Source organism: Parasphingopyxis sp. CP4, from assembly GCF_013378055.1.
Classification (GTDB): domain Bacteria; phylum Pseudomonadota; class Alphaproteobacteria; order Sphingomonadales; family Sphingomonadaceae; genus Parasphingopyxis.
The window spans coordinates 564,704-620,746 of the sequence record NZ_CP051130.1 but is presented as its reverse complement, the minus strand read 5'-3'; the positions used below and the strand labels follow the sequence as shown (position 1 = coordinate 620,746).

56 protein-coding genes and 1 tRNA gene (1 of these 57 running past the window's edge) are annotated in these 56,043 nt (G+C 56.1%); 32 read left to right on the top strand and 25 right to left on the bottom strand.

Going from position 1 to position 56,043, the window contains the following annotated elements:
- Together HFP51_RS03095 and HFP51_RS03090 are read left to right on the top strand one after the other, a co-directional pair.
- Positions 1 to 577, top strand: partial view of an aspartate carbamoyltransferase catalytic subunit gene (locus tag HFP51_RS03095; protein ID WP_176874320.1) — the 3' portion only. 413 nt of this gene lie to the left of the window's left edge; the window shows 577 of its 990 coding nt (coding positions 414-990); its start codon lies off the left edge, out of view; it ends in the stop codon at positions 575 to 577.
- Positions 574 to 1,800, top strand: coding sequence for a dihydroorotase family protein (locus HFP51_RS03090; protein WP_176874319.1), 1,227 nt, complete (start codon positions 574 to 576; stop codon positions 1,798 to 1,800). Before HFP51_RS03095 ends, HFP51_RS03090 begins: the two co-directional genes overlap by 4 nt.
- A 16-nt stretch (positions 1,801 to 1,816) precedes the next feature.
- On the opposite strand, the gene HFP51_RS03085 is transcribed toward HFP51_RS03090, so the two are convergent.
- Genes HFP51_RS03085 through HFP51_RS03075 form a run of 3 tightly spaced genes read right to left on the bottom strand, consistent with a single transcriptional unit; the run spans position 1,817 to position 4,880 of the window.
- Positions 1,817 to 3,313, bottom strand: a complete 1,497-nt coding sequence (locus HFP51_RS03085) for an SPOR domain-containing protein (protein WP_176874318.1) — start codon at positions 3,311 to 3,313, stop codon at positions 1,817 to 1,819.
- Between the two features lie 15 nt (positions 3,314 to 3,328).
- Complete coding sequence (locus HFP51_RS03080; RefSeq protein ID WP_176873725.1) at positions 3,329 to 4,147, bottom strand: hypothetical protein; 819 nt, start codon at positions 4,145 to 4,147, stop codon at positions 3,329 to 3,331.
- A 10-nt stretch (positions 4,148 to 4,157) separates the two neighbouring features.
- Positions 4,158 to 4,880: a ParA family protein gene (locus HFP51_RS03075; protein ID WP_176874317.1), complete on the bottom strand. Its 723-nt coding sequence runs from the start codon at positions 4,878 to 4,880 to the stop codon at positions 4,158 to 4,160.
- 185 nt (positions 4,881 to 5,065) lie between these two features.
- Between HFP51_RS03075 and HFP51_RS03070 the strand changes: the two genes are divergently transcribed.
- A complete protein-coding gene (locus HFP51_RS03070) occupies positions 5,066 to 6,163 on the top strand; it encodes an SPOR domain-containing protein (RefSeq protein ID WP_176874316.1) in 1,098 nt (365 codons plus the stop codon).
- Positions 6,164 to 6,285: 122 nt separating this feature from the next.
- Complete coding sequence (locus HFP51_RS03065) at positions 6,286 to 6,534, top strand: hypothetical protein (RefSeq protein ID WP_255454802.1); 249 nt, start codon at positions 6,286 to 6,288, stop codon at positions 6,532 to 6,534.
- Between the two features lie 4 nt (positions 6,535 to 6,538).
- Here the strand turns inward: HFP51_RS03065 and serB are convergent, their stop codons facing one another.
- Positions 6,539 to 7,420, bottom strand: a complete 882-nt coding sequence (gene serB, locus HFP51_RS03060) for a phosphoserine phosphatase SerB (protein WP_176874314.1) — start codon at positions 7,418 to 7,420, stop codon at positions 6,539 to 6,541.
- Here serB and miaA point away from each other — a divergent pair.
- The 5 genes from miaA to ilvC all read left to right on the top strand — a co-directional run bounded on the left by miaA (position 7,401) and on the right by ilvC (position 12,213).
- Positions 7,401 to 8,357 (top strand): tRNA (adenosine(37)-N6)-dimethylallyltransferase MiaA, encoded by a 957-nt coding sequence (gene miaA, locus HFP51_RS03055; protein ID WP_370462932.1) that lies wholly within the window; start codon positions 7,401 to 7,403, stop codon positions 8,355 to 8,357. The two genes, serB and miaA, sit on opposite strands and share 20 nt — an antisense overlap.
- Positions 8,358 to 8,444: 87 nt before the next feature.
- Positions 8,445 to 10,193: a biosynthetic-type acetolactate synthase large subunit gene (gene ilvB, locus HFP51_RS03050; protein WP_176874313.1), complete on the top strand. Its 1,749-nt coding sequence runs from the start codon at positions 8,445 to 8,447 to the stop codon at positions 10,191 to 10,193.
- 154 nt (positions 10,194 to 10,347) lie between these two features.
- Complete coding sequence (gene ilvN / locus HFP51_RS03045; RefSeq protein WP_176874312.1) at positions 10,348 to 10,863, top strand: acetolactate synthase small subunit; 516 nt, start codon at positions 10,348 to 10,350, stop codon at positions 10,861 to 10,863.
- A gap of 11 nt (positions 10,864 to 10,874) precedes the next feature.
- Positions 10,875 to 11,189, top strand: coding sequence for a hypothetical protein (locus HFP51_RS03040; protein WP_176874311.1), 315 nt, complete (start codon positions 10,875 to 10,877; stop codon positions 11,187 to 11,189).
- 4 nt (positions 11,190 to 11,193) lie between these two features.
- Complete coding sequence (gene ilvC / locus HFP51_RS03035) at positions 11,194 to 12,213, top strand: ketol-acid reductoisomerase (RefSeq protein ID WP_176874310.1); 1,020 nt, start codon at positions 11,194 to 11,196, stop codon at positions 12,211 to 12,213.
- 57 nt (positions 12,214 to 12,270) lie between these two features.
- Here the strand turns inward: ilvC and HFP51_RS03030 are convergent, their stop codons facing one another.
- Positions 12,271 to 12,804 (bottom strand): YHS domain-containing (seleno)protein, encoded by a 534-nt coding sequence (locus tag HFP51_RS03030; protein ID WP_176874309.1) that lies wholly within the window; start codon positions 12,802 to 12,804, stop codon positions 12,271 to 12,273.
- Positions 12,805 to 13,137: 333 nt separating this feature from the next.
- Between HFP51_RS03030 and leuA the strand changes: the two genes are divergently transcribed.
- Positions 13,138 to 14,796, top strand: a complete 1,659-nt coding sequence (gene leuA, locus HFP51_RS03025) for a 2-isopropylmalate synthase (protein WP_176876509.1) — start codon at positions 13,138 to 13,140, stop codon at positions 14,794 to 14,796.
- Here leuA and HFP51_RS03020 read toward each other — a convergent pair.
- On the bottom strand, positions 14,793 to 15,335 hold the full coding sequence (locus HFP51_RS03020) for an MOSC domain-containing protein (protein ID WP_176874308.1): 543 nt from the start codon (positions 15,333 to 15,335) through the stop codon (positions 14,793 to 14,795). The two genes, leuA and HFP51_RS03020, sit on opposite strands and share 4 nt — an antisense overlap.
- Positions 15,332 to 17,170, bottom strand: a complete 1,839-nt coding sequence (mutL, locus tag HFP51_RS03015; protein WP_176874307.1) for a DNA mismatch repair endonuclease MutL — start codon at positions 17,168 to 17,170, stop codon at positions 15,332 to 15,334. Before mutL ends, HFP51_RS03020 begins: the two co-directional genes overlap by 4 nt.
- 163 nt (positions 17,171 to 17,333) lie before the next feature.
- Here mutL and HFP51_RS03010 point away from each other — a divergent pair, with 163 nt between their 5' ends.
- From HFP51_RS03010 to HFP51_RS02970, 9 genes are all read left to right on the top strand, one after another.
- Complete coding sequence (locus HFP51_RS03010; RefSeq protein WP_176874306.1) at positions 17,334 to 18,374, top strand: rod shape-determining protein; 1,041 nt, start codon at positions 17,334 to 17,336, stop codon at positions 18,372 to 18,374.
- A gap of 30 nt (positions 18,375 to 18,404) precedes the next feature.
- Positions 18,405 to 19,328, top strand: a complete 924-nt coding sequence (gene mreC, locus HFP51_RS03005; protein ID WP_176874305.1) for a rod shape-determining protein MreC — start codon at positions 18,405 to 18,407, stop codon at positions 19,326 to 19,328.
- Positions 19,325 to 19,840 (top strand): rod shape-determining protein MreD, encoded by a 516-nt coding sequence (mreD, locus tag HFP51_RS03000; RefSeq protein ID WP_176874304.1) that lies wholly within the window; start codon positions 19,325 to 19,327, stop codon positions 19,838 to 19,840. Before mreC ends, mreD begins: the two co-directional genes overlap by 4 nt.
- 32 nt (positions 19,841 to 19,872) lie before the next feature.
- Positions 19,873 to 21,795 (top strand): penicillin-binding protein 2, encoded by a 1,923-nt coding sequence (gene mrdA / locus HFP51_RS02995; protein WP_176874303.1) that lies wholly within the window; start codon positions 19,873 to 19,875, stop codon positions 21,793 to 21,795.
- The gene (gene rodA, locus HFP51_RS02990) at positions 21,795 to 22,910 is read left to right on the top strand and encodes a rod shape-determining protein RodA (RefSeq protein ID WP_176874302.1); all 1,116 of its coding nucleotides are present in this window, start codon (positions 21,795 to 21,797) and stop codon (positions 22,908 to 22,910) included. The genes mrdA and rodA overlap by 1 nt, the downstream gene beginning before the upstream one ends.
- 246 nt (positions 22,911 to 23,156) lie before the next feature.
- The gene (locus tag HFP51_RS02985) at positions 23,157 to 24,875 is read left to right on the top strand and encodes a glycosyltransferase (protein WP_176874301.1); all 1,719 of its coding nucleotides are present in this window, start codon (positions 23,157 to 23,159) and stop codon (positions 24,873 to 24,875) included.
- Between the two features lie 87 nt (positions 24,876 to 24,962).
- Positions 24,963 to 25,038, top strand: a tRNA-Lys gene (locus tag HFP51_RS02980).
- Between the two features lie 165 nt (positions 25,039 to 25,203).
- Positions 25,204 to 25,683, top strand: a complete 480-nt coding sequence (locus HFP51_RS02975) for a hypothetical protein (RefSeq protein ID WP_176874300.1) — start codon at positions 25,204 to 25,206, stop codon at positions 25,681 to 25,683.
- A gap of 595 nt (positions 25,684 to 26,278) precedes the next feature.
- Positions 26,279 to 26,704 carry a hypothetical protein gene (locus HFP51_RS02970; RefSeq protein WP_176874299.1) on the top strand — a complete coding sequence of 142 codons (426 nt, stop codon included), beginning with the start codon at positions 26,279 to 26,281 and terminating at the stop codon, positions 26,702 to 26,704.
- Between the two features lie 225 nt (positions 26,705 to 26,929).
- Here HFP51_RS02970 and HFP51_RS02965 read toward each other — a convergent pair whose 3' ends face one another.
- From HFP51_RS02965 to HFP51_RS02955, 3 genes are all read right to left on the bottom strand, one after another.
- Positions 26,930 to 27,544 carry an energy transducer TonB gene (locus tag HFP51_RS02965; protein ID WP_176874298.1) on the bottom strand — a complete coding sequence of 205 codons (615 nt, stop codon included), beginning with the start codon at positions 27,542 to 27,544 and terminating at the stop codon, positions 26,930 to 26,932.
- 67 nt (positions 27,545 to 27,611) lie between these two features.
- Positions 27,612 to 29,636, bottom strand: a complete 2,025-nt coding sequence (locus HFP51_RS02960) for a DUF3857 domain-containing protein (RefSeq protein WP_255454801.1) — start codon at positions 29,634 to 29,636, stop codon at positions 27,612 to 27,614.
- Positions 29,637 to 29,854: 218 nt separating this feature from the next.
- Positions 29,855 to 30,067, bottom strand: coding sequence for a hypothetical protein (locus HFP51_RS02955; RefSeq protein ID WP_176874296.1), 213 nt, complete (start codon positions 30,065 to 30,067; stop codon positions 29,855 to 29,857).
- Positions 30,068 to 30,176: 109 nt separating this feature from the next.
- On the opposite strand from HFP51_RS02955, the gene HFP51_RS02950 reads away from it, so the two are divergent.
- Complete coding sequence (locus HFP51_RS02950) at positions 30,177 to 30,845, top strand: hypothetical protein (protein WP_176874295.1); 669 nt, start codon at positions 30,177 to 30,179, stop codon at positions 30,843 to 30,845.
- A gap of 1,269 nt (positions 30,846 to 32,114) precedes the next feature.
- Here HFP51_RS02950 and HFP51_RS14790 read toward each other — a convergent pair.
- Positions 32,115 to 32,312 (bottom strand): AlpA family transcriptional regulator, encoded by a 198-nt coding sequence (locus HFP51_RS14790; RefSeq protein ID WP_176874294.1) that lies wholly within the window; start codon positions 32,310 to 32,312, stop codon positions 32,115 to 32,117.
- A gap of 133 nt (positions 32,313 to 32,445) precedes the next feature.
- Positions 32,446 to 33,771 carry a site-specific integrase gene (locus HFP51_RS02940; RefSeq protein WP_255454800.1) on the bottom strand — a complete coding sequence of 442 codons (1,326 nt, stop codon included), beginning with the start codon at positions 33,769 to 33,771 and terminating at the stop codon, positions 32,446 to 32,448.
- Positions 33,772 to 34,068: 297 nt separating this feature from the next.
- Between HFP51_RS02940 and HFP51_RS02935 the strand changes: the two genes are divergently transcribed.
- Positions 34,069 to 34,950, top strand: coding sequence for a hypothetical protein (locus HFP51_RS02935; protein ID WP_176874293.1), 882 nt, complete (start codon positions 34,069 to 34,071; stop codon positions 34,948 to 34,950).
- A 1,058-nt stretch (positions 34,951 to 36,008) separates the two neighbouring features.
- On the opposite strand, the gene HFP51_RS14785 is transcribed toward HFP51_RS02935, so the two are convergent.
- The 3 genes from HFP51_RS14785 to HFP51_RS02920 all read right to left on the bottom strand — a co-directional run bounded on the left by HFP51_RS14785 (position 36,009) and on the right by HFP51_RS02920 (position 40,851).
- On the bottom strand, positions 36,009 to 36,182 hold the full coding sequence (locus HFP51_RS14785; protein WP_176874292.1) for a colicin E3/pyocin S6 family cytotoxin: 174 nt from the start codon (positions 36,180 to 36,182) through the stop codon (positions 36,009 to 36,011).
- 125 nt (positions 36,183 to 36,307) lie between these two features.
- Positions 36,308 to 36,733 (bottom strand): hypothetical protein, encoded by a 426-nt coding sequence (locus tag HFP51_RS02925; RefSeq protein ID WP_176874291.1) that lies wholly within the window; start codon positions 36,731 to 36,733, stop codon positions 36,308 to 36,310.
- Positions 36,734 to 36,759: 26 nt separating this feature from the next.
- The gene (locus tag HFP51_RS02920) at positions 36,760 to 40,851 is read right to left on the bottom strand and encodes an RHS repeat domain-containing protein (protein WP_176874290.1); all 4,092 of its coding nucleotides are present in this window, start codon (positions 40,849 to 40,851) and stop codon (positions 36,760 to 36,762) included.
- A 302-nt stretch (positions 40,852 to 41,153) separates the two neighbouring features.
- Here HFP51_RS02920 and HFP51_RS02915 point away from each other — a divergent pair, with 302 nt between their 5' ends.
- Both HFP51_RS02915 and HFP51_RS02910 read left to right on the top strand, forming a co-directional pair.
- Positions 41,154 to 41,438: an RHS repeat domain-containing protein gene (locus HFP51_RS02915; protein WP_218135321.1), complete on the top strand. Its 285-nt coding sequence runs from the start codon at positions 41,154 to 41,156 to the stop codon at positions 41,436 to 41,438.
- Between the two features lie 68 nt (positions 41,439 to 41,506).
- Positions 41,507 to 41,917, top strand: a complete 411-nt coding sequence (locus HFP51_RS02910; RefSeq protein WP_176874289.1) for a hypothetical protein — start codon at positions 41,507 to 41,509, stop codon at positions 41,915 to 41,917.
- Between the two features lie 98 nt (positions 41,918 to 42,015).
- Here HFP51_RS02910 and HFP51_RS02905 read toward each other — a convergent pair whose 3' ends face one another.
- Positions 42,016 to 42,636, bottom strand: coding sequence for a tyrosine-type recombinase/integrase (locus HFP51_RS02905; protein WP_176874288.1), 621 nt, complete (start codon positions 42,634 to 42,636; stop codon positions 42,016 to 42,018).
- 350 nt (positions 42,637 to 42,986) lie between these two features.
- Here HFP51_RS02905 and HFP51_RS02900 point away from each other — a divergent pair, with 350 nt between their 5' ends.
- Positions 42,987 to 43,346, top strand: coding sequence for a hypothetical protein (locus HFP51_RS02900; protein WP_176874287.1), 360 nt, complete (start codon positions 42,987 to 42,989; stop codon positions 43,344 to 43,346).
- A gap of 282 nt (positions 43,347 to 43,628) precedes the next feature.
- Positions 43,629 to 44,048 (top strand): hypothetical protein, encoded by a 420-nt coding sequence (locus HFP51_RS02895; RefSeq protein ID WP_176874286.1) that lies wholly within the window; start codon positions 43,629 to 43,631, stop codon positions 44,046 to 44,048.
- Between the two features lie 28 nt (positions 44,049 to 44,076).
- Here the strand turns inward: HFP51_RS02895 and HFP51_RS02890 are convergent, their stop codons facing one another.
- Both HFP51_RS02890 and HFP51_RS02885 read right to left on the bottom strand, forming a co-directional pair.
- Positions 44,077 to 44,562, bottom strand: coding sequence for a hypothetical protein (locus tag HFP51_RS02890; protein WP_176874285.1), 486 nt, complete (start codon positions 44,560 to 44,562; stop codon positions 44,077 to 44,079).
- A gap of 91 nt (positions 44,563 to 44,653) precedes the next feature.
- Positions 44,654 to 45,064 carry a hypothetical protein gene (locus HFP51_RS02885; protein ID WP_176874284.1) on the bottom strand — a complete coding sequence of 137 codons (411 nt, stop codon included), beginning with the start codon at positions 45,062 to 45,064 and terminating at the stop codon, positions 44,654 to 44,656.
- A gap of 150 nt (positions 45,065 to 45,214) precedes the next feature.
- Here HFP51_RS02885 and HFP51_RS02880 point away from each other — a divergent pair, with 150 nt between their 5' ends.
- Together HFP51_RS02880 and HFP51_RS02875 are read left to right on the top strand one after the other, a co-directional pair.
- Positions 45,215 to 45,634 (top strand): hypothetical protein, encoded by a 420-nt coding sequence (locus HFP51_RS02880; protein ID WP_176874283.1) that lies wholly within the window; start codon positions 45,215 to 45,217, stop codon positions 45,632 to 45,634.
- A gap of 170 nt (positions 45,635 to 45,804) precedes the next feature.
- Positions 45,805 to 46,245, top strand: a complete 441-nt coding sequence (locus tag HFP51_RS02875) for a DUF4265 domain-containing protein (RefSeq protein WP_176874282.1) — start codon at positions 45,805 to 45,807, stop codon at positions 46,243 to 46,245.
- Positions 46,246 to 47,892: 1,647 nt separating this feature from the next.
- Here the strand turns inward: HFP51_RS02875 and HFP51_RS02870 are convergent.
- The 3 genes from HFP51_RS02870 to HFP51_RS02860 all read right to left on the bottom strand — a co-directional run bounded on the left by HFP51_RS02870 (position 47,893) and on the right by HFP51_RS02860 (position 49,842).
- Positions 47,893 to 48,102 (bottom strand): AlpA family transcriptional regulator, encoded by a 210-nt coding sequence (locus tag HFP51_RS02870; RefSeq protein ID WP_176874281.1) that lies wholly within the window; start codon positions 48,100 to 48,102, stop codon positions 47,893 to 47,895.
- Positions 48,103 to 48,191: 89 nt separating this feature from the next.
- Positions 48,192 to 48,650 carry a hypothetical protein gene (locus HFP51_RS02865; protein WP_176874280.1) on the bottom strand — a complete coding sequence of 153 codons (459 nt, stop codon included), beginning with the start codon at positions 48,648 to 48,650 and terminating at the stop codon, positions 48,192 to 48,194.
- Positions 48,643 to 49,842 carry a site-specific integrase gene (locus HFP51_RS02860; RefSeq protein WP_176874279.1) on the bottom strand — a complete coding sequence of 400 codons (1,200 nt, stop codon included), beginning with the start codon at positions 49,840 to 49,842 and terminating at the stop codon, positions 48,643 to 48,645. Before HFP51_RS02860 ends, HFP51_RS02865 begins: the two co-directional genes overlap by 8 nt.
- Before the next feature lie 648 nt (positions 49,843 to 50,490).
- Here HFP51_RS02860 and HFP51_RS02855 point away from each other — a divergent pair.
- Together HFP51_RS02855 and HFP51_RS02850 are read left to right on the top strand one after the other, a co-directional pair.
- The gene (locus HFP51_RS02855; RefSeq protein WP_176874278.1) at positions 50,491 to 51,027 is read left to right on the top strand and encodes a hypothetical protein; all 537 of its coding nucleotides are present in this window, start codon (positions 50,491 to 50,493) and stop codon (positions 51,025 to 51,027) included.
- Positions 51,028 to 51,036: 9 nt separating this feature from the next.
- Positions 51,037 to 51,459, top strand: a complete 423-nt coding sequence (locus tag HFP51_RS02850) for a two pore domain potassium channel family protein (RefSeq protein WP_176874277.1) — start codon at positions 51,037 to 51,039, stop codon at positions 51,457 to 51,459.
- A 61-nt stretch (positions 51,460 to 51,520) separates the two neighbouring features.
- On the opposite strand, the gene HFP51_RS02845 is transcribed toward HFP51_RS02850, so the two are convergent.
- Positions 51,521 to 52,294 (bottom strand): sulfite exporter TauE/SafE family protein, encoded by a 774-nt coding sequence (locus HFP51_RS02845; RefSeq protein ID WP_176874276.1) that lies wholly within the window; start codon positions 52,292 to 52,294, stop codon positions 51,521 to 51,523.
- 117 nt (positions 52,295 to 52,411) lie between these two features.
- Between HFP51_RS02845 and HFP51_RS02840 the strand changes: the two genes are divergently transcribed.
- Positions 52,412 to 53,383: a nitronate monooxygenase family protein gene (locus HFP51_RS02840; RefSeq protein WP_176874275.1), complete on the top strand. Its 972-nt coding sequence runs from the start codon at positions 52,412 to 52,414 to the stop codon at positions 53,381 to 53,383.
- Here the strand turns inward: HFP51_RS02840 and HFP51_RS02835 are convergent.
- Positions 53,380 to 53,847 carry a DUF1465 family protein gene (locus HFP51_RS02835; RefSeq protein ID WP_176874274.1) on the bottom strand — a complete coding sequence of 156 codons (468 nt, stop codon included), beginning with the start codon at positions 53,845 to 53,847 and terminating at the stop codon, positions 53,380 to 53,382. The genes HFP51_RS02840 and HFP51_RS02835 overlap by 4 nt on opposite strands.
- A gap of 245 nt (positions 53,848 to 54,092) precedes the next feature.
- Between HFP51_RS02835 and HFP51_RS02830 the strand changes: the two genes are divergently transcribed.
- Complete coding sequence (locus HFP51_RS02830; protein ID WP_176874273.1) at positions 54,093 to 54,569, top strand: Hsp20 family protein; 477 nt, start codon at positions 54,093 to 54,095, stop codon at positions 54,567 to 54,569.
- Between the two features lie 75 nt (positions 54,570 to 54,644).
- Here HFP51_RS02830 and HFP51_RS02825 read toward each other — a convergent pair whose 3' ends face one another.
- Entirely contained in the window at positions 54,645 to 54,842 is a 198-nt protein-coding gene (locus HFP51_RS02825; RefSeq protein WP_176876506.1) for a YdcH family protein, read from the bottom strand.
- 128 nt (positions 54,843 to 54,970) lie between these two features.
- On the opposite strand from HFP51_RS02825, the gene HFP51_RS02820 reads away from it, so the two are divergent.
- A complete protein-coding gene (locus HFP51_RS02820; RefSeq protein ID WP_176874272.1) occupies positions 54,971 to 55,126 on the top strand; it encodes a YdcH family protein in 156 nt (51 codons plus the stop codon).
- A 17-nt stretch (positions 55,127 to 55,143) separates the two neighbouring features.
- On the opposite strand, the gene dksA is transcribed toward HFP51_RS02820, so the two are convergent.
- Positions 55,144 to 55,557 (bottom strand): RNA polymerase-binding protein DksA, encoded by a 414-nt coding sequence (gene dksA, locus HFP51_RS02815; protein WP_370462931.1) that lies wholly within the window; start codon positions 55,555 to 55,557, stop codon positions 55,144 to 55,146.
- Positions 55,558 to 56,043 lie beyond the last annotated feature (486 nt).

Here is a 56,043-nt window from a genome sequence, read left to right as displayed (position 1 = left end):
TTGTCCGGTTCTCAATGCCGGAGATGGTTGGCACGAACACCCGACCCAAGGGCTGTTGGATGCGCTGACAATCCGTCGACGCCGGGGATCGTTCGAAAAGCTGCGGATAGCGATCTGCGGCGACATCCTCCACAGCCGCGTTGCCCGCTCCAATATTCTCGCACTGACTGCGCTGGGTGCCGAGGTGAATGTCATTGCGCCACCAACCCTTATGCCGCCCGCGATTGAGCGTCTTGGCGTCACACCCTTTACCGATTTCGATGCCGGCCTTGCCGGTGCCGATGTGGTAATGATGCTACGGCTGCAAAATGAGCGTATGCGCGGCGGTTTCATCCCCTCACCGCGCGAATATTTCGCCCTTTACGGCCTGACTCGGGAGCGTCTTGAGCGCGCCGCGCCTAATGCACTGGTTATGCATCCGGGCCCGATGAACCGCGGCATCGAGATTGCGAGCGACATTGCCGACGATCTCGAGCGATCAGCGATTACCGAACAGGTCGAAATGGGCGTTGCTGTCCGCATGGCCTGTCTTGATGTGCTGACCCGCAAGCAACGCGGCGTGGAGGGTTGGGCATGACCGCACTGTCCATCACCGGCGGCATAATCATAGACCCGATTGGCGGAAACGCAGAGCCAGGCGACATCGCCTGTACCGGACTCAACATCACTCCAGATGCCGGAAAAGAAGCTCAGCAAATTGATGCAAATGGTCTCCATGTTGCGCCGGGCATTATCGACTTGGGCGCATTCGACGTCGATATCCCTGCATGCATTGCTGGCGGCATTACCCGCGTCGCGCTGATGCCGGATCAGTCCCCGGTCATCGATGAACCGGCAATGGTCCAGCATGCTGCGGCAGCCGGCAAACCCGATCTCTGGGTCCATCCGATTGGCGCAGCCACGCTGCGCCTGGGTGGCGAAGAACTCGGTGAATTCGGTTTGATGAAACGCGCTGGTGCAGTCGCGATTTCGACGGGTCGCAGACAGATTACCAACAGCAGCACGATGCAGCGCGTGCTGAGTTATGCGGCCGCGCTCGACCTTATTGTGATCGCGCATGCGGAAGATACCGGCCTGTCCGGTGACGCCGTCGCCACCCATGGCGAAACGGCGACCCGGCTCGGCCTGCCCAGTGCATCCGCAATCTCCGAAGCGATCGCCATCAGCCGCGATCTCTTGCTGGCCGAGGAAGCGGGCGCCCATATCCACTTTCGCACCGTGACCACAGCCCGCGGATTTGACCTAATACGTGCCGCCAAGGCGCGCGGCGTTCGGGTGACCTGCGGGATTACGCCCGGGCATCTGTTGCTTTGCGATGTCGATATCGGCGCCTATAGGACATTCGCCAAATTGTCGCCGCCCTTGCGCAGTGCCGAGGATCGCGACGCGTGTCTGACGGCCTTGGCCGATGGCACGATTGACGTCATCTGTTCCGGCCATGATCCCCAAGGTCCCGAAGCGAAACGCCTTCCCTATGCCGATGCCGAATCTGGCATGTCGGGAGCCGAGACCTTGCTGGCCCTTTCGCTGAACCTGGTGCGTGACGGGCATATCGACATGCCACGGCTATTTGCGTTGCTGTCGGCCAATCCGGCACAACTGCTCGGTCTTGAGGGTGGAAATCTGACCGAGGGCGCGCCGGCAGATCTGGTTGTCTTCGATGCCGACGCACCATGGCGGGTCGATACCGACTCAATGGCGGCAAGTGCCGGAAACACGCCGTTCGACGCACTGCCCGTTCAAGGCAAGGTCATCCATACGATAAAGGGCGGCCGACCCCTGGATCGTCCGCCCTCTTAATCGATAATGTGTTCGACTAGCGAAGCGTTGCAGCTCCGGCACCCGTACGGGCAGCCATCTGCAGCGGCGCATCACCGGCGCGGACGCGGACAAAACAGTCCTGACCACGCGAACGCAATGTTCGGCACATGCGATTGGCTTCGCCGCGGGTTTCAAAACCGCCGAAAGACAGGCGATAGAGAGTACGACCATGTTCAATGGTTGCGCCTGACGGAGCGTAATTCGACAAGGCATTGTGCCGGCGAAGAGCGCGGTTCCAGGCAACCTGGACATTTGACTGGGTGGCAAAGGCACCAAGCTGGATCACATAGCGACCGTCCGACTGACGGGCTTGGACAGCAGGTGCTTCAGGCTGCGCAACCGGCGCAACGGCTTCAACCGGACGCTCTGGAGCACGTGCAGCGCGCAGTACAGCGAGCCATTCTTCTTCGGCTGGTGCTTCAGCGGCAACAACCGGCGCCGTGAGCGCAACGATCGGCTCTTCGACCGGCGCAGCGGCGGCGGCGATGGCCTCGTCTGCTTCAACCGGCGCAAAAGCATCTTCTTCTTCAACGATGAAGGCGTCCGCAGCCGGAGGCGTAAACTCTTCGGTCTCGGCCGCCGCAACGCGCATCGGCGTTTCGTCTGCTTCGATAACCTCAGGCACTTCGACTTCCGTGAACGTCGATTCCTCAACTGGTGCCGTAACAGCAACAACCGGGTTTTCTTCGATATATTCCTCTGCGACAGGCGCTTCGGCGGTCATGATTGCGTCAGACTGCGGAGCGAGTGCGAGGCGAATCGGCTGACCGGGATCCGTGAGATCGGCCGTAACACCCAAAAGGCTCGACACCTGTTCATAGTCATGTTCAGCTGATGCGAACTGGCTCCAGTCCTGCATCCGGCCTTCAAGATCGGCAACGCTAACATCCTGCGCTGCCGTGATGCGGGCTTCCGCCCAACGACCGGCCAATGCATAGGTCAGCGCCAGATTCTGACGAGCCCGAGGATCGCCGCCATTGGCGCGCGATGCCTGTTGAAGGATTGAGATAGCGCGCTCATGATTACCGGCCAGAGCCATGGCAAGACCGAGATCAGACGCTCCAAGGCGGCCTTCAAGATTGTTCAGTTCAGACAGCGCATTGCTGTGCTTGCCCTGAGCAATCTGTGAGAGCGCCAGGTTGAACGCCGTGCGACCTAGGTCTGGATTGATCGTCAACGCATCCTGGAAACTGGTTTCTGCCGAAGCAAAGCGACCCGCAGCGAGATAGGAGCGGCCCAGAAGATGGCGATATTCCGCGCTGTTGGGCAGAGCCTGAACCGCGCGTTCCGCATGGCGGATTGCAGCGATGCCGTCATTGTCAGCCAAGGCGGCCCGGGCGCTGGACGCTGCGTCGGCAGCTTGCGAAATTGCGCGACTGTCGCTCGCGCTGGTCCCGGTGGAAAGCGCGCCCTGCAGAAGCGGCGTGAAGCCAGCAATCGAGGCGCCTACGGCCAATGTCGATGCAGCGATTTTTGCGATGCTCGGTTTCATAATACCCCTCCTCAATCAGTGCGTTTTGCCGCCGGCATGGCCGGACAGCGCCTGCACTTCAGGATGCTCCTCGAGAAAACGGTCGAGCGCTTCGGTAACAAGGCGCTGGGCCGACTGGTTTGTGACGGCTGATGCCAACCGCAGTTTGAGATGACGGTCCTTGTCGAGTCGCAGCGTAAAGGCGACTTTTTCGCGAGCCGGGACCTTGTCGGCGGCGCGATCAACAGTTTTTGTGGCTTCCGGAGCCGCAGCGGGTTTGACCGGCTGTGGTTCGGGAAGGGCCTGCATCTTCTTGCGCGGCTGTGCGTCAGACGTCTCGCCATTAGACGGTGCGCGTCCATAAATGCTCAAGCCATGCGCAGAACCGTTGGTTTCATCGTCTTCGATTTCGGTGTCTTCACCGTTTATCGCTTCCGATTCCGCTTCGATTTCAGCCTCAGCATCCGCCTCATATTCGGCTTCCGCTTCGTCTTCTTCGTCCAGGTCTTCCTGCCCCATTGGCGTCAATCCGCCATGGCCATCGACCTTGTAGGGCTCATGTTCTGGCATAAATCCGCCATCTTCAGGAATGACGCCATTCGCGTCCTGATCGTCCTGGAGCCCTTCAGTCAGCTGATCTTGCTGCCGGCGGACTTCCGGTAACGGCGCTTCACCGTGAAATTCGGTTTCGGAATCGACCGGCTTAGGGCCTTCAAAACCCATATCATTCCAGCCGAGATCTTCGGTGACGTCACCTTGTGGGTTGATAAACCCCTGGCGTCGCATCGCCGGTTTTGCAGCACCTTTGCGTGCCAACAGGCCCGAGGACAGCGCCGCGAATTTTTCTTCGCTCATCGTGTCGCTCCTACTGGCCTGTCACCCGGCGGCCGAAACCACCTGCTGCGGGACGTTGAACGGTACGAGGCTGGGCCGAGAGCTTTGGCCCGCTGAATACTGTGCGGCGGAAATTCTTTTCGAGCCGGTCCGAAATATAGGCCCAGAGCTCTTGAACTTCGGCTGCAGACTTTCCGCCCGGATCGATTTCCATGACGGTTCGGCCGTCAATCATCGAAGCGGCAAAATCGGTACGGTGGTGAAGCGTCACAGGCGCAACGGTGCCATGCTGCGACAGCGCTACGGCGGCTTCATAAGTAATTTTCGCTTTCGGGGTGGCCGCGTTGACCACGAAGATCAGCGGCTTGCCGGCGCGCTCACACAAATCGACCGTGGCACCAACGGCGCGCAAGTCATGCGGGCTTGGGCGCGTCGGAATAACGATAAGCTCGGCAACCTGGATAACGCTCTGGATCGCCATGGTGATGGCGGGCGGCGTATCGAGGATCGCCATTTTGAAACCTTGCTGACGCAGAACCTCTAGATCGGCGGCCAATCGGGCAACCGTCGTCTGGGCAAAGGCCGGCATGTCGTCTTCACGCTCGTTCCACCAGTCGGCAAGCGACCCCTGCGGATCGATGTCGATCAGGACCACTGGCCCTGCGCCACTTCGCTGTGCCTCTACGGCAAGGTGCCCGGAAAGCGTTGTCTTTCCCGAGCCGCCTTTTTGCGATGCTAATGCCAATACGCGCATGATATCCCCTTCGATGGCGGAATTTCAGATGGGGGATTGCCACTCTGGTGACTAAAATCTGGTTAACGCCCGAGCTAAAAATTTGATTTATGTCCCGGAAAAGGACGCTTCATCTTTGCTAATCCGGCTTTAACCCTGCTATTATTCAAGATAGTTAAGGCGCTGAGTAAATTCGGAGACGGACAATGGCGATACGGCACACCACGGCGATTGGAGCAGCAGTAGCGCTCTTTTGCCTACACAATGCGGCCTATGCCGACGTTCAAGCAGGCGTCGAGGCGTGGCGCGGCGGTGACTATGCACAAGCCGTTTCCGAGTGGCAGCCGCTCGCTGAGGCAGGCGATCCGGATGCGCAGTTCAATCTTGGGCAGGCATACAAGCTGGGCCGCGGGGTACCGCAGGATATGGGCCGGGCGCGCGATTTGTTCGGACTGGCCGCCGCCCAGGGCCATTTGCAGGCTGATGCCAATTACGGGTTGATCCTGTTTCAGGAAGGCAATCGCGAACAGGCAATGCCCTACATTGTCCGTGCAGCAGAAGCGGGCGAACCCCGCGCTCAATATATCTATGGAACCGCGCTGTTTAACGGCGATCTGGCACCGCGCGACTGGCCACGGGCCTATGCGCTGATGACGAACGCGTCGGAAGCCGGGATTCCACAGGCTTCGGCAAGTCTGCAACAGATGGATGTCTATATCCCGATCGAGCAGCGCGAACAGGGCCGTGAAATGGCCACCCAGATGGCCGCGGCCAACCCAACGACACCAGTTGGTGTTTCCCCGCCGCCAGTGCCGGCGCCGGCTTCTGCGCCAGTTGTAGCGGCTGCTCCGGCTGTGACGCCAACGCCGGCACCGAGCAGCACTTTCACGCCGGTCGAGGTGCCGCCGCCGGTTGCAGCACCGCCAGTTTCGCCGCCTGTCGCCGTTCCACCAGTATCCGCCCCGCCAGTCCAGGTGGCAGCACCAGCGCCAGCCCCAGTCCCGGCTCCAGTGATCAATGTGCCGTCATCACCGGTGGGAACGACGACAGCGGCCCCGGCAGCCCGGACGGGCGATTGGCGGATCCAGCTAGGTGCCTTCAGCGAACGTCCGCGCGCCGAAGCCTTGTGGCGCCGGCTCGCCAACCAATCATCGGCGCTCGCAGCTCTGCAGCCCTATCTGGTGCGCGCCGGAACGCTTACGCGCCTCCAGGCCGGCCCGTTCCAGACCCGGGCGGAAGCGCAACGCGCCTGCCGCTCCGCTGCGCAGGCTGGTTCGGAGTGCATTACGGTCCGCCGTCGTTAGCTTGGCTTAACCGAATATTTGCTGGTCGCCACTAAACGACTTCCCCGCAGGGAGGTCGCATGTCACAGAAATATCGGTTAAAAAATGCCAGATCGATGGCCTCCCCTTGGCGGCGTCGGCGGATGTGCGTTCTGCATGCTGACAGCCCGTCGCCGGCCGCTCTGGAAGCCGTTTCCGGCCGTGGCGCCACCATCCGCAGCAATGCCGAACTCACCCATGGCAGCAACGTAACCCTGGTTCATCCGGCCGCTGGCGAAATTGTCGCCGAAGTGCATGCTGTATCGGAAACCGGGATTGAGCTGAGTTTTCTGGGTGATGAGCACGCGGTGGCCTTTGCGTTGAGCGCCGTCGCTGCGGATATGACGCGCTAACCGCCTAGGCTTCCACCCAATCGGCCCGGGCATAGCCCTGCGCGTACAGCAATGCCGTTAGATCCCCATGATCAATCCGTGCGTCCGCTGCATCGCGCAGCTTGGGCTTGCCGCGATACGCAACGCCGAGGCCGGAGCGCTCAACCATCGCCAGATCATTGGCGCCATCGCCAATCGCCATGGTTTCTGCCGGATCGAGCCCCAAGCGCACAGTTTCCTCGTTCAGAATCTGTAATTTGGCCGTTCCGTCGATGATCGGCCGGTCAACCCGTCCGGTCAGGCGGCCATCCGCAATGGCGAGTGTATTGGCGACCGCGCGGTCAAAGCCGATTTCTAGAGCCACACGATCCGCAAACAGCGTGAAACCACCGGATACCAGCACATTGGTCGTGCCGTGCGCTTTCATCGTCCGCACCAGGGTTTGCGTGCCTTCCGATATCCTCACCCGCTCTTCATGGCAGCGGCTCACAACATCCGCGTCCATATCCGCGAGCAGAGCCACCCGTTCGTCGAGCGCCGCGACAAAATCAAGTTCGCCTTGCATGGCCCGTTCGGTGATAGCCGAGACCTGGTCCTTGAACCCGGCATAATCTGCCAGTTCGTCCAGGCATTCGACTGTAATCATTGTCGAATCCATATCGGCAACGAATAGTTTCTTGGCGCGATTGATCTCGTCCTGGATGATGACGTCAATCGGGTCAGTAATTGTCGCCAGTGCGCTGCGGGCCGCTGACAAATCTCCAGAAAAGCGGATGTCCGCCGCTTTTTCCGCTTCAATCCAGCGATCCTCGGAAATCGACGCTCCACTCTCGGCCAGAATATCCTTCGCAAGCGAAATATCGCCTGCAGAAAGACGATCTGCTGCTATGAGCGTTGCAATGAGCATGCGGGGCAACTCCAGGGAAAGCTATCAGGGCGCGCGTGTCGCGCTTATTGCCGGGCCAACGGCAAGCGGCAAGTCGTCTCTTGCTATGCGGATCGCCGAGCGCGCGAGCGGGATCATTATCAACGCCGATAGCGCGCAGGTGTATCGCGACCTGCGGATCGTCACAGCGCGACCGTCTGAGGCTGAAGAAGCCGCCCTGCCCCATGAACTGTTCGGCTATATCGATGGCGCGGATGCCTGTTCCGCGGCGCGTTGGGCCGATGACGCCAAGACGTCAATCGCGGCCGCGCATAGCGCAGGAAAGCCCGCAATTCTGGTCGGCGGGACCGGGCTCTACCATCGCGCGCTGCTCGAAGGCCTCGCACCGATTCCCGAAATCGATCCCGATATCCGCTCCGCTGTCCGCGCGCTGGCCGTCAGCTATGCCTATGCGGCGTTACAGGCTGAAGATCCGGCGTCCGCCGCGCGTCTCAATGCAACCGACACAACCCGGGTCCAGCGCGCTCTGGAAGTCGTGCGTTCAAGCGGCCAGACTATCGGCGACTGGCAAAAACAGAAAATCGGCGGGATTGGCGGCGTAATTGCACTCTCGCCGCTGATTATCCTGCCCGATCGCGAATGGCTGTTTGAACGGTGTGATCGCCGCTTTGCGGATATGTTCGACAGCGGTGCAGTAGACGAGGTTGAAGCGTTGGTGGCGCGTGATTTGGATCCATCTCTTCCCATCATGCGGGCGATCGGAGTCCCGGAAATCAGGGCTTTTCTGGCGGGAGCGCAAAGCCGCGAAGAAGCTATTGCCACAACCGCTCAAGCAACGCGCCGCTACGCCAAACGGCAATATACCTGGTTCTCCAATCAGTCCCCCGAGGCATGGCCGCGCATCAATGAATCAGAATATGATGATATTGAAAAGAATATTGTAACTAAATTACAATAATATCGATTGACAGACAATTTTTACATGTCTAGCAGCCCGGTTCCCGCGCTGCTATTGCGGCGCAACATTGGGTAATGGATGGATATCATGGCGAACGAAAAAGCCGGGGCAGATATATTGGTCGAAGCGCTGTTGGATTGCGGCGTGGAAGTCATTTTCGGCTATCCGGGCGGCGCCGTGCTGCCAATCTATGACTCGCTGTTCAAACAGACGCGAATTCGCCATATTTTGTGCCGTCACGAGCAAGGCGCGGCCCATGCTGCCGAAGGCTATGCGCGGGCCACGGGTAAACCCGGTGTCGTCCTGGTTACATCGGGTCCTGGCGCAACCAATGCGGTAACCGGCATCACCGATGCGCTGATGGATTCGATACCGATGGTGGTTATCACCGGCCAGGTCCCCTCCACCCTGATCGGCACGGACGCGTTCCAGGAAGCGGATACGGTTGGCATTACGCGCCACTGCACCAAGCATAATTATCTCGTCAAAGACCCGGACAAGCTGGGTAGCGTGATGCAGGAAGCCTTTTTCATCGCAACCACCGGCCGACCAGGCCCGGTTGTGGTCGATATCCCAAAGGATGTGCAGGTCGCTACCGGACGGTACCGCAAATCGGGGCCGATGCCGCACAAAGCCTATGTTCCGCGCGACAAGCCGGACCCCAAGAATATCGAAGCAGCGGTCGAAATGATCGCCGCAGCGGAGCGGCCGATCTTCTATACTGGCGGCGGGATCATCAATTCCGGCCCGGGTGCCAGCATGATGTTGCAGGAACTCGCCCGGATCACCGGTGCACCGGTCACTTCGACACTGATGGGATTGGGCGCTTTGCCGGCCTCATCGGACCAGTGGATGGGCATGCTCGGCATGCACGGCACCTTTGAAGCCAATATGGCGATGAACAAGGCTGATCTGATTATTGCGATCGGCGCCCGTTTTGATGACCGGGTAACCGGCCGTCTCGATGCTTTTGCACCGCATTCCAAGAAGATACATATCGATATCGATCGCAGCTCGATCAACAAGATCGTTCCGGTTGACCTCGCCATCAATGCCGATGCCGGCCGCGCAATGGAAGATATGGTCAAAATCTGGAAGGCGCGGCAATATCAAAAGGCCGATCTCCAGGATTGGTGGGCGCGGATCGACGGATGGCGGGCAACCAAATGCTTGGCTTTCCCGGAATCCAAGGAAGAAATCATGCCGCAGGCGGCGATCCAAGCACTCTGGAAAGCCACCCATGCGCATAATCCGATCATCACCACCGAAGTCGGGCAGCATCAGATGTGGGCAGCTCAGCATTTCGGCTTCGAAAGCCCCAATAAATGGCTGACGTCCGGGGGCCTCGGGACAATGGGCTATGGCTTGCCGGCCGCGATCGGCGCGCAAATCGGCAATCCGAACGCGCTCGTCATCGATATTGCCGGCGAAGCATCGATCCAGATGAATATCCAGGAGCTCGGCACGGCCAGCCAGTATCGCCTGCCGGTGAAAGTCTTCATCCTCAACAATGAATATATGGGGATGGTTCGCCAGTGGCAGGAACTGACATATTCTGGTCGATATTCTGAGAGTTACAGCGATTCCTTGCCAGATTTTGTGAAGTTGGTGGAAGCCTATGGCTGGAAGGGTATCAAGATCGAATCTCCCGATGATCTGGAGAGCGGGATTGAAGCCATGCTGGCCCATGACGGACCGGTCCTGGTGGATTGTGCCGTGGCCAAGCTCGCCAACTGCTTCCCGATGATCCCGTCAGGCGCTGCCCATACCGAGATGCTCCTCGAATCCGACACTGTATCGGGAACGATGGATGATGAAGCCAAGGCGCTGGTCTGATGAAAATTGCGATCAGCCCGCCTGTCCCGAGCGTAGTCGAGGGCTCGCTTCGAGCGAAGCCGAGAAGCACGCTCAGTCTCGACTTCGCTCGACAACATGCCTCGACTTCGCTCGGCATGGAGGGAGTTACATTTTTCACGGTTGGTGCCCGCTCATGAAAATACTCACCGAAGCCGGCGAACGGCATACCCTCTCCATCCTGGTCGACAATGAGCCGGGCATCCTTGCGCGGATTGCCGGCATGTTCACGGCGCGCGGCTATAATATTGAAAGCCTGACGGTGACGGATGTCAGCGAAGATGAAACTATCAGCCGGATCACCATCGTTACGTCCGGTTCGCCGCGGGTTATCGAGCAGATCATCGCCCAAACCGAGAGCATGCCGCCGGTCTACAAGGTCACCGACCTCACCGAAATCGGCCCGCATGTTGAGCGCGACATGGCGCTTGTGAAAGTCGCCGGAACTGGCGATGCGCGGATCGAGGCCTTGCGGCTCGCCGATGTGTATCGCGCGCGGGTCGTGGATTCGACGACCGCGAGCTTTGTTTTTGAAGTCACCGGCAACAGCGAAAAGGTCGACAGTTTTATCGATCTGATGCGCGAAGTGGGCCTGGTCGAGGTCGCCCGCACCGGCGTCGTCGCCATTGGCCGAGGCAAGGAAGCGAGCTAGAGCAAGCCGCCATGCGCGAAATTCTCAGCATCTCGGCGATCATCATCGCCTTTTTCTACTTCATCGCCTTTGGCTCGGCGGTGTTCATGGCGCTCGAACATGAAATGCACTGGGTGTTGGCAAGTCTTGCGATGGCCTGGATCATCATTCTCAGGATCTGGCCGTTGCTGCCAATTCTGGCTGTGATCGGTGCCGTCAATATTTGGGATTGGAACTGGTACAGCGGCATCGCGCTGGGACTACCGGTCTCGATCTATGTGGTTTCATATTACTGGACACGGATGACCGACTATTTCCGCCGTCCAACGCAAAAACAGGGAGTATGAATTTATGCGCGTCTATTATGATGCCGATGCCGATCTGGGCCTGATCACAGGCAAGAAGATCGCGATCATCGGCTATGGCAGCCAAGGCCATGCCCATGCGCAAAATCTTCGCGATAGTGGCGTCACGGATGTGGCGATTGCCCTGCGCGAAGGATCTGCGACGCGGCAAAAGGCAGTGGGCGCTGGCTTTCAAGTTATGAGCAATGCCGAAGCAGCCGCCTGGGCCGATATCGTCATGATGCTCGCTCCGGATGAGCATCAGGCCGAGATTTACGCAGACGACCTTGCTCCGAACATGAAAGAAGGCGCGGCGCTTGCCTTTGCCCATGGGCTGAACGTGCATTTCGGGCTGATCGAGCCGCGCGCCGATCTCGATGTTATCATGATCGCACCGAAAGGCCCGGGCCACACGGTTCGCGCCGAATATGAGCGCGGCGGCGGTGTCCCCTGCCTCATGGCGATCGCCCAGGACGCGACGGGCAATGCGCATGACGTCAGCCTCGCATATGCGAGCGGTGTTGGCGGCGGGCGCTCGGGCGTTATTGAGACAACCTTCCGCGAGGAATGCGAAACCGATCTCTTTGGTGAGCAGGCCGTGTTGTGCGGCGGGCTAACGAGCCTCGTCATGGCAGGCTTCGAAACGCTGACCGAAGCCGGTTATGCGCCGGAAATGGCCTATTTCGAATGCCTCCACGAAGTGAAGCTGATCGTCGACCTGATGTATGAAGGCGGCATTGCCAATATGCGCTATTCGATCTCGAACACCGCAGAATATGGCGATTATCACACCGGCCCACGCGTCATCACCGACGAAACCAAGGCCGAGATGAAGCGCGTTCTGGATGACATCCAAAAGGGTAAATTCGTCCAGCGCTTCATAACGGACAACCGCATGGGTAATCCGGAAATGAAGGCAGCCCGCAAATTGCAGGCCGAGCATCCGATCGAAAAGACCGGTGCAGAGTTGCGGGCGATGATGCCATGGATCGGCGCCAACAAGCTTGTCGACAAAGCCAAGAACTAGAAACGGTCAAGGCCGCGCACCGATTGGGTACGCGGCCTTGCCGGTAATCAAACTGAATTAGCCTTCGAGGGAGTCGCCGGATTCTGCATCCGATGCGAAGCGCGGATAATTCTCGTCCGCGCTCTCGATGAAGCCGGGGATATCGGCTTCCCAACGCTGCTGAACTGCACCGTTAAAGTTCAGATAGAGCCGATCATCGACAATCCGATAGGTTTCGGGATCACCTGGTGCGAGATCGCCGCCCGCAGCAGCCCATGCGCAATAGCCACCATAGGCCGGCGCATAGCGCGCTGGATCCGCCTGGAACGTCTCGGCATTTTCGCCGTTCGCAAAGTGATACTGCACGCCATTATAGACGACAGCATGGGCTTCATTGCCCGGAACAGGCGTGCCGTCACCGACAAAATAGGACACGGCGTCATAGCCGCTGATCGCGATGTTGCGGCCGGAACCGGTATAGACCGGACCGGTATTGGCATCAGTAACCTCGGCCAGGATATCTTCTGCCGATGCTTCTTCGGTAACTGTTTGCGGCGCACAGGCAGACGCGCTGAGTGCGACGGCTGCGATGGCCAGAACCAATTTATTCATGTCATTTCTCCAACAAGTATATCTCTTGGCCGGGCAGCGTGAGTATTTCTCCGCCGAGCTCCCTGTTGGTTTCGTCGGATCGGTGAAAAGCGTTACAAAAGTTTCGATTTATCTGCCGATGGCTCGGCTTTATCGCGCACAAAACGGCTTCGGCACTGGACTTGTTAACCATTTGCCGTCACAAACCGTCACCATGACAGCGCACCGCGCCTTGCTAATTCTTCGACTTACACGCCCTTAGGCGTGCCATTGGTGCTGGATGCAGCACACACGGCCTAAGGGCTCCCTCAGCAAATCACCGAAACCGAAGAACAACAGGCGATAGTCATGCCGATGATCACCGACCCGTCACAAAAATACCGACCCTTTCCGCAGATCGATCTGCCGGACCGCCAATGGCCGTCCCAAACGATCACCGCACCACCGCGCTGGCTCTCAACCGATCTTCGCGATGGCAATCAGGCGCTGATCGATCCGATGGACGGCGAGAAGAAACGCCGCTTCTTCGATCTACTCGTAAAAATCGGCCTCAAGGAAATCGAGGTTGGCTTCCCCGCATCAGGCGCCACCGATTTCGATTTCATCCGCGGGCTCGTCGAAGGTGATGCGATCCCGGAGGATGTAATGATCCAGGGGCTCACCCAATCGCGCGGCGATCTCATTGAAACAACCTTCGCGAGCATGGCCGGTGCGAAACAGGCGATCGTCCATCTCTACAACGCGATATCGCCAGCCTGGCGCAAGATCGTCTTCCAGATGGACGAGGACGGCGTGATCGATATCGCCAAGCGCGGCGCTGACACGCTGATGGCGCAGGCGGCAAAATATCCGGAGACCGACTGGCATTTCGAATATTCGCCAGAGACCTTCTCGACCGCCGAGATCGATCTCAGCGTGCGCATCTGTGACGAAGTGATCGCAATAATCGACCCGACGCCCGACAAGCCACTGATCCTCAATCTGCCTGCCACCGTCGAAGCGGCGACGCCTAATATCTATGCCGACCAGATCGAATATTTCGGGCGGCATATCTCGCGGCGTGACAGTGTCATCATCTCGCTGCACACGCATAATGATCGCGGGACCGGCATCGCTGCGGCCGAGCTCGGCTTGATGGCGGGTGCGGATCGGATCGAAGGCTGCCTGTTCGGCAATGGCGAGCGCACCGGCAATTGCGATCTCGTCACAATGGGCCTCAACATGTACAGCCAGGGCGTCCATCCGGGCCTCGATTTTTCCGAGATCAACGAGATCAAATCGACCGTCGAATATTGCAACCAGCTCCCTGTGCATCCGCGCCACCCCTATGGCGGCGAGCTGGTGTTCACGGCCTTTTCCGGGTCGCATCAGGACGCAATCAAAAAGGGATTTGCCGCCCAGGAAGCGCGCAATGACGAGCTGTGGGAAGTACCCTATCTCCCGCTCGACCCGCGCGATATCGGCAGCGATTATGAAGCCGTGATCCGCGTGAACTCGCAGTCCGGCAAAGGTGGTGTTGCCTGGGTCCTGCAGCAGGATCAGGGACTAAAACTGCCCAAACGCCTGCAAGCGCATTTCAGCCTGGTGGTACAAGAACTCGCCGACGAGACGAGCCGCGAGCTGAATGCCGATGATATCTGGCACGCCTTCCAGAAACGCTATGGCCTGTCGGGCGAGCAGCGGTTCGAGCTGGTGGACTATGAGGAAAGCCGGGCCAATGGCGATCGCATCTTTACCGGCACGATCGTCCATCGCGGCGAGCAACGGTCCGTCAGCGGTCGTGGCAATGGTCTGATTTCGAGCGTGCTCGCAGCGCTGTCCGACGAATGGGGCATCACGCTCGATGTTGTGAATTACAACGAGCACGCGATCGGTCATGGCGCAGATGCCCAGGCTGCAGCCTATCTCGAATGTGTCGATGGGGACGGTAATACCGTGTTCGGCGTTGGCATTAGCCGCGACGTTGCAACCGCCAGTGTCCGGGCCGTGCTCAGCGCTGCCAATGGGATTTAGACTGGCTGCAAAGCGCGATGCTCATCCGCCGGTAATTCGACGGCAATCGGATCCCCTGCCCGTACATCGCCGCCGGTGATCACCACCGCCATGATCCCGGCCTTGCGGATGAGATTGCCCGCCGCATCGCGATCAAGGACCGCATCCATCAGCCCCGGCGCATGACCGTTTAGCTGCTTGCAGGGATTGCGGAGGCCGGTCACCCGAATGCGCGCCGTATCGCCCAGTACAAGTTCGGTGCCCTCGGGCAGCGCCAGCAGATTCACGCCCTTGGTCGTGATATTCTCTCCCATATCGCCGGGTGCGACCGCAAAGCCCTTTGCCGCAACTTCCTCGAACAGTTCGGCATGGATCAGATGGACCTGGCGCAGATTGGGCTGATCGGGATTTTTCGCAATGCGCGACAGATGCTGCACCGTCTTACCAAAATGCGCATCGCCATCAACGCCATGGCCGTCGATCAAGCGGATCATATCGACATTGGGCTTGGCGATGCCGTGCGATCCCTTGCGTGAGACGGCCATCACTTCAACCATCATTTCCGCCCGAACAGCTTCTCGATATCGCCATGGCCAAGTTTCACCCAAGTCGGGCGGCCGTGATTGCATTGGCCGCTATGGGGCGTCACTTCCATTTCGCGGAGCAAGGCGTTCATTTCGGCCACGTTGAGCACGCGCCCGGCGCGAACCGATCCGTGGCACGCCATTGTCGCGGCGACATGATCGAGTTTCTCTTTCAAGCTGAGATGCTGGTCATAAGCGGCAATCTCATCAGCAAGATCGGTCACCAGTCCTTTGACGTCACCACCGCCAAGCATCGCGGGTGTCGCGCGCACCATTATTGCCTTGGGCCCGAACCGTTCCAGCTCCAGACCCAGCTCCGTCAGCTCACCAATCCGTTCTTCGAGCGCATCGCAGGCGCTTTCGTCGAGCTCGACGATCTCCGGCACCAGTAATCCTTGGGATGCGACACCGCCCTCGGCCATCGCCCGGTTCATCCGTTCGAGCACAAGGCGTTCATGCGCGGCATGCTGATCGACGATCACCAGCCCGTCTTCGGCTTCTGCTACAATATAGGTTTCGGACACCTGGCCACGGGCAATACCGAGCGGGTGTTCGGTTGCGTCCGGAACCGGCTGTTCCGCCGCTTCGGCGCGGCCTTCGGGCGCTGGCTGATAGTCCGGCGATTGATCCCAAACGCTTGCCTGGCCAGTGGCTTGGTCGGCATTGGGACCTTGTGGTGTGAAGAAAGCGCCGCCTTGTCGATAATCCTGTTGATAAGATCGTGGATAAGCCGTTGGCGCCCCTGTGGGCGACTGTCCAGCGCCTGCACCGACAGGTTCGGTCTGCCAATTCCCCAAAGCCCCTGCTGATGGGCGCTGAACGCTACGGAATCCAGCCTCATCGAGCGCATGGCGCAGACCGCCAACGATCAGCCCGCGAATATTCCCGGCCTCGCGAAATCGCACTTCCGTCTTGGCCGGATGCACATTCACATCCACATCGCCGTGCGGAATGGTCAGGAACAGCGCCAAAACCGGGTGACGATCGCGGGCGAGCAAGTCCTGATAGGCGCCGCGGACCGCTCCGATCAGCAACCGATCCTTCACCGGACGGCCGTTGACGAACAGATATTGATGATCGGCAACCCCGCGATTGAAGGTTGGCAGGCTCGCCACCCCTTCGAGCTTCGCAGTGCCGCGTTGATACTCGACAACAACGCTATTCTCGGTCAGCTCGCGGTTTGTCAGACCGGCAACGCGTTCGGCACGCGTCTCGCCTGGCTGGACCGAAATATTTCGCCGTCCGTCATGTTCGAGCGTAAAGCCAATGTCTGGTCGCGCCATCGCCAAGCGACGGACAGCGTCAGCCGCCGCGGCATATTCGGAGCGCGGCGTGCGCAAGAATTTTCGGCGCGCCGGCACCTTGGCAAACAGATTATCGACGACGACCCGGGTACCCGGCGGCAAGGCTGCTGGCCCTTCGACAACCAGATCGCCATTATCAACGATCCGCGACCAGCCTTCTGCACCGCGCACCCGGCTTTCCAATGTCAGTCGCGCCACGCTGGCGATCGAGGGCAGCGCTTCACCCCGAAAACCGAGCGTTTCGACGTCCTCAAGATCATCGTCCGGCAGCTTGGATGTGGCATGACGTTCGAGCGCGAGCGCCATCTCTTCGGCACTCATCCCGCAGCCGTCATCGATCACCTCGACCCGGTCAATGCCGCCCGACGTCAAGCGCACGACAATGCGCTGAGCCCCAGCATCTATAGCGTTTTCAACCAATTCCTTGAGCGCCGAGGCCGGTCGCTCGACGACTTCGCCGGCGGCAATGCGATTGACGAGATGTTCAGGCAGGCGGCGAATTGGCATAGAAAGTCTTTACCCCATGTCCCGGACCTGCACGAGCGGTTGATCCACAGCGATTCGCGGAATTTATTAGTGCAAAAGCACTGATAGTCGCTATGGGGGTGTGAAGGGCTGTCACGCGCTGATTCCTTACGCTTTAAACACTTTGCACGAGAATAATCCAACCATGTGGTTCCAACGTTTTTTCAAGATCATGTCTCATGACATGGCGATCGATCTGGGTACGGCCAACACCGTCGTTTATGTCCGCGGCCGCGGCGTGGTTCTGAACGAGCCGTCTGTGGTCGCCATCGAGACCGAAAATGGCATCCAGAAAGTGCGCGCTGTTGGCGAAGACGCCAAGGTGATGATGGGCAAGACGCCCGACGCAATCGAAGCCATCCGCCCCCTGCGCGATGGTGTGATCGCCGATATCGATGTCGCCGAACAGATGATCAAACACTTCATCCAGAAGGTCCATGGCGCGCGTCGTTTTCCGCGCTGGCCGCAGATCGTGATCTGCGTGCCGTCTGGCTCGACCAAGGTGGAACGCCGCGCCATTCGCGATGCGGCCTCCAATGCTGGCGCGAGCCAGGTGTTCCTGATCGAGGAACCGATGGCTGCGGCGATCGGTGCCGACATGCCGGTGACCGAACCGATTGGGTCGATGGTCGTCGATATTGGCGGCGGCACGACCGAAGTTGCCGTGCTCTCATTGCGTGGTCTGGCGTACACCACATCGGTGCGGACCGGCGGGGACAAGATGGACGAAGCGATTTCCTCCTATGTCCGCCGCAACCACAACCTGCTGATCGGCGAAGCAACGGCTGAGCGGATCAAGAAGGAAGTGGGCGTTGCGCTGATGCCGGCCGACGGCAAGGGCCAGACGATCCACATCAAGGGTCGTGATCTTGTTAACGGCGTCCCGAAAGAGATTTCGATCAACCAGGGCCAGCTCGCCGAAGCATTGAGCGAACCGGTTGGCACAATTGTCGAAGGCGTTCGTATCGCGCTCGAAAATACCGCACCGGAACTCGCCGCGGATATTGTCGATCAGGGTATCGTCCTGACCGGCGGCGGCGCGCTGCTCGAAGGCATTGATGAAGTTCTCCGCCGCGAAACCGGCCTGCCGGTTACGGTTGCAGAAGATCCGCTGACCTGCGTCGCACTCGGCACCGGGCGGGCTCTCGAAGAGGAAATCTTCCGCGGCGTCCTGAGCACCGGTTAATCCGGCCGAATAAGCCAAGGGAGAAGGCCAGTGGCCGTTAAAGGATCGAAGCGCCCCGGATTCTCCCGCCGCGCGCGCTTCGGCCTGTTTGCCGGTTATGTCGTCGCAATTTCCGGTGCACTTGTTGGTGTCGGCCTGATCCTGATCGCCATGTTTGACCCGCAGGGCTATGCGGCCATTCGCGGCACGGTCAGCGATGTTACCGCACCGATATCTTCAACCGGTCGCGGCGCTGTACAGAGCGGCGGGCGGATCGATAACTATGTCGCCAACTGGTGGAATGCCGGACGCCAAAATGCAGAACTGCGCGAGGAATTGGAGATCGCGCGGCGGCGGCTGATCGAAGCTCAGGCTACAGATCTCGAAAATCGCCGACTGCGTGCCCTGGTCAATCTGATCGAGGGCGAGAGCGAAATCCTGGCGACTGCGCGTCTTGTAAATTCGAGCCTGACCAGCGCCCGGCGTACGGCGACATTATTCGCCGGCACCAGCTCGGGTGTCGAATCTGGGCAACCGGTCATGGCTGGCGATGGACTGGTCGGGCGGATCATCGATAGCGGGCGGTCATCATCGCGGGTCCTGCTCCTCACTGATCGCTCCAACATCGTTCCCGTGCGCCTAACCCGCGATGGCACACCCGCTTTCACCACCGGCCGCGGCGACGGACAGGTTGAGGTCCGCGCGCTTGAAGCCGGGCGCAGCCCATTCGAAGAAGGCGATGTGCTGATCACCAGCGGCACGGGCGGAATCTATCCACCGAATGTCCCGGTCGCCGTGATTATCGAAGTATTTGGTGACTCAGCCCTGGCGACACCCCTTGCCAATCCAGCCTCGCTCGATTTTGCGATCGTCCAGCCCGCCTATGAGCCAACGGTTGAGGAAAGCAGCGAAGCGGACGATGACTCCGAAGATGCAGATGAGACCCCCGCTCCGGGCTTTTCGAGTCCGTCATGAGCCGGTTGCGGGGAGCGGATGAAAACCTCGCCCTGGTGCGAGCACAGCTCAGTCTGATCCCGGCCGCCAGTGTGATTGCTGGCTCACTGTTATGCCTCATTCCGCTGGTCGCCCAAGCGCCCTTGATGCCACCGCTTGCACTGATGGTCTTTCTTGCCTGGCGCTTCTTACGACCTGAGGTCTGGCCGATCTGGGCGGGCCTGCCCTTTGGCCTGTTCGACGATCTATTATCCGGCAATCCGCTCGGCAGCGGTATGCTGCTGTGGACCATAATCTTGTTGGCGCTCGACATTGCGGAGAACCGCGCAATGTGGCGCGATTACTGGATTGACTGGTTTGCCGCGACAGGCGCGCTGACTTTCTATATCATGGGCGCCATGGTGTTGAATGCGTTGACAGGTGGCGGCTGGCTTATCGTGCCGCTCCTGCCCCAGATTGCTGCGTCGATCTTGCTGTTTCCGCTCGTACTGCGCCTATGTGCGCGGCTCGACCGGCGGAGGCTGATGCTGTGAAACGTCGGCCATCGTTGTCGATCAACGATAATATGCGCAGGACCATGTATTCGCGCCGTTCAATCCTGCTGGGTAGCGCGCAGCTTGGTGTTGCCGGGCTGTTGGGCGCACGCATGGCCTGGATTTCGATTGCCGAAAATGAGCAATGGCAGCTGCTGTCGGAAAGCAATCGCGTCCAGCTGAGCCTGATACCCCCGCGGCGCGGCTGGATCATCGATCGCGAGGGTCAGCCTATCGCCATGAACCGGTCCGACTTTCGCGTCGACGTGATCCCTGATCGCCTGAATGATCGCGAGCCTGTCCTGGCCGCACTCACAGAATTATTGGACCTGCCTGCCGAAGAACTGGAACGGATCAACGAAGAACTCGACACCGTTCCCGGCGCCCAACCCGTGCAGGTCGCGGCCGGCCTGGAATGGGAAAAATTTGCCGCCGTCAATGTCCGGTTGCCAGACTTGCCGGGCGTTGCACCTATTCAGGGTTTCGCCCGCCATTATCCAGCGGGCGCCGCGGTCGGACATCTCGTTGGCTATGTCGGAGCACCAACGCGCGAACAATATCTCGAAGAGGACGAGGATCCCCTGCTGCTCTTTCCCGGCTTCAAGGTCGGCAAGGATGGCTTGGAAAAGACTTTCGAAGAGACGCTGCGCGGCGAACCCGGCGCCCGGCGGGCTGAGGTTACTGCGCGCGGCCAGCTCGTGCGTGAACTCGATACGCGACCAGACCGACCCGGTGAAACATTGCAGCTGACTGTCGATGCGGGCCTGCAGGAATATGTCGGGCGGCGGCTTGGCAATGAATCGGGCGCGGCGGTCGTCATGAACTGCCAGACCGGCCATGTCCTTGCCATGGCGTCCATGCCATGTTTTGATCCAAACAGTTTTTCCGACGGTATCAGCCATCCCGAATATAATATGCTCTCCGAGGATGAGCGCGTGCCGCTGCGCAATAAATCGCTGCTTGGCATGTATCCGCCCGGTTCAACCTTCAAACCGGTTACAGCGCTTGCGGCGCTGGAAGCAGGCGTCGACCCGGAAGAGGTCGTCTATTGCGGCGGCGGATATCGGCTCGGCAATCGGCGTTTCGGTTGCCTGGGTGTGCATGGCCCGGTCAATTTGCATCGCGCCATCGCCCGTAGCTGCAACACCTATTTCTATACGATGAGCCGCCGCATCGGCATTCCGATCATCGCCGAAACCGCGCGAGCCCTTGGTCTGGGTCAGGATTACCCGATCCCGGTGGCCAATCAGAATTACGGCACGGTGCCGGATGATGAATGGGTGGTCAGGCGCCATAATCGCGAATGGACCGATGCCGATACGCTCAATACTTCGATTGGTCAGGGCTATCTTCTGACGACGCCCTTGCAGCTTGCGGTCATGTCTGCGCGCATAGCTTCGGGGCGCGCAGTGGTCCCCAAACTGGTCGACCCGAGCGGCAATCCAGCACCACAAATCTCCGGCATCTCTCGCGAGAATCTCGAGCTGGTCCGCGCGGGAATGGACGAGGTGGTGAACGGAGCCGGTACCGCGCCGCGCGCGCGGTTGCCGCTCGAAGATGTCCGACTCGCTGGCAAGACGGGAACAGCACAGGTCGTCAATCTTTCGGCCGGGCGCGGCGGGCGCGGTGTCCCCTGGCGCTTTCGCGATCATGGCCTGTTCGTTTCCTTCGCGCCGGCAGATAATCCGCTCTATGCCTGCGCAGTTGTCGTCGAACACGGCATGTCAGGTGGTCGGGCTGCATCCCCGGTTGCGCGGGACGCTATCACCTATCTCTATGATCGAGAGCGCGCGATGGAAGATCTGGAGCGCCTGGAAGCCGGCTGGGGTGGCGACACCTTTGCGCGCATGGCGCAGCAGGAAGCAGAATATCGCCGCGATCAGGGTTTACCCCCGCGCGAAGGCCTGCCGATAGTCCCGCCCCGCGCCGACGATGATGAGGAGCAGGCGCCCTAATGGCATCCAATCCTGACTCCCTTGTCCCCGAACCATTGGCCCAGCTGCCCTGGCGGCTAATCCTGCTGGTGCTCACCATCTTCGGCTTCGGCTTCGCAGTGCTCTATTCAGCGGCCGGTGGCGACATTCAGCCTTGGGCGATGAACCATGCGATCCGCTTCATGCTGTTTTTTGCGATGGCGATCATGCTGTCCCGTTTTCGCGAAGAGCATTGGAAATTCTTCGCTTTTCCCGTCTATTTCGCGACACTGCTTGCGCTATTGGGCGTCGAAATTCTTGGTCAGGTCAGCGGCGGCAGCCAACGCTGGCTCGACCTCGGCTTTATGCGGATCCAGCCATCGGAGATCATGAAGCCAGTGCTCATTCTCGCGCTGGCGAAATTCTATGACACGCTGCCCTCGGGCGAGTTGCGCCGGCCGGTTGCCATCTGGCCCGCCCTTCTCTTGATCGGCATGCCTGCGGCCCTTGTGGTCATCCAACCGGATCTCGGCACCACGCTTGTCCTCGTTGCCGCCGGCATCATCGTCATGTTCCTTGCCGGACTGCCATTGCGGCTGTTCATTGGTGGTGCGGTCGCGGTCGCCGCCGCGATCCCGCTCGCCTATCAATTCATCCTTCAGCCCTATCAGCAAAACCGCGTGCTCACCTTCCTCAACCCGGAAAATGACCCATTGGGTACAGGCTATCACATCACTCAGTCGAAGATTGCGATCGGTTCCGGCGGATTATTCGGCAAAGGATTTCTCAACGGCACGCAAAGCCATCTCGCCTATCTACCCGAAGGCCATACCGATTTCGTGTTTGCGACCATGGCCGAAGAATTCGGGCTGCTCGGCGGATTACTCCTGATCTTGGGCTTCGCTCTGTTGATCCGCTGGGGCATCCGGGTTGGCCGCAAGGCGCAATCGACCTTTGCCAAGCTGACCGCGGCGGGTCTTTCGACGACCATCTTTTTCTACTTTGCAATCAATCTGATGATGGTGATGGGTCTCGCTCCGGTCGTCGGCATTCCGCTTCCGCTCGTTTCCTATGGCGGTTCTGCTATGCTCACCGTGTTGATCTGTGTCGGAATCCTGATGTCGATCGACCGGGAGAACAGGATGCGACGGCGGTAATCGGCTGGCCGCCTCATATTCTTCACCTTGGGGGGGCCGGATGCGAGCATTTAGCTGACTAGCTGCGATGGTGATGACCTGATCGGGCGCGCCCGAGCGGCGGCTTCGAAACACGATGATGAGACGGTTGTTCGCATCACGCTGGAAATACTTGCGACTGATCCAGATAATGAGACGGCTGCGCGGCTTGCGCTTCGCCATGCGACCCACGCAGCGAGAAACTCGACGCTCCCGCGAATAAGCGATGTGCGAGCGCTCGCCTGGCGACTGCTCGGCAATGCGAACAGCTCCAAAGGCCTCGCGCGCGCTGCTGTCAGCAGTATTCGCATACTCGAAGACGACCCGAACGACCGGTTAGATGCGGCGATACGCGCCCGCCTCGATATCAAACCGGACATCTATCTGGAAATCGAGCGTCATAATCTTGCCGGGGATATCGATGCGGCCATAACCGTTATTCGAAATGGCTATCAAAGCGGTTCGATTGCACCAGACGATCTTGCGCTGTGGCGGCGGAGTGCACGAACGCTGCTGGTTCGCGGCAACATCGGCCGGGATGCCGAAATTCTGCATCGGGCACATGTCGTGCTCCCGAAGAACGATCGAATTTCCCAACGGATCAGCTGGTTGGATGACGCGCTGCGCGCAGAGGGGATGAGCCTTTCTTCGCTCGCGCAATCGACATCCGATGCGGACAGCACTGGCCCGACGGCAATTGGGCTCGCGGCGCGGCAGGTCGCGCGGTGCCCCGTAATCGCGGATCCAGAAAACCGTCAAGGTATCGTAATGCTTGGCGGATCGCTTGCCTGCGGCGGCGCGGAACGGATCATGGCGAACTGCTATCGCCAGCTCGTCGACAGTCACGAATATGATCCGGTCAATCTCTGGTTGATGCAGTTCTCAAACAAAAACGACGGCCCTGACTATCGCTTCTATCTCGATGAAACGGGTGCATCCGAAGCCGATATTGTCGAGGTTGATGAGACCGAGGTCCGAGACCCCGAACCCGCCTTGCGGAGCGCGCCCAGACTATATGCCAAACGCGCCTCAGCACTGACTTCGATGCTGCGAGAGCGACGTCCGGCGGCGCTCCATTGCTGGCTGGACCAGTGCTGCCTTATCGGCGGACTGGCGGGCATCCTGGCCGATGTTCCGCGGATCATTCTCCACACACACGGGCTTCGGCCCACCCGGTTCATGACAGCCGAAGCGACGACCGGCTGGGCACAAGCCTATGCGACCCTCCTGGCCCGACCCGAAATTCGCCTTGTGAATTGCAGCGAGGCCGGACTTATCGATTATCTCGACTGGATCAGTTGTCGTCGCGGCAGTAACTCAAAAGCCATATTGAACGGTATCGATTTCGAACCGTTTCGCTCATTGCCCAGCATCGATGCGCGGATGGCGATGCGCGAAAAGATGGGCATCCCTTTCAATGCGCCAATTGTCGGCACGGCCTTTCGCTTCTCGTCCGTCAAACAGCCGGAGCTATGGCTGCGTGCAGCGGCGCACATCCATGAACAGCGGCCAGAAGTGCATTTCCTGATGTTTGGCGATGGCGAACTGCGTCCGGCATGTCAGAACCTGGCCGAGGCTCTGGGCATTGCCGAATATGTGCATATGCCGGGTCAGGTCTCGGACCTAGCGGACAAACTGCCGCTGTTTGACCTGTTTATGCTGAGCTCGGCGTCTGAAGGTCTCCCCAACGTCTTGATCGAGGCCCAAGCCGCCAAGGTACCGGTTATATCTTTCGATGTTGGCGGCGTGAGCGAAGCGATGATGCCGGGCAAGTCAGGCGAACTGGTTGCCGATCACAGCGCTGCCGCGCTTGCTGATGCGGCGCTGCAGTGGCTCTCCCGCAACTGGCTCCGACGACTGGCCGGATGGCGTGGCCGCCGCTTCGTACACAAAACTTTCAGCATGCAATCGATGATCGATCAGATCGGCAAGGAATTGAAAGGTTAGGCGACTGGTCACCCTCCCGCAGCTCAATGGCAAGTGTTGCTTCGGACGATACTGCATGCTAACCGCCCCGCCTTCCTTCACGGATATGGACGCATAGCTCAGTTGGCAGAGCAGCTGACTCTTAATCAGCGGGTCCCAGGTTCGAGCCCTGGTGCGTCCACCATATTTTCAATATGTTACGTTCCGACAGACGACCAGTTCGTCGATCAAGGCTGAACTAGCAATCGCATAGCAAGCACGAGATGCCTGATTCCGGAAGCATCCACTCATTTCTAGTGTCCGCTTTGCGCCCATTGCGGACATTCGGTCACTCTGAAACAATGCCAATATGCGCCTAATCTCAAGCATCTTTCTGGCTGTGCTATTATTGGCATGTGCCGAACCAGATCGTGGTGATATCGAACGAATAGAAATTCGCGAATCTGGTTGGAGCAGCACGGACATAGAAATCGACCGCAGTGGTGCAGGTCAGTATCACCGCTCTGAACCTTTTCCTGATGGATCAGGAGGCTCATTTTCAATCAGCCACGAAGAGTTTTCGCAGTTGGTGCGGCGGTTAGATCGATACCGCCGGCAAGCTGTACCGGTAACAGATGAAAGCATCGAAGCCTTCATTCACGGTAGCTGCTCCCCTGCAGATACGGAGAATTTCGTCTACGATGCGGGCGCTCTGTGGATTCGGTGGGTTGGTCCAGGATTCGATGAGCACTATCTGGCTGATTTTGAGTGCGATCCCGACCGGTATGGCGAACGAAACGCCGACCTAGGCGACATTCTTCAGAGCTTGCCAATAACAGGCCGTGATTAGATGTGTTGGAATGGTCCGCTTTCCACCCTTTGCGGACATAAGCCTTCAGCTCAGTCATCAGGGTGACTAATGGTCAGGTTGGTCCGGCAATTGCTGCAACTCTGTTCGGGCCAGAGGCGACTACGATTATTCGTGACAAATACAGATTTTCCGCATGTAGGGCAGGCTATGTAGAATGTTCGGCCACCGCCAATAACCACCCACAAGATCATAAGTGGGGCCATCGTGGCCATTATCGCATCTCCATCAAATCGAATAGCTGTCATGATTGGCGGAACTGCCAGTATCGCGAAAAACGCGACGACGCAGGCTGTCATGTGGCGGACACCGCGTTCATAGGCAGTTCGATCTGGCTTGCTACTCATAAGCTATCGGTAAACCACGCCATCTCGATGCGCCACTTTCGATGATCCGTAATGCTAGTGACATACTGCGAGGAAGGAGATTTTCGAATGTCCGCTTTCGGCCAGAAGCGGACATTCATCGACTCTTACACAACGTCCGCAATGGGTCGCTAGCAAACGATTTGTGCTTGCCTCTCATTTGGCGCACTGTCTCTGGGCACAAATGTGCAAAACAAAAAGGGGGGAACAACATGAAACAGCTTAAATCACTTATGGCAGCAGCAGCGCTGGCCAGTCTTTGCGCGCCTGCATTGGCACAGGACGAACCAGAAGAAGCGCGGACGTCCTATTCAATCACACTTGTAAGGTTTGCAGATGATGCGGGCGCAAGATGGCTGGAGCTGATGAACGATCATTATATTCCGGCCCGGCAAGCTGCTTCGCTGCCGGCACCGACTATTCACTGGATGATGGATGGGGCCTGGGATCTGATGGTGGTGAGCGAAATGCCCAATGGTCTTGGAGCACTGGATAGTCACAATCCGCCAGGCCTCGTCGCCTTTCGTGAAGCTATGCTCGCTCAGGAAGGATCCGAAGAGGCGGTTACCGCACTCAACACGGAAATGGACGGGTTGGTCGAGGCCAGTCAGCGTTACTATTCTCACACCCATCCATAGAATCAAATTCACAACGCAATCGGGGGCGCAGTGTTTCAAGCACTGCGCCTCTATTTTATTGAAGTAAGTAATGGGCGGAATACAGACGCGGGTAGTGAATCGGTTAAATGACTGCTTCTGGCCGAAAGCGGACGTTGCGGTGATTGGACCGGAGACGCATCAATCTTTGATGAGCCGCGTCATATCTCTTGTCCAACAGCTCGATTGCTAGAGAATATGCCAGTCCTATTCATTACGCTCGGGCAGCACCGAAGTTCTCAGTCTAAATCGCTGAGGATAAATCGATTCATCGTCAGGATCGATTATCATTCTTCCGGTGGTAATCATATGTTCGCAGTACAACTCTTCCACGGATTGACCGCGCTCTTCAGTATCATCGAATAACGCATCCATCTGGTGAACTTCGCAGTCTATGATTGCACCGTCGCTGTCGACCGTCAGACCAACGTCAAACTCATGCTGCATGATCCAGGTATCCTCAGTACCGGCGTCCGGTATTTCCCACCGTACCTGACTGGAATATTGACTCGAGACCTTGCGACCGTCGCGATCTTGTGCGGGGATGAAACGCGCACGCTCGGACAACATCCGGCAGGTGACGTCATTGAGGGCCGGAAAAGGCGCAGGGTCGTCGATCACGCACCGACTCACCCTGCCATTTTCGTCCACGTCGAGCGTAAATGTTACGGTCCCTTCCTCTTCGTTCCTCAGCGAGGAGGGCGGATAATCTCCGGGTTGAATCCAGGTTCCAGGATTGGTCGCCGGGCTTGGCGCGTGTATGGCTTCGTCGGTTTCAGCTCCCGAATCCAGTTTGGGTTGCGGCTCGTTGAGTTGGGCCATCAGAAAGAACAAAGTCCATATTGGCACGGTCTCAAATCTCCTTCGGTACCTTCACGCGCAATTGCGCTTAATCAGGATTGAGCACATCGGCGGGTAGACAGGGTATATCGGGTCCGGTCCAATCAATCTCGTAAGTTGCCGGTACGTGCGTATCATTTTCTGGCAATTGTCGATTGCGGTTCGGGCTATAATAGATCCATGCCATCGAGTTATCGAAATTGTCTAAGCGGCCATTGTCGCGCTCAGCATGGGTCGACGAGATCTCGTTTGTTTCGGTTCGCGAACCTCGAACCATACGGATCGTGCCATCATTTCGCCGTTCCATCATTCGATAAAATGTCCGGCCATACATCATCGTGTCGAAAGTCGAGTTGAACCGCCAGTTTTCAATATCAGTTGCCTCCGGAATTCGCACTGTCGTCACATGGCAGCTATAGCCGGGGGCATTGTAGTAGGGCGCATCATGGCCGTTGCCGCTTGGCCGTTGCCGGCGCGGTGGCGGGCTAAAACCTCCGCCAGGGAGGCTAAGGCGATAGGTCTGGCCAGTCTCATCCCAATCGACCGGACCGGTGCCTGTGATGGTCAAGATACTGGCGCGTGTCGCCTCATCATACCGATAGCGGACATCTTCAATTGTGTCCCAGGTACTTTGCCCAATTAGTGCATTGCGAAATGCCGCGGTCAATTGGTTGGGCGGCATGACCGAATATCGCAGATATTCGTTCAGTCCGTCGACGCCCCGCTGAACATATGTTTGAACTTGACGCGCAGGTTGGTCGAATCCCGCTCGCGCATCTATCTCGACCATGCCCATAACATTAGGCAGCGTGAGGACATCATGCGGGATACGCTCGAGTTCGTTGCCGTTAGCGGACAATGGCAGGACCCATCGATACGGCAAAAACGGCAGATCACTCGCCCGGATGACCGCGGGCAATGTGGAATCGAGCCAATAGGTATTGCCATCGATTTGAGCGCGAACCAGAACATGATCGAACATACCGGGATTGGGTAGACGAGTGTCGAGCCCATCGTCGCGACCAGAATTGCTGACCAGCACAATCTCTGCATCGATTTCCAGCACGCGCAATAGCGCCAGCAGCAAGACGGATTTGCCTTTGCAATCCCCATATCTGCGCTGCCATGTTTCCTCGGCTGTAGCGGGGGTGAAATTTCCCCCGTCGAGACCGACATAGATATAGCGGACCTGTTGTTGGACCAATTCAAGTGCGGCCTGAGCTCGCTCCAGTCCCGTGGCATTTGTTCGAGCAATACGGTCGGCCTCCTGCCTTACAGGAGAATCCGATGCGAGATCGGAGGCCCCGGCATAGATGCGATCAAATCTCCGCGAAACATCCGGCCAGGCAGCAAAATCACTATATTCGATAACTCTCTGCCAATTATAGCGTGGCGGTGCGTCTCTCGGTGGGCTGAGCAGTTCAGGATTTTCGAATGCCAGGGTGAGTGAACTCAGCGAACGTTGCTCATTATCGGCCAGGTCATCGCTCAGTCGAATGGTTGGTTGTTGCCCGTCGTTCCAGCTCAAGCCGAGTCGATATCGTCCCTGCGCCGGCGACGCGCCGAGAAACATTATGCCGAAACTATCATCCATCAGTGTTGGATCGTGGGACGGAATAGTCGCGGCCCATTCAAGCTCGTCGCCGACGCGCAAATCGGGCACGCGGAGAGAAGCCGTCAGACGACCATGCAGTATCGCTTGCTCAAGTTGGGCTTCCTGACGGACAACCTCAAAGCTGTTGTCTGCAAGAACATCAATGACCTCACCTTCACGGTGTATTCGTAACATATGGATGGTAGGGGCGCCCGCTGCCGGGTTCCATGTGAAATTCAGATTTCCAGCCTCAAGAGCTTGAGGCTGCAACAGCCTTAAATGCAGTCCTTGAAACGTATATTGTCCATCCTCATCCAGATGAACGAACAGATCGCTCCGCCGGACGAATGCAATTCCGGCAGCATCATCAGGTACAGGTGCTGCCTCGGTCAGCTCAGCCCAATCCGGAATCGGACCGCTTTGGACTTCTTCCGTCTGCGCAAGTGCAGAACTTGCCACGAATGCTGGAAGCGCTGCCATTAGCCAAGAGTAGATACGCATAGACTGTTGTTTCCACGGTCCGTTATGAAACCACGACTATCGTACTTTCGCCTGCCCATCGTCCAGTCCTGAATTTTGCGTCACGCCATCCTAGTTTGGCGGTTTTCGCTAACGAGTGGTCCGATGTCCGCAATGGGTGGAAAGCGGACATAGGGTAGCGACTGCTGGAACAACCGCTTCTGGCCGAAAGCGGACATTCAGCTCACTCGTGAGATGATGACTAGCCCCCGTTCACCACTGCTAAGAGTATTCCATTCGCAAAGCACGATTGTTCCTGAACCATAGGCCCATTCTTCACCATCGCTAGGCGTACCTTCAACGCGATAACTGTTAGCGTCGACAAGCGTCGCTTCGACCGGCCGCCAAACATCGGTGCCTTCATTCAGCAGTGGCATGAAGATCTTCGTCATTCGTGGATTATGGTAGTCCGCCGAGATGTCCGCAATGGGTGGAAAGCGGACGTTTCAATACCCATCTGCCACTGCTAGATGCAGCTGCGTGCAGATATTAGAATCGTCAATGCTGGGACTGCGCTCGGCTCGTATGCAATTCCGGAACGGCGAATCCTCAATATCGGTGACGCTCTTTCCGATGGTTCACGTGGGTGAGCAGACATTCTACGACGAAACATTCCGCGAAGCATTTGATCACGATGTTGCTCTCATCGAGGGTGTTAAGTCACCAGTTGTGCGGCACCTCACTCGATCATATCGCTGGACCGATTTCGAGAAGCTGGGCTTGGTACTGCAGCCAAAACCTCCCCCGGAGGATGAAGTAAGAAGTAGAATCGTCCGTGCTGACCTGGATACCGACGAGTTTCACCATGAATGGGGGAAAGTCCCCTTCAGATTTCGCATCATTTTCTACGCGCTATCACCAATGATAGGTGTTTACCGAAGGTTCTTTTGTTCGCGAGAGAGCTTGGCGCGAAGAATGTCGTTGGAAGACCTGCCGTCTGCTGATGAAACACTTGATTGGAATCCGAAGTTTGAACCGATCAACCATAGTATATTATATGCACGCGATCAGCGCCTTATCGACTGCCTTGCAGCCGAGTTGAATGAAGGTTCGGAAAAGCGCATTGCAATAGTTTACGGTGCTCGCCACATGCGAGCGGTTATTCGCGAACTAAGCAAGCGGCGCTACTATAGTGCTGACGCAAGTTGGCATCGTATTTTTTCTATATGACGCAAACAGAAGCAATCGCTACAATGTCCGCAATGGGCGCAAAGCGGACCATAGAAACGTGCAGTCGAGCTAACTTCAATACGGGAACCGATCGCCAAGTCCCGTCAGCTTTGCTGCCATCAAGCACATTTGAATGTCACAATCATGCTCAATTTTCTCGTACCGGCTAAGATGGCGCTGATATGTTCGGTGCCACATGCCTTTTGGCCGCCGTAGAGGCATCTCATAGCCCTCATGGCAGCCTAGCTGACGTTGCAGCTTGTTTAGACGTGAGAACGGTCTGTCTCGTTCGCTCTCGCGTTGCGATCGATAGCCGAGCTTCCAGGCAGTGCGGCTGGCAAACCGGCCGCCACCTGCTGGGCAGTAAATCTTTCTGACGCGTTTGCCGTTGACAGGGCACAGCATCCACCACCGGCGTCCGCCATAGTTCGGTACTGTGTGAGTGAGCACTATCCTCTGTTCGATGCTTTGTTTTTCACCGCTCCAGGGGTCAGAGACTGAAAAAATTAGTCCGAGTGACGACTGTTCGATTTCCCGCATGTCACATTTGTAACTGATGCTGCCAGCTGGCTCGCCATTCCTATTCCATGACAGCGTTCCGCTAGTCAGCGAGCCGGAGATCGCGCGGTCTGTCCGCACCATGTACGCAATGTCTACGAACAAGGCTTCATCAGCCACTGGCCGTCCATTCTGTCGTCCAGATCCCCAACCACCCATTGGCTCTCGTCTCCGATATTTTCCTAAATCAATAGGAGATTTTTGTGCTGCACGGCTTTCAATTTTGCCGAAATTTTCTCTAACCCGTTCTGATAAAGTGTGGAATTGAACTGACGTGTTTGGTGGGCCAATATTAGCCTTCAGGGCCAGCCAATTTCACCCAGCCAGCCTGCCTACCCCAGCCGCACCCTAACCTGCTCCACCATCGTATCCCCTCTGAACCTTGGTGGGATCGCTGTGCAGAGGGCGCAGGACAACTACCCCTGCCTCTGGGATGCATTTCACATCCCGATGGCAAGGGCAGTCCGGCCCGATTCGATCAGTTAGCTACTGGTTCTCTGAACCTCGGAGCCGACCGCCGCTTAAGGGCGCTTCCGGGCGGGAGCTCGCCGGATGCTTGGCAGTTGCTTCCGAGACCAAACTCCGTCTCGCTGATCGCCGCTCTGCCTTTCGGACTCGGCTTGCCACTGTGATCAGACCCCTTCTGGTAATGGCATTCAAATCCGCATCGCCAGAGTATCTAGCCAACCCAATGCGGACTACTCCGGTTTATCAAGCTGTAGACTGAGACGTGGAATTGATGCAGCCACCAACCATCCAATCCTCAAGATCAGACAATCGATAGCGAACTGCCTTGCCCCGCTTTGAGTAATGCGGGCCGCCGCCGCTGCAGCGCAATTTGTTCAATGTTGAAGCAGCAAAGCCGGTATATTCGGCGGCTTGTGCGGTGTTGATCCACTTATCTTGCATACAGGAGTATCCTTCTGATTCTTCATTTTTTTCTCCTGTGTTGATTGTTCTCTCGCATAGAACAAAACAGAAACAATGTCAACGTAGTTCCTGTAGAGGTTGTGGATATGTCCAGCAATTCCAAAATTACCGTCTATGGCCGTTTGCGCGCTGTTATGCTCACTACATTGGAGTTATCGACGCCGTTGACTAGTTTGCCGAGGTGGTTGCTCCAAGCTTCGAGGGCGGCCTGTTTCTCGGAAGCCCAATCGTAACGCTGATAGACGCCTGCAACCCCACTCCGCGACCCACTGACATGGTTTAAGACCGCCTCGGTAACCTCGAACCGCACGCCCAGGCGCTGAAATCCTGTCGCAACTGTCCTTCTGATGTCGTGGTTGCGCCAAGGCTTCAGCGGTTCGCAATCTTCGGCAATGGAACGATCCAGCCGAGCCTTTGCTTTGGAAAATCCGGAAACTGGTGTGTCCCCGGTGGTTGTGAACACCAATCCTGCCTTTGGCCATGGCTCATCGTCCGCAAGCGCGTCAAGTTCTACGATGGCAAGGTCGGATAAATGAACGATGACCGCGTTCTCATTCTTCGCTCGCTCGCGCGGAATAATCCATTGACGCTCGGTTCTGTCGAGCTCTGACCAATCAAGCGCTGCAACCTCTTCAAGTCGTTGGCCGGTTATCATGAGAAGGCGCACGAGCGGACCGAACGGGTAACTGATTCGATCACTGGCCTTCCAGACCCGACAAAGCTCCCCATCATCAAGCACGCGATCCCGAGACTTCGGTGCTGGTGGCGCAGGCATCTTGTCCATGGGTGATCGATCCAAGTCGCCCCTTCCAACTGCCCAATTGAACAGCTTACGAAGTACGGCAAAGACTTGACGCCTAACGGCCGGCTTCGAAGCTGGAATGCGGTCAAGAATGTTTGCGACATCCGCCTTGTCGATTGAAGGTAGAGGCTTAGATTTGAGAACCGGACGCACATGCAGCCTTAGCGCACTTTCCGCCATTGCAAATGAGCGCTTCCAATTGTCACGAATGTAGAACTCAAGGAAATGGTCAGCATAAGCATCAAACGCCAATTCAATTTGCTGGCGTTCGCGTTCTCGCTTTGCCTCGGCCGGGTCAATGCCTTGGTCGACGAGACGACTAAGCTGCATCGCTTCCTGTCGTGCCTGGTCAGGCGTCCAGACGCCATGCGGCCCGATCGTTACGCGCTTGGTGCGAGCCCCCCGCCCCCCAAGGCGATATTGCAGCACAAATACTTTCTTGCCGGCCGGAGTGACTTTGAGCCCAAAACCGCGAACATCAGTGTCCCAAAGGAACTGATCCCGTTCTCCCGGCCGTGTGCGATCGACCGTTTTCTTTGTGATCTTTCCTTTTGCCATCTTCGACACAACTCTTAGTTCAGTAACCATATAGCAATCACCATACAGGAAAACCACGGCAACGCCAAGCAACGTCAATGTGGATAACTAATTAGTAATCAGTCGCTAAATTGCAATTTCTGGCAACGTTAGGAAACTTCAGCTAACAAGTACCAGCTAACTCTTAATCAGCGGGTCCCAGGTTCGAGCCCTGGTGCGTCCACCATTTTTTCAGAGAGTTAACTCTATTTTGCTTGATGGGCTGCTTTACAAAGGTAGTGCTGTAGGTAGCGGGATTCTGTTGTAGTCGGTAAAGTACGATATCAACTGCAGAATGTCTGCTTTGCGCCCATAGCGGACATTGATTGAATCGGTGCCGACTCGTACTATGAAGAAATGCATAGGCCGCTTAATTCGCTTACAATCTTTGTCACTCTTCTGGTCATTCCAATCCTAGCGGCTTGTGCACAACCGATCGAGCAAAGAGCCAATGTCGGCGATGCGTTTTCAATCACGCTACAATATGAAACCAGTTCGCAAACCACCGGCGGCTCAGAAAGTAGCTCGCGTGGCCACCAATCAATCGTTGAACGTGTGATTGCGGTAGAAGATGATGGGCTGACTTTGGAGTATGATCTTCCTAGCTCCGTGTCGGAAGAAGAACGGGCACGGCATTGGCAGTATCCGGCAAGAGTTTTTCGATCACGCTCAGGCGAACAGCAGCTGCTTGATCGTGAATTGTTGGAAGACCGAGTGTCGGAATGGCTGGACCGATTTGAGATACCGCGGTCTGCGTGTGGCCACTGGCTCTTCACTTGGAACGCCTTTCAGATTGTATGTGATCCGGAATCAGTTCTCCAGAGCATTGCGCAATATGATTTGCGACCAACCAATTTGCGAGATGGGGGACTATTCCACGATCCGGTCGCACTAGGACCAGGCCAGTTTGTCCGGTCGGCAACGGATGCCGGAGAGCTTCAATTTGTTGTCGAAATGGCGGTCGATCCCGACAAAATCCGGCAAGAGCGCGTTGAAGCTGATCTCGTCGCCGCAGAAATCATGGGGAGGGAACTGACAGAGGAAGAAGCGAGCTATGCGCGCGCTTCGGAGGAAATCACCGGCTCGGCAGTTGTCACATTCCATACCGACGCTGATGGCCAGATAATCCGTCGGACACGAGAGGTTAGTTTGGAAATCCGACTGACAGATGGATCGCTTGAGACCTCAACATCATCGCAAGTGTTGTCACGGGAGTTGATGGTTCAAGTTGGTTCTTGAGCGAGGGAAGCAACGTCCGCTAACCACCCAAAGCGGACTCAAATGTCAGACCTTGCTTCGCATATCTTCAAAACTGACGTCTCCGTCGCGCAACATAGAAAACCACCGCAGCCAACGGAAGAAATGAGACAATCAGAAACAACCTAGGTCCCATGCCTAGGATTTCTCCTTCAACAAACCATGTGATCAATACGCTGGTCATCGCAACCAGCAAGCTGACGCCAGCTAGAATCCGTTCGCGGTTTGAGTACATATCTATCTCAGCGTTGCATCGGGCTAAAGCCATAGGATCAGAAGCACCTCAAGCTAGCAACTGATTTCGCCGTCAGTCAGTAGTGAAACGTCCGCTAACCACCCATTGCGGACACTAGAACTGCTACCTCGTCGTCCTGTCATATCCGCAATGAGGACAGCGATCTTCCAGCCATAAAATGTTGTTGCGATCAGGTCTCCACAATGATGGATGTGACCATCCAACTTGTAGCATATTGGGCAGCGCTCAAAATAAATCATGATATTCGATATTATAAAAAGACCAAATCCGATCCAGTGAAATGGAGCGGGCAAGGAAAAGAGCCACACTGCTGCGATCACACCTATCAGGAATGACCAAAGACGAAACTGAACTCGCCACCTGTCGTTCATCTGAACAGATTAACGCAGTGAGTCAGCATTTGCCAAGCAAACGTCCGCTTTCCAACCATTGCAAACATTCCAATTCTATCGCTTAGATTGTGGCTCTACCGGGCTTGGTTGTGCTACAGGTTCGCTTCGATCCACCATTGTTCGGTCGTCCATGCAGGCGGCCAAGTCGATGGCTCGAGAATCGATAGATCTTTGGATTCGAGCATCTTGTCAAACTCACTCAATAGAGGATCTGGTAGTTTTTTCTGTCCACGGACAGTGAAGGATTACTTGTCCATAGTCGCCTGCGTTTGCCCCAATCTTAAACGCTCTTTGAAATGGGCTGTAGCTAATCGCAATTTTCTTTTCATCGATCAGATCGAATATCTCTGGAAGATCTGCTCTCAAAATACTCTGCATGCCAAAGCTTTCCATCACAAATCCAGTCTTCGACCTCGAACCGCCGGTTTCTCCCAGGCACCGGTGCGGACATTTTGCGTACCAAGATGTCGTCCGCGTCGATCAAAGACCTCAATTTCTCCATGTCGGCGGTCGTAAGTGTAACACCGACTACCATCGGTCCTGATTGAATCTCGAAACGGAGACAAACTCCGCCAGACGCGCGAATCCGCCGATACTTCGTAACCGCGTTAACCGGCCCAGCCCATTATGTGTTATGGATGTATCGACGCCAAAGTCTCAGACGATCCGGTCGAGCCGGTCATAGCGATAGTCAATCGTCGATATACGTTTTGAGAAGTTTGGTCGAAAGTAGCCAAACAATCCAATAGGTGCACATGCCGAACAGCATCCACCCAATCCAAAAGCTCAGCGGAAACGGATCAATTGCAATCTGTGACCACAGAGCGGTGTAGATGAGAAGAAATGCGGCGGAAACTGACGCGACGGATCTTCGGGTCTCAAATCCCAAGGCTAGCGTCAGCAACACAATGGCAGGCGAAATCAGAACATAGAAAGTAGCTAGAAAGAAGAAGTTAGAGAATGCAAACCCAGCACGAATAGCCCCGATAATGGTAAGCGATTCTTGATGTGGCACCATCTCATCACCAGGAAAGATGAGCAACAGGCATGCCGCAATCAGGATGCAAAACACATATTGTACGATTGGAATAGCCGCAGCAATCATAATCCGTGGCATGCTGAAACTCCTTCGATCACGCGGATCTACCTTCTTATTCTGGTCATTTGAATCCCCATAATTCTCCTATGCCGTATGTTCCCAAAATTTATCGGGCCACGAAGAAGACCTCGAGTCCGTCCGGCTGCGCGTATGATGTTACTTTCAGTTGTCGATAGCAACGCGTCCATTCCGGGAGATGGGTTTGCAATCTCGTTCATGGCTCCGATCACGCCTGAATGTAGTTCGCTATTAGTTGCTTGGAGGGAATCCAGGCGATCCTGAATGAAAGCTTGCTCATCGTTCACAAGGCGACTGTCCAACTCAACTCCACGTTCCGCTATTTCCCCGGAGGCTATCCGATCAAACTGAACCTCATTGAAGAGAGCTATTTCGCCGCTAAGGTCATTCAATGCACCCGCCTCTTCTTCACTTAATCCTGCCATCGTCCGACCTCCTGGAAGATCTATGTTGGCGAGACTGCTTGTCATATCAGCCACAGCACCGAAGTACGTCGTACCATATTCTTCACTGGCTACCGCATCCAACTCATTGTACCGTTCTGATCGTTCACAATACTCAGAATCCTGGCCAATGCATATTGTACCAGTCGGATCGCTCCCATTCACCGGATCATTCCCAACATAGGCATACATATTCATCCCATCCTCATATCCAATCGGATCGGTCTGCATGAACCGACCGATATGCGGGGCGTACATGCGAGCCTTGTACTGGTAGAGACTAAACTGCGGGAGCCAGACCTGCCCTGTATATTGGAACCGGTTAAGATTATCGGGATCAGGCACGCCCCATGTGTCATAGGTGTTGATGGTGAGAACAGTGCCGCTGTTGGCCGTCACTGCGATGATGCTACCCCGTTCATCGCTATGTAAGAACCGGCGATCTGTCACACCCGACCCCTCATACCAGACCATCGGATCGTCGACGCCAGCGCCATGAACATAGCGCCGTAACAGCGCCCCACCGCTGGTGGCATATTCAGCGACCAGCTCGTCGCCGTCATAGAGGTACGTCGTCGCCGTCTCGCCACCGCCAGCACTGGTCAGCATTCGCCCCAGGCCATCATAGGTCAGCGTGCCCGAGACCGTGCCCGTGGCGCTGGTCAGGCGGTTCTCGGCATCATAGGCGAAGGTTGAGCTGCCGCTCGATCCGGTGACTGAGCCCGGATCGCCTGTCAGGTTGCCATTGTTGTCATAGCTGACCGTAGAGCCTGCAATATCGCTATACTGGTTGAGAGTGTTCGGCGCATAGCTTTGCGTCAGATCAACCGTCAGCGCCCACACATAGTCATTGTTAGACACGGTGCGCGTCGCAATCTGGGAAGCCGGATTATAGGTGAAGCTATTTGCGACCATATTGACATGGTCGAGCTCAGACAGCCGCGATAATGGGCCATAGCTGTAATCCGTCACGCGCCCGTTGGACCGTGTGAGCTGCGTCATCCGGCCAAGGCCATCATAGTCATAATCGACAAGCGTCGGCCCGCCTTGCTCTCGTATCGCCGTCAGCTGGGCCGCTGGAGACCAGTCATACCGAATGTCAAAATTGTCGGGGTAGAGAAGACGCGTGCGACGACCGGCGATGTCATACGTGTAGGAGAGAGTGCGTCCGTCCTGCGTACTTTCGTCACGCCGCCCGAGACCGTCATAGTCATAGCTGATAGTGGAAACGCCGGTGCGCGCTATCTGTGTCTCACGACCCAGTCCATCATATGTGTACGTGACGGTTGGGTCGCTGGTGGAGTAGCTGGCGGAGGTCCGTCGGCTCGCATTGTCATACGCATAAGTGATGACCTGTGCGCCACGGCGCCGGAAGGTGCTGACCAGACTGCGGCTATTATATGTGAGTTGCTCATAGCTTGCATCCGGGAACGTCGCGCGGTCGAGCCGGTCGTAGGGATCATAGGTGTAGCTCGTACGGTTGCCGTTCCCATCTTCGCGCCAGGCCACCTGGCCATTGTCCGTATAGCCGATCTCGATCAGCGTGATGCCTGCATTACCTGTCCCCATCGCGCCAAAGCCGCCGACGGTTTCGGTGATCCGGCCGAGCACATCGTAGGTGTTGCGCGTAATGCGATCCGGACCTTGTGTGCCTTGGGTATCTAGCGTGCACGCAGAGGTCGGTAGCGTGGCGAACTCGGCAGGGTTCATCCGGACGGCGCTGCAATCAAGCTGGTTACGCGCATCGTAACTGAACTGACTTACCGAATAGGTCGTCCCGCCTTCGGATGCGTCTGTTTGCGTGCGAAGGCGGCGCGTATTGTAGCTATGGGTGAGCGTCTGGCTAACATCGAGCGTCGTATCGGTCGGACTGCTCACCGTGCCTGACTGGACGGTCAGCGGTTGATCGTCGGCATCGCGATAGCTGGTCGTTGTTGCGGCGCGCTCGGTACCGGCATCCCCGACCGGCGCGATCTCCCAGGTCCGGCGGTTGACTGCGTCGTAGCGATAATAGGCGGTGTCGTCGGTACCTGTTAGCGGTCCGTCCTCCGATAGGAGATTACCGTCAGTGTCATAGGTGTATGTGGTGACAGCAGTGAGGGTGCCAGCGCCATTTGTGCGTGTCACCGTTTCCGGGAGGTTGGTGCTGGCCCAGTACGTGTAGTTGGTGATCTGGGTCGTTGTTGAATTAGGACACGTAACTGTCGCAATCACCGCACTGGAGGCGACCCCGCATATCCGTTCGCTCGACAAGCGGGTGATACCGCCAGAGGTCGCGTATAAGCGATGGGTCAAACGACGCAGATTGTTGGCACCGGCGGGTTCGAGCATCTTTTCCATGCCACCATGCACGGCCCAGATATAGTCGGTCCAGTTGCCGTCGGCATCGCGTGTCCGGTAGGGTAGATAGCATCTCACATCGACACATCTATTGTCGTTTAGGATACCGGACCCAGGCGGCAATGGCGGCGTATTGAACTCGGCGAGCTGGATCAGATCCGGATCTGTCGGATAGGTGGTCGGCCGATCGCGCCGGGTGATGATATTGCCGAAATCGTCATACTCGACCTCCACACCATTACCGCGTGGATAGGTAATTCCTGTGAGCCGTCGATAGCCATCATAGCCGTAACTGGTGGTTTCATTGAGCCCGTTGACAACGCTTGTTGTAACCGTCGCAAGGGTTGGATTGGCCACAACCTCGTTATTGACCGTCCGCTGATAATTGTTGGGGCCGGTTAGGACGACCTGGGTGAGATCACAGCTCAGCCCGTTGCATTTGCCCATCCCGCTGCTTTCGGTCGCGGTATAGGTCCAGGTGACGCCGTCGCTAACGACTTGTCCAACGCGCGGCGCCGTGGCACCCGAAGCCTGGGTGGCGACAAAGCTGTCCGTAGTCATGTCCGGCAATCGCATCGTCACCGAACTGACAAAGTTCGGCAAGTCCATCCCGTCCGAACAACAGCTCCATTCTCGATTTGCGAGATCGGTGATCGTCCCGCCTGACCCATAGACATGTTCTGCCAGCGTGACCGTTCCGCCGGTCTCATAGATCGCTGCTCGCGCCAATGTGCTCCATTGAGCCTGGCCGGGCGTGCCCGATTGATAGGTGAACCGCATTTCATAGCCGAGATTACTGACAATCGTGGTCGGCCGCGTGTAGGTTGTGCCGCCGGATTGGCCCTGCTGATAGGTGAAAGTGAGGGTTTCGCCATTCGGATAAGTGATCGTGGTGCCATAAAAGCTATAGAAGCGCGCCGACGTGCCAAGCGTCATATTCCCCAAAAGGCCATAGACGACCCGGACACCGCTACGGCCCTGCAGATAGTTATAGCCGCCAGCGCCGCCGGTCATTGTCGATCCGTTCCACGCATTCGGCCAGCACAGTTCCTGAAGACATTGGAAGCCTTCGGAAGTTCCATCGCCTGTATTGACCTGCGCACTTCCGGTTGAAAACTCGTCGATGGGCACGGTGCTGGTCATCACCGGAATTGTCATTTGCAGCCGCTGTAGCCTGAGATTGGGCGCGCCGGGAACTGAAAGTGTCGGGACGGGTCGTGCTACATTGGCCCTGATCATATCCACGCCATTGGCGTCGGGTTCAATATTGAGTGGATCGATCAGCTGGGCCGAGACCGGGACGGAAAAGCAGAGCAGGACGGCAAGCCAAATCATTGAGGCTGCGCTGCGGCACGAAGACGTGAAGCTTACCACTATTGGGTCTCCCATGATGTAACCGTGAGACAAATCGCTCCTGGTCACCGTCAAACCTCAGAACACAGATGGGACCTCAACAGCTGCGACGACTTATTAGAGAACCTATCGCAGAGGACCCTCCGCCTACCAGTGGGAGAATGACCCAATTTGGATGTATTCTATTGTTGATTCAATACGCTGCATCTAGCTTTGAGGTTCGAACGTAGATCGCGCAGTTTGCGTACACAGGCCGTTGTCGACGGTCGGACCGGAGAAGCCATTTGATTAGATTGTTGAGTGCTTTGGGAGTGTCGGCATCCTTTGTGCTGCCGGTATCAATGGTGTCGGCGCAAGTGACGACAAGCTACACATATGATGCGCTCGGGCGGGTTGTTGAGGTTGATGACGCGGCCGGGACTCGGATCCTGAATGAGACAGAGATAACTTATGATGACGCCGGTAATCGCACAAACTTTGAAGCTGATGCGATTGCGCCAATTCCGAGCTCAGTACGATATTGGCTGATCCCCGTTTCTGGCGGCGGAATGGTAGTTATCACCGAATAGAAGATAGAACCTCTGCGCCGATAGCATCTGGCCAGAGAATTTTTTGTTGGACGCTTGAGGAGGCAGGAATGTCATTTATTCGAACCAGTAGTTCTGTAAACAAGGCCCTGCTTGGCGCAGCTGCTTTAGCAACTTGTATAGTTGCGGCCTCGCCATCTCAGGCGACACGCTGTGATGGGTTGATCACGGACATTCGGGTTCTAAATGATCCCACAGCTGGAGACTTCGGAGCCGTCCACATTGAGTTTGGCTATGGCTACATCGAACTGTGCAATCTTGACCAAGATCTAACCTATGGCGGCGCGACCTACACACCGGAGACGTGCCAACGGATTTACGCGCAAGCACTGACAGCGATGGGAACTGACAACGAACTCAGGATAAACTTCCCCGGTACCAGCGATCTGTGCACCACGATATTGACCAACAACAGTACTCCAACCGTAAGAGGCAACTGGTTCTATATCAGTCAGCCGTGATGCGGTTACTGGTAGAGGAATGTAGCGGTGCTCACGCGAATGTCCGCTTTCGGCCAGAAGCGGACGAAGCGCCGCTCATTGCGGCGCTACGCCACGGGCTAGATGTCGACAGCTTCAGCGAGCTCTAACGCATCTTCAATGTCGACTCCAAGATAACGAACCGTACTCTCAATCTTCGAGTGACCCAGAAGCATTTGTACGGCTCTGAGATTGCCTGTCTGCTTGTAGATGATTGAGGCCTTTGTTCGCCGTAATGAGTGGGTGCCGTAATCGGCAGCTTTCAAACCGATTGCACTCACCCACCGATTGACCAACCGGGCATACTGACGAGTTCCCAAATGTCGGTTCCTTTTCACACGGCTGGGAAACACAAAATCGTCGGGCCGAACAGGGCGATCGGCGAACCAGGAATTGAGGGCGGAGCGAGTTGGCTTTGTGATCTCAAACTGAACCGGTCGCCCAGTCTTCTGTTGTACGACAGTTGCCCGATTTCGAATTTGGAAGCCGTTGCGCAACTCGCAAACTCGGATCTTGACCAAGTCGCAGCCTCTGAGCTTACTGTCGACCGCTAGGTTGAACAGCGCCCGATCCCGCAATCTTCCTTGTTGATCGAGCAAAAATCGAATTGCCCAAACTTCTTTTCGTTTGAGCGGGCGTTTCGCACCTAACTGGCGTCCGGCATTCCATGAACTAGGCGCCCCAACTTTGTAGTCTGACATAATCAACCTCCAATCTGACTGTGATGGTCAGGCTGAAGTTATGAGATCTGGTTAGGGTGCAAAGTCCGCTTTTGGCCGAAAGCGGACATTGGGATGGGTACGCTTGCGGTGCGCCCCGTCGACTGGTGAAAGGGCCGCAACGCCATCGATCTCAGTCCCCTCTTCTTGTCAGAATTTGCGACAATTATTCGTACCAAACGTTCGCGGTGCCGGTATTCCGGCAGTACCGTATGCCTTTCTATACAGTTTTCAGAAATCACCTTATGGTAAACTGATGTAGAACCACTCGCTTCTTCTGGCCGGTGAATTGCCGTTTCTAGCGGTAAATGCTCAGTTTTTCGGAGCTACTTATGAAACTACTCTCGATCATAATGAGTGTTTCGGTTTTGTCAGCGTGTATGGCGCTGGCGGCGCCAGATATGTTCGCCGATGCAAGTCTCGAGGAACAGCAGTCGTCGAACACTATCCTCAGCGGGTATGTGTCGGTTGGCCAAGAAACATCAGGTATATACCCTCGACCGAGCTGGGAGCTCATTCAAGGCGAGGAATGCGTCTATCTCAGTCAGGAAACGATCGAACGTTTCAACCTCACACAAGGCGACTATGTTACATTGATCGGCCAGGTCAGTAGAACTCAGTGTGACGAGCCTAACGTCATCTGCTTCAACGTTTGTCAAAAATTCGCCATCGAAGTTCAGGGCGTACGATAGGCATTTTCGATTTCGACTATGCCTATATCCGCGGCTTCACATCCAGTCTTGTGTTAGAAAGCCATGGGACTAGTAGCATAATCCTCTTCGGTCGGGGGCCAAGATAGTCACCAGTCCTGTCGGTCAGCCTCTCGCACGCGCTAATTCTCAACCGATCCAGGACGAAAATCTACGCGCGCCGGTTTTGCCTAGCTCACTGACCTGTGTTGAATGTCCGCAATGGGTGGTTAGCGGACGTCTGTTGTCAGCGGCAGCTGAAATTGATCTATACAAGCTGTTGATATGGGCATTGGACCGAAATCAGTCGTGTTTGCAATTTTTGCGGCGTCAATGGTTGCCGGTTGCCAGATTTCACCGACGATAAAGTCTGCAAGCATCACGCAGACAGATTCCGATACCCATCAGGTCACATTTTTGGTTGAGCAGGAAGATGCCTCGCGGATCAGCCGTGGTGAATATTACTTCTCTTTTGTGGTGATCGATTGCGAGGATCACTCCAACCCCTATCCGGTTGAGCCCTTTGTGAATGGGCGACGTGCATCAGAGTTTGGCTACTCCAATCCCGAAAGAGATATTCTGTTCACCGGCACTATCCCGGCGCACATAGTATCGGAGTATCGCGAACTATGCGGGTCAATCAGCGGCGGATCATATTTATTTGGCCGAGTAGATTCTGAAATCATGCAGATCTCGCGCGAATGACTGTTATGGGTGGAAAGCGGTCGTAGTTCTAGTTTGTTTTCCGACATCGCCCCCAACGGACCGAGAGGTGTGTGTCTTCGCCACCCATGTACTCAAATCCGGTGTGATAAAAACTTAAACTACCGTCGCGATTTGAGTGCATTGTTCGCTGCAGGGTAAAAAATGCAGGATCTTCGGTGGCGTGAAACAAGGCTCCGTCACCGAGATAGGTGCTGTGCAATATACTATTGTTTGTGTGCCACTGCTGAGGGACGCGGTCCTCGCCATCATACTCAATTTCAAACGCTCGATACTGTTGGGCGCCATCAGTGTCACCCGTGATCCGCATTCTAAATCGGCTTGGCAGCTCGTTGTCGACGAAAGCCTCAGGAGGATCCGCATCTTCAAAATGGAAACTCGCAATTCCAGCTCTTGCTGAGATTGTGCATAGATACTCGCCAACGATCTCGTTCTGAGAAAGTACTGGTTCAGCACCGGCGACAAGTAGAACCATAGCGCCAACGAAAGCTTTCAACCTCACCTCCTAGCTATGCACATCGAACAAGGACTCAGTTACACAATCGCCGTGAATGGCAGATGACCGCAATGGGTGGAAAGCAGACAGCTCACCAATCAAAATCAGCCAAGCGTGCATCGTGGGATCTGACATAGTTGAGAGGATAGGCTCTCTGGACATTCGAAGAATTGGCATCATCCAGATACAAAACCCAGCGATCGCCCCTCACCGGTAATTCTGCCTGCCCGCAGCCAGTGCTGCTAAGGGTCACATTGAAATGATAAACGAAATCACCTGATAAACCGGCATTGGATTGGCTGAGTTGCGCGGTCAGCTGCCATGTATTCCAGCCGGGTGTGTCGACACCTTCCGCAAACGTGATCGACGCCAAAACGATCACCGGGTACTCGACCAAACGCTCTCCATTAGGAACCTGCATCCGACAGGCTAATGCTCCGGTCGATGTCGAGACACTGGTTCCCAGGGCAACAAGGAAGATCATGAACTTGAAACGTTTCATGCGCACAACACTACAGATCAACCGTTTGACGAACAATTGTTCCGGCAACAGAAACAGCTAATCGGAACACAACATTCAATATCCGCAATGGGTGGAAAGCGGACGTCTGTTGTCAGCGGCAGCTGAAATTGATCTATACAAGCTGTTGATATGGGCATTGAACCGAAATCAGTCGTGTTTGCATTTTTTGCGGCATCAATGGTTGCCGGTTGCCAGATTTCACCGACGATAAAGTCTGCAAACATCACTCAGACAGATTCCGCTACTCATCAGGTCACATTTTTGGTTGAGCAGGAAGATGCCTCGCGGATCAGCCGTGGTGAATATTACTTCTCTTTTGTGGTGATCGATTGCGAGGATCACTCCAACCCCTATCCGGTTGAGCCCTTTGTGAATGGGCGACGTGCATCAGAGTTTGGCTACTCCAATCCCGAAAGAGATGTTCTGTTCACCGGCACTATCCCGGCGCACATAGTATCGGAGTATCGCGAACTATGCGGGTCAATCAGCGGCGGATCATATTTGTTTGGCCGAGTAGATTCTGAAATCACGCAGATCTCGCGCGAATGACTGTTATGGGTGGAAAGCGGACGTTTCGCTTCTGGCCGAAAGCGGACGTTCACGATCAGTTTCTAATCTTGAACCGCAGCCTTCACCGTTTGGCCAGGCGGGTATGCCTTTGAGCCGATAGGATGACAGTCATTGAGATAAATCGAGCCGACCGTTAGATCGATAATAACATGTCAAAATTCATCTTCGATCTGCCCATTTCGGGCGACTGGCCGCCAGTAAACGCGGAAAGTCTTTGGCTAACGCGAACGGAATTGGGGTACGTTCTGGAGAGCATCCCATTTTTCATAGAAGGGGTGGCGTTCGGCGACATCTTGGAGATTGATGTTAGGACGGATACTCAGGCAGAGTTGATTTCTGTGGTTCAGCCTTCAGGCAACAGTACAATCTGGCTTTATATTCGTAAGGGCGTGAACCAGACAAGGCTGCTCAAAAAGCTTAGCAATCTAAACATTGGGTCAGAGAGCGGTGGAATAGAGGGATACATCGCTATCAATCTACCCGCGAAAATCGAGTATGGAAACTTCATGGATGTAGTTGGTGAGCTGTTAGAAACTGGACTAGCGGAGATAGCGCACGGTGTCCTTAGAAATGATACTGAAATTGACTGACAGCGGATTCAGGCAAAGGCTTTGCCAACAAGCGATCATACCCGCGCAATACGCTAATAAGGGTTATGAAAAGCTGGTGGATGATCGGTACAGGGAACAAACTCGATGAGACTTGGCAAGTTTGCGAAATGGGCCGAAATTCTCACGTGGGGATGGATGCTTGTGATGTTACTCGGCGTTACTATCGCCGTGATCTGGGCCGTTTACGACCTCGGGTCGTGAGCTTCCGATACCTCGTTGCAACAGCATCAACAAATGTCCGCAACGGGTGGTTAGCGGACCTTGCAATCCAATGCCGAAACTAGAATGCCATCCACAAATGAAAACGTCATCCTTTGCGCCAACACCGGATCGCTTGTCGAAGTAGAACCGTGGTTGCACAGGCGCACTCCACCGGTGCAAGAGCAAACGGGCCCGGTAGCTAGTGATTTCCCGAGGAGCAGGCGTGTTTGAATTTTTGAAGAACTTTGCCTTCATTATCAAGGTGAGCAATCTGATTCAGAGTGTAGCGGAGGGACAAGATACTTCATCAAAAGAGAAGTTTGATCAACTGAACGAGAACATCTCATCGATAAGAGATGATAACCCAATGATCATGGATTTCTATTTGATTGGCCTTTTTCTATATTCCGAACCGTATATGAGCAGAGGCAAGTGCAGAAAGCTCTTTTTACAGTACATGAGGCATACAAAGAACCCACGACATTACAATTCTGATGAAGTTAAATTCATGAATCGGTATGCTCTAGTTTGTTTGAACAAATCACGTTGCGGAAGTGAACATTCTATACTGAGAAGAATTTCAGATTCTCTGATATGGGACGATAAGAATGTGAAGAAAATTCGAAAACAACGATTCACAGTTCGTTGAGTCAATAGCTACCAAGCTTATCTTCGGTTGGCTCTGCGGCACCATCTATTAATCAACAAATCGAAAATTCGCCCAACGTCCGCAATGGGCGCAAAGCAGACTAAAAAAAAGTTTTTCAAAAATTTCGCGTCGGGAAAATTGGTGTTGACCCACCGGCTTTCGCAAAATCATCTGTGAACTTTTGACCTACCCCCCCTGCCTCAGAGAGCGCGATCCAGACCCCTGGGAATGTCACTGGACCTTAGTGCCGTCCTTTTGATGAATCGCTTTCCTGACCCAACCTGAGGTCGTCTCGACGGTATTCCCTTGATGAGAAAACATCCCGATCCCTGAACTGTGTTGTTTTTCCTCTATTTGGGAGGGTTGGGAGGATCATTTCTATGATTGGGAGGATAAATGGGAGAGTCTTATATAATAATGTCAACTGCTTAGCTTATTATGGGAGGAATGGGAGCTTAATCGGGGTCTACTGTGTGTAATGCATGCGCGCGCGCGCTATGAATGCTGGCCCGAAAAAAGCTCCCAAAGCTCCCAAACCCTCCCAACGCCGCACTCAGCGCGAGATAGCGAAGAACAGTCATCCTCCCAGATTTCGCGAAATGGGAGGGTTATCCTCCCAAACCACCAAAATCGCCGCCAGCTTCGACCTCAAATGCGACAGCCTCGCATTGCGGACCGGCGTTTCTGAAACATGCGGGTTCAACATCGTGCCGACCCAAATCAGTCAGACCGAATAGCTTTTCTCAATCAAGACCCCGCCGGGCAATGAAATTATTTTACTGCTGGCTCAGATCAAGTCTTTCGACCAGCCAATCCTCGATCTCATTGCCGAGCCAAACGACCGTGCCGCCATTTGGCGTAAGCTGGCGCCGTTGCGGAAATTGTCCGCTATCCATCAGCCGATATATTGTTGTTCGCGAAAGCCCAGTGTGCTGACACACATCGCCGATCCGCATCAGCCGTGGCGTTTCGGTATGTCCTGGCATGACCGCCTCCTTCTGCTTGGGACGGTTTGCTATTCTATGCATGTTCCTGGAGCAGGCTACAAAAAAGCGCCCCTCGAAAATCCGCTAGTTTAACGGGGGTTTTGCTCTCTCATCTCTCGCCAACGCCGTGCAATCTTATCAACCGTCGCCCGGCTGACTCTGTATTTCTTGGTAACAGCGCACATGGCCGATTCATATCCATCTCGCTCCTTGAGCCGCTCGAACTCGCTGGTCGCTCGATGCTCGTTATTCACCTGGAGCAGAGTCTTACGAGGACGACCGCGCCGTCTGGAAATCGTTGTTTTCAGAACTGACTCGCCATCTTCTTTCAGTGATTCACCAAAAGCGTAAAGGACCATCTTCAAGTTACCTATCTCTCTCTTGGCCTCTACAATATGATCGTCCTCAATTGCCCGGTAAATCGTGTTCAAGCGCATATGTGCGGTCCGAAGATAGTCGATGGCAAACTCTTTGGGTTCGTCCCACGTGAGCGCATAAAATGCCAACCATTCGGCGCCGGTCTTCGGATTCCTAATGGATTCAACCATTTCCATCCTCCTCTTGGTGAAACAGATTGGAACAATATTCGGCCCACAACTCGAGCGCCGCTCTCTTCTCCGTCAGAAAGTCGTGGCGCTGATAAACGCCTACGATTCCGCCTCTTGAGCCGCTGACGTGATTGAGCACCGCCTCTGTGACTTCCAGTCGTACACCGAGCTTTTGCAGACCTGTCGCCACAGTCCTTCTGATGTCATGCAAAGTCCAATGATCAACGTCACCAACAGCCGTCTCGACCGACTCTCGTGCTCGTCGTACGGCCTTCGATATTCCAGATGCGCTGGAAGCCAAATTTCCTTTGGCAGGAAACAGCTTCCCTGAACTGTCTGACCGAGGCACCTCATCGACTACTTCCATGGCCGCCCCGCTCAGCGGCACTAGGTGAGCGGCTCCGTTCTTGGCGCGTGGTGCCGGAATGGTCCAAAGCCGCTCTTCAAGATCGAACTCGTTACAATCCGCATCAAACACCTCACCGCGACGTTGGCCGGTCAGAACCATCAGCTTCAGTGCACCGCGCCATGGCATTGGCTCGCGCTCGGCATGCCGCCAGAGCGCTACTAGCTCTTCGTCCGAAAGTACGCGCGTACGAGACGCCGGCTTGGGAGGCCGTCCTGCATCTCGACAGGGGTTGGCCGGCAAGCGATCGAGACGCGGCATCGCCCAGCTATAAAATGAAGACAGCTGAGCGTGAATTGCGCGAGCCATTGTCGGAGCTGACCGGGCCTTTAGATCAATCAGCCGCGTGATGTCGCTCCGGGTCACCGTATCAGCGACCCGTTCTCCAATCTCGGGAAGGATCTCTCGAATGAATACGCGTTCGATCTCTGAAAACGAACGTAAGTGAGATTTGGATTCAGCATAGCCAGGCCAAAGCTGCGCTATCGTTTGTGGACCAGTCCGCCCTTTCGTTGTCGCGACATGCTTTCCAGCTTCGAGATCGGAGAGGATCGCCCTCGCCCTTCGCCGCGCTTCGGCAAGTGAAAGTCGGGGGCCATACCTACCGATGGTCTTGTTCACCCATTTACCGTTCGCACGCTTTCGAACGATGAATGATTTACTGCCCGATTTGCCGACCCGTAGCCGAAGACCAGGCACGGTTGCATCACGAATTTCAATCTGACCTGTGACTGGTGACTTTGTTCCTTTTATCTTGGGATCCGTCAGCTGAACCGGTGCATTCATGTGCAGCATCTCGCGCGCTCGATGTGGCGCTACCTAGGTAGCATTTCGTGTGAGACAGGTTGGTTGAATCCGATACAGGCCGCAACAAATAGACCGTCATTCGTTGGGGATAAAAATTCTTCTAGGCACTTAATATATAGCAATTTAATGACAGTTTGGTACTAGCTGCTACGAGCTGAAACGTATCGCGATAGATTAGAGGCCTAGGCAGGAATTTCTCTCTTAATCAGCGGGTCCCAGGTTCGAGCCCTGGTGCGTCCACCAACTATCCTCGCCTTTTCTTCGGGTTTGAAAACGCCGCTAGCCGCAATTGCGCGGAGCTGCACCTGTTGCGGTGATCGACAGCCGGATTCCGGCGGCGAACTGGGGTACAGGAGCTTAACCGCCACCTGTCCTCCACACCCTCCCCCATGATATGATCCCAGCGCCGCCCCTGCTGGCTCGTTGACCATGATGGTATCGCCGCCGCCAGACCGCGTCCTATTGGACACAATCTCCCCCGCCCCTGTGTCCAATAGGACGCAGCTTTTGCCGGGCTGGGGTCGACCTGTGTCAACCAGTGTCAACTTGACGGAGGATTTGGGGTCATGGGCGGGGGCTGGCGATCTGGCGACTATTGGGTATGTTGCGATTTTTCGGGGGATTATCATGCGGGTTCGGCATTTTGCGGCTTCGGTATTGGCGATGGGGTGTGCGGTATCGCTTACCCCGCCTGCGCTGGCGCAGGACGGCGGCGGGCCATCTGCAGAGGAGATTGGCGAGGCCGCGGGCGAAGTGGTGCTCACCCCGCTCAGCGACCTCAACCTGCGACCCGAACGCGTGCCAGCAATCCTGCTGGAGATCGACTCGCCCTATCAGCCGATTTCGCCACGCCGATGTTCCACGATCGGTGCGGAAGTGACCGCGCTGACCGCCGCGCTTGGCCCCGATGCCGACCAGGTGCAGCCAGATCGTGATGAGACGCTTGAGCGAGTCCAGAGCGGCGCCTCGTCAATCGTTGGCGGCCTCATCCCGTTCCGCGGCGTGGTACGGCAACTGTCTGGCGCGCGGGACCGTGAGCGACGGCTGTTGGAGCTGCATGTCCGCGGGGTTGCGCGGCGCGCTTATCTGAAGGGTCTGGCGACGGCACTGGGATGTCGGCCGCCTGCGGCGCCCCAGCCCTTTGTCGCACCAGATAATGAATAGGACGCACCGATGTTTGCCCAGATCATAATCGGTTCGGCGCTGATCGTCGTGACTGTGATTATCGAAGCCGCCTTTATCGGCATGGCAATCGCTGTGCTGAACCGTCATGGCCCCAACCTGCTCAAGGGCCATCGGATCATCAAGATGACCGTCTTCATTACAGGGATCACATTATGGATGGTCGCCGCGCTCAGCATTGCCGTGTGGCTCTGGGCGGTGACGTTCATCGTGTTGGAGCTGTTCGCGCTCCCCGAAGATGCGCTCTATTTTGCAGCGGTATCCTTCACGACGCTGGGCTTTGGCGATGTGCTGCTGGAGAAGCCGTGGCGGCTTCTCTCGGGTTTTTCCGCCGCGAACGGCTTGATCCTGTTCAGCTTGACCACGGCCTTTCTGTTCGAGGCCTTTGGGCGCTTGCAGGTTCACCAGAAATAGCGCGTCTGCGGCCCGCCGATGCGCGGATTAGCCGGGCCAAGGTGATTGCATATCTTTTTTTTCAGCCGATGAGGCCATACCAGCTCCATAGCAAGCGGCCTGCCACATAGAGGATAAGCAATGCCGTCAACCGTTTAACCAGGAGCGGCGGAATGTGCAGGCTGCCAAGGCGCGAGCCGATCTGGCCGCCGATCAGCACAGCCGGGAAGACCAGCCAATAGGCGCTGACCAGGTCGATCGCATTGGCAATGCCATAGTCTGCTTCCAGCTTCATTGCCTGACCCGCGAGACCGGCGATCGAGTTGACGAGGATGAAGATGCTGGCTGTCCCCGCGATCTCGCGCGGGCCGCCCCATCGCAACAGATAGAGCACGGGCGCGAGGAATATCCCGCCGCCGATGCCGACCATACCGGAAAGGAAGCCGATGCCACCGCCGATCCCATAGCTGACAGGCCGGGCCACGGTGCGTTGCTGTGCCCCCTCGTCGGTTGCTCCGCGCTCGAATATCAATTGAACGCCGGCAATGAGGAGCGAAAAGCCCAACAGACCTATAAAGACCGTTTCGGAGACCATCAGGCGGCCGCCCAGCCAAGCAGCGGGCACCGAGACCAGGATCCAAGGCAGGATGCGGGCAAGTCGAATATGGCCAGATCGCCAGAACCGCCAGCTGCCGCCGGCAACAACGATGATGTTGCAGAGCAAGGCAATGGTCGGGAGGACACGATAGTCGGTGCCATTGAGCACCAGCAATGCGTTATAGGTAGATCCACCGCCGAAACCGACAGCGGCATAGAGCAGAGCAGTCAGCGCAAAGAAGAATGCGAGAAGCGGCATGCCAAACCACTAGCCGTTTTCCGGTTCGGGCAAAATCTGAAATCGCTCCGACCATCCAATTCTCGCTGCACCAAAGTCCATGCTGGACAGGACAATACGTTTCGCTAAGAAACCGAAATGACTTTACCAAGCCCCCTCTTCGATACGTTGCGCCTGCCGCTAGTCGGCGCTCCCTTGTTTATTATCTCCGGTCCGGAACTGGTTATCGCCCAGTGCAAGGCTGGCATTGTCGGATCTTTTCCCGCGCTCAATGCGCGGCCGCAAACGATGCTGGATGAGTGGCTTCACCAGATTACCGAAGAGCTGGCCGCGCATAATCGGGACAATCCCGATCGTCCGGCAGCTCCCTTCGCGGTCAACCAGATCGTGCACAAGTCGAATAACCGGCTCGAAGAAGATCTCGCAACCTGCGAAAAATGGCAGGTGCCGATCACCATCACGTCTCTCGGCGCTCGTGTTGAGCTAAACGACGCCGTCCATAATTGGGGTGGCATCACGCTGCACGACATCATCAATGATCGGTTTGCGCGCAAGGCGGTCGAAAAAGGGGCCGACGGCATTATCGCTGTGGCAGCTGGTGCCGGTGGCCATGCCGGAACGATTTCGCCATTCGCGCTGGTCTCGGAAATTCGCGAATGGTTTGATGGGCCGTTGCTGCTTTCGGGTTCGATGGCAACTGGCAATGCGGTGCTCGGCGCTCAAGCGATGGGCGCAGATCTTGCTTATATCGGATCGGCATTTATCGCGACTGAAGAGGCCAATGCAGTCGATGGCTATAAGCAAGGTGTGGTCGAAGGCCGTGCCGCAGATATTGTCTATTCCGACCTCTTTACGGGTGTGAAAGGCAATTATCTGCGCCAGTCGATCGAGAAAGCCGGCCTCGATCCCGACGATCTCCCCGAGGGTGACTATAAGACCATGAACTTCGGCTCTGGCGGAAATACCGAGAAAAAGGCCTGGAAAGACATTTGGGGTGCCGGACAAGGTGTTGGCGGTGTCGCGAAGGTCGAAAGCATTGCCGATCGGGTTGATCGGATCGAAGCCGAATATCGCGCCGCCAAGGAAAGCCTGCTCGAGCGCCTCTACTAGAAGGCGCGCTCCAACCGACCCAAAAGACTGCGCGCTGGACTTGCGCTCGGCTCTTCGGGAGGCACAAGCAGATCTTGTTCCAGCTTGCGAACGCGTTTGTACAGATCTTCGCTGGCAGCAACCAATCGTTGCGCATCTTCGGGAAGATCAGCAACAGTGCTCGCGTCGCTCGCGGCCGTGATACCCAATCGACGATCCGGCTCGCGTGCCATTTCAGCATTGATCTCTCCGGCAGCCTCGCCGCGCCACGTTAGAAGCCAGGCAATCACATGCATCAGTCGGGTGGTCACTTTTAGCGATTCCACCGCATAACCTACGCGCTGTGATGGCGGCAGATGATCGCGCGCTTCAACACCATGGTCCTCGAAATAGGCGCGTGCTTCGTCGGCCATCACCATGGCTTCAACATAGAGCGCATCTACCAGTTTTCGCGTTAAGCCGGCCTGCGGCACAATTGTCGTCATACAACCCCCAAACCACCTTTCTCGCATATCATTGCGATTCGCCAAAATAATAAAAGGGTGAGCGCAGCTGGTTAACGCCAATTGTCCCGTTCTTGGCCGCTCCTCACCTCTTGAAAACTCGCCGTCAATTACCATCTCTATTCCGTCTGGCAGGCCGCCTTTTTGGGGCCGATTCAGACAGGTTGCGCGGGCGCTCCGCGGGCCAAATATACTCACAAATCGCTTAAATAAAAGGATTTTTGATCATGCGTAGTTTTGATTTTACTCCCCTCCTCCGCTCATCTGTCGGATTCGAGAATTTGAACCGGCTGGTTGACGCTGCAACCCGTGGCGAAGGCAATTCCTATCCGCCGTACAATATCGAAAAACTGGGCGACGACGCCTATCGAATTTCAATGGCAGTTGCCGGCTTTGCTGAAGATGAGCTCGACGTCACGGTGCATGAAAACGTCCTGATCATCAGTGGCCAAGTTGCAGAACGCGACGACGACGAAGCCCGCGAATTCCTGCATCGCGGAATCGGCACGCGTGCTTTCGAACGCCGCTTTGAACTTGCCGACACCATCAAGGTAACCGGTGCGGATTATGCGCATGGACTGCTCAACATCGAGCTGGCCCGCGAAATCCCCGAAGAGAAGAAGCCACGCAAGATCGCCATCGGTGACACCGGCGCACCTAAGACGATTGACGCGCACAATGATGATGGTCGCGAAGCCGCATAGGCACTCGCGCATTCTCAGATTGGAGGGTCGGCCTGCTATTCCGGGCCGGCCCTTTTTTATGGGATTGGATCTGGCTTAGGCGATTATGTCAGGCAACAGCCGATCTTCGACCTCAGCAATCTCGTCTTTGAGGCGCAGTTTCCGCTTCTTTAGCCGCGCCAATTGCAGCTGATCTTTGGCCGGCGCCTCCAGCAACGCATCGATCGCGCCATCGAGATCGCGATGCTCGGATTTCAGAGCCGCTAGTTTCACCCTCAGTATCGCGTCTTCCATAGGAAAAGGCGATGTCATCAACGGCTTATAGTTGCAAGACCACTGTCCATCTCGTGCGCGAATTTTTGGGGCAGACAAGCCCACCTATTATAGGTTAGCTTCGGATTCCAAAAATAGAGGAGAGAGCGATGGATAATGCTCATGAGACCGCCCTTGAAGCCAAACATGCGGGCCTCGACGCGAAGATAAGCGCGGAACTGCAACGCCCCTCACCCGACCAGATTAAAATCGCGGACCTCAAAAAGCAGAAGCTGAAGATAAAAGAGCAGCTCGTCACTCATTAGCGACTGGCACTAAGCTCTTATTCGTCGCGTGTTATCCGCTCGCGGCGCTCATGGCGCTCCTGGGCCTCGACGGTCATTGTTGCAATCGGCCGCGCATCCAGCCTGGCCAGTGAAATCGGTTCGCCGGTCACGACGCAATATCCAAACTCACCATTGTCGAGGCGCTGCAGCGCCGCATCAATCTTGTTGACGAGTTTGCGCTGGCGATCCCGGCGGCGCAATTCGATAGACCAATCGGTTTCGCTCGACGCGCGATCGGTCGCGTCGGGTTCACGGATTGATTCCTCACGTAGCTGTTCGCGCGTTCCATCGACATCCTTCAGGATGCTGACTTTCCAATCTTGCAGTTTTTGCCGGAAATAACCTTGGTGCGACTCTCCCATAAAAGGAGCATCATCGTCGAGTTTCACTGCACTTTTCGGGGGCGACATTGAGTCGCTGGATGGCGGCGAGCCTTTCCCGGCGCTGTTCTTATCCGATGAACGAACCGCTGTTGCCATCTGATATTCCCTCAAAAGTGGTACGACATCCATCACTTGCAGCGCCGGAACTTATTCGAATCATAGCGTGATCCGTCGTTCCGCCATGGCGCGGGCCTATACTCACCCAACTCAGCGCATACAAGCGACGAATCGCATGCTCGCGACGAATGTCGATATCGCCGGCCACCGATATGACCGTGGTGCACCATCGATTTTCGAGCATTTTTAGAATGAAACTGTCTCTCAATGGGGCATTAACCATGACAGTTGAGAGGTGAGGCTTGGAAATCTCATGTTAACCATTGAAAACATGGTTAACGATATTGTGATCATGCCTTCCTTGTTGCCTTGTGCATCTGCCGATCACCGGATTGGGGCTGGAAATCAGCAAAGTTCGATGGGGCGAACAACAAGGAAGAAACGCCAATGTCTGTT

Excerpts from the sequence above, each read along its gene's own strand:
- HFP51_RS03090 (WP_176874319.1), top strand. The coding sequence starts at position 574 with ATGACCGCACTGTCCATCACCGGCGGCATAATCATAGACCCGATTGGC.
- HFP51_RS03085 (WP_176874318.1), bottom strand. The coding sequence starts at position 3,313 with ATGAAACCGAGCATCGCAAAAATCGCTGCATCGACATTGGCCGTAGGC.
- HFP51_RS03080 (WP_176873725.1), bottom strand. The coding sequence starts at position 4,147 with ATGAGCGAAGAAAAATTCGCGGCGCTGTCCTCGGGCCTGTTGGCACGC.
- HFP51_RS03075 (WP_176874317.1), bottom strand. The coding sequence starts at position 4,880 with ATGCGCGTATTGGCATTAGCATCGCAAAAAGGCGGCTCGGGAAAGACA.
- HFP51_RS03070 (WP_176874316.1), top strand. The coding sequence starts at position 5,066 with ATGGCGATACGGCACACCACGGCGATTGGAGCAGCAGTAGCGCTCTTT.
- HFP51_RS03065 (WP_255454802.1), top strand. The coding sequence starts at position 6,286 with ATGTGCGTTCTGCATGCTGACAGCCCGTCGCCGGCCGCTCTGGAAGCC.
- miaA (WP_370462932.1), top strand. The coding sequence starts at position 7,401 with ATGAGCGTTGCAATGAGCATGCGGGGCAACTCCAGGGAAAGCTATCAG.
- serB (WP_176874314.1), bottom strand. The coding sequence starts at position 7,420 with ATGCTCATTGCAACGCTCATAGCAGCAGATCGTCTTTCTGCAGGCGAT.
- ilvB (WP_176874313.1), top strand. The coding sequence starts at position 8,445 with ATGGCGAACGAAAAAGCCGGGGCAGATATATTGGTCGAAGCGCTGTTG.
- ilvN (WP_176874312.1), top strand. The coding sequence starts at position 10,348 with ATGAAAATACTCACCGAAGCCGGCGAACGGCATACCCTCTCCATCCTG.
- HFP51_RS03040 (WP_176874311.1), top strand. The coding sequence starts at position 10,875 with ATGCGCGAAATTCTCAGCATCTCGGCGATCATCATCGCCTTTTTCTAC.
- ilvC (WP_176874310.1), top strand. The coding sequence starts at position 11,194 with ATGCGCGTCTATTATGATGCCGATGCCGATCTGGGCCTGATCACAGGC.
- HFP51_RS03030 (WP_176874309.1), bottom strand. The coding sequence starts at position 12,804 with ATGAATAAATTGGTTCTGGCCATCGCAGCCGTCGCACTCAGCGCGTCT.
- leuA (WP_176876509.1), top strand. The coding sequence starts at position 13,138 with ATGATCACCGACCCGTCACAAAAATACCGACCCTTTCCGCAGATCGAT.
- HFP51_RS03020 (WP_176874308.1), bottom strand. The coding sequence starts at position 15,335 with ATGATGGTTGAAGTGATGGCCGTCTCACGCAAGGGATCGCACGGCATC.
- mutL (WP_176874307.1), bottom strand. The coding sequence starts at position 17,170 with ATGCCAATTCGCCGCCTGCCTGAACATCTCGTCAATCGCATTGCCGCC.
- HFP51_RS03010 (WP_176874306.1), top strand. The coding sequence starts at position 17,334 with ATGTGGTTCCAACGTTTTTTCAAGATCATGTCTCATGACATGGCGATC.
- mreD (WP_176874304.1), top strand. The coding sequence starts at position 19,325 with ATGAGCCGGTTGCGGGGAGCGGATGAAAACCTCGCCCTGGTGCGAGCA.
- mrdA (WP_176874303.1), top strand. The coding sequence starts at position 19,873 with ATGCGCAGGACCATGTATTCGCGCCGTTCAATCCTGCTGGGTAGCGCG.
- rodA (WP_176874302.1), top strand. The coding sequence starts at position 21,795 with ATGGCATCCAATCCTGACTCCCTTGTCCCCGAACCATTGGCCCAGCTG.
- HFP51_RS02975 (WP_176874300.1), top strand. The coding sequence starts at position 25,204 with ATGCGCCTAATCTCAAGCATCTTTCTGGCTGTGCTATTATTGGCATGT.
- HFP51_RS02970 (WP_176874299.1), top strand. The coding sequence starts at position 26,279 with ATGAAACAGCTTAAATCACTTATGGCAGCAGCAGCGCTGGCCAGTCTT.
- HFP51_RS02965 (WP_176874298.1), bottom strand. The coding sequence starts at position 27,544 with ATGGCCCAACTCAACGAGCCGCAACCCAAACTGGATTCGGGAGCTGAA.
- HFP51_RS02960 (WP_255454801.1), bottom strand. The coding sequence starts at position 29,636 with ATGGCAGCGCTTCCAGCATTCGTGGCAAGTTCTGCACTTGCGCAGACG.
- HFP51_RS02955 (WP_176874296.1), bottom strand. The coding sequence starts at position 30,067 with ATGACGAAGATCTTCATGCCACTGCTGAATGAAGGCACCGATGTTTGG.
- HFP51_RS02950 (WP_176874295.1), top strand. The coding sequence starts at position 30,177 with ATGCTGGGACTGCGCTCGGCTCGTATGCAATTCCGGAACGGCGAATCC.
- HFP51_RS14790 (WP_176874294.1), bottom strand. The coding sequence starts at position 32,312 with ATGCAAGATAAGTGGATCAACACCGCACAAGCCGCCGAATATACCGGC.
- HFP51_RS02935 (WP_176874293.1), top strand. The coding sequence starts at position 34,069 with ATGCATAGGCCGCTTAATTCGCTTACAATCTTTGTCACTCTTCTGGTC.
- HFP51_RS02925 (WP_176874291.1), bottom strand. The coding sequence starts at position 36,733 with ATGCCACGGATTATGATTGCTGCGGCTATTCCAATCGTACAATATGTG.
- HFP51_RS02920 (WP_176874290.1), bottom strand. The coding sequence starts at position 40,851 with ATGATTTGGCTTGCCGTCCTGCTCTGCTTTTCCGTCCCGGTCTCGGCC.
- HFP51_RS02910 (WP_176874289.1), top strand. The coding sequence starts at position 41,507 with ATGTCATTTATTCGAACCAGTAGTTCTGTAAACAAGGCCCTGCTTGGC.
- HFP51_RS02905 (WP_176874288.1), bottom strand. The coding sequence starts at position 42,636 with ATGTCAGACTACAAAGTTGGGGCGCCTAGTTCATGGAATGCCGGACGC.
- HFP51_RS02900 (WP_176874287.1), top strand. The coding sequence starts at position 42,987 with ATGAAACTACTCTCGATCATAATGAGTGTTTCGGTTTTGTCAGCGTGT.
- HFP51_RS02895 (WP_176874286.1), top strand. The coding sequence starts at position 43,629 with ATGGGCATTGGACCGAAATCAGTCGTGTTTGCAATTTTTGCGGCGTCA.
- HFP51_RS02885 (WP_176874284.1), bottom strand. The coding sequence starts at position 45,064 with ATGAAACGTTTCAAGTTCATGATCTTCCTTGTTGCCCTGGGAACCAGT.
- HFP51_RS02880 (WP_176874283.1), top strand. The coding sequence starts at position 45,215 with ATGGGCATTGAACCGAAATCAGTCGTGTTTGCATTTTTTGCGGCATCA.
- HFP51_RS02875 (WP_176874282.1), top strand. The coding sequence starts at position 45,805 with ATGTCAAAATTCATCTTCGATCTGCCCATTTCGGGCGACTGGCCGCCA.
- HFP51_RS02870 (WP_176874281.1), bottom strand. The coding sequence starts at position 48,102 with ATGCCAGGACATACCGAAACGCCACGGCTGATGCGGATCGGCGATGTG.
- HFP51_RS02865 (WP_176874280.1), bottom strand. The coding sequence starts at position 48,650 with ATGGTTGAATCCATTAGGAATCCGAAGACCGGCGCCGAATGGTTGGCA.
- HFP51_RS02860 (WP_176874279.1), bottom strand. The coding sequence starts at position 49,842 with ATGAATGCACCGGTTCAGCTGACGGATCCCAAGATAAAAGGAACAAAG.
- HFP51_RS02855 (WP_176874278.1), top strand. The coding sequence starts at position 50,491 with ATGCGGGTTCGGCATTTTGCGGCTTCGGTATTGGCGATGGGGTGTGCG.
- HFP51_RS02850 (WP_176874277.1), top strand. The coding sequence starts at position 51,037 with ATGTTTGCCCAGATCATAATCGGTTCGGCGCTGATCGTCGTGACTGTG.
- HFP51_RS02845 (WP_176874276.1), bottom strand. The coding sequence starts at position 52,294 with ATGCCGCTTCTCGCATTCTTCTTTGCGCTGACTGCTCTGCTCTATGCC.
- HFP51_RS02840 (WP_176874275.1), top strand. The coding sequence starts at position 52,412 with ATGACTTTACCAAGCCCCCTCTTCGATACGTTGCGCCTGCCGCTAGTC.
- HFP51_RS02835 (WP_176874274.1), bottom strand. The coding sequence starts at position 53,847 with ATGACGACAATTGTGCCGCAGGCCGGCTTAACGCGAAAACTGGTAGAT.
- HFP51_RS02830 (WP_176874273.1), top strand. The coding sequence starts at position 54,093 with ATGCGTAGTTTTGATTTTACTCCCCTCCTCCGCTCATCTGTCGGATTC.
- HFP51_RS02825 (WP_176876506.1), bottom strand. The coding sequence starts at position 54,842 with ATGGAAGACGCGATACTGAGGGTGAAACTAGCGGCTCTGAAATCCGAG.
- HFP51_RS02820 (WP_176874272.1), top strand. The coding sequence starts at position 54,971 with ATGGATAATGCTCATGAGACCGCCCTTGAAGCCAAACATGCGGGCCTC.
- dksA (WP_370462931.1), bottom strand. The coding sequence starts at position 55,557 with ATGTCGCCCCCGAAAAGTGCAGTGAAACTCGACGATGATGCTCCTTTT.